Below are 47328 nucleotides of genomic sequence, written 5' to 3' on the forward strand. Positions count from 1 at the left end.
ACATATGTTTTTGTTATCTGATCAATTTTATTGAAAAGTTGCGTGAACACTGTAAAGTTCATGGAATTCCTCTTTAATGAATTTTCAACTTTTTATATGCTTTTTAAGCATTTTTCGTTGAACTTTTTAAGGATAAAATTAAACTTCGTAGACCTTTTTGATCTATGAGAGAGAATCGAGTATTACGCATTAACTTTTTCTTTTTACGAGCATACAGGGAAATAATATACAAAACGTTATTATAAAAGCTTTACCTAATAAATCTTATGGTAGGCATTTTCGTGTTTTTACTATTCAAAATTTTTATGTTATGCTTATCTTTCTGTTGTTTGATAAGTGTATGTTCAGCATTGCGTAAATGTGTAACCATTTGTAGTTTTGCTGTTTCATTTTGTAGCATAGCAAGCATTCCAATTATATGTGCTTGTAACTCGGCAATACTTTTTAGATCTTTTGTTGTCGTGATTTCTTTTAATAGTTCTTCAATTTGCTGAAAACGATTGTTTGCTTCTTGAAAAGTTTTTAAACTTACGGCTTTATCAGTGATGGCTGCATATTGGATGCGCTTGTTGATAAAACTGCTAGATTCATGGATAGTGACAGGAATTTCTTCTTCTTTTAAAATATTTTCAAGTGATGTAGATAGAGCAGAAGTTTTATTTCTATTGTAGAGATTCTCTGGATTTTTGAGAAAAAAGCTACTGTGATCTGTTTGTACATTTTTAAGCTTTTTAGTGTCGAATTTCTGGCTTCCCGTTATAGATTCGTGTATCTTTTTTGTTTCCTCAAGTTGTTTTTTTAGCATATCGAGAAGTTGGGCATCAGGTGGCGCTTTCTTTTGCTGTGGAGTTTTTTTAGGCTTTGATCTATTTGAAGATGACTTTCCAAAAAAATTGGGCCACGTCGTTGGGACTGATGCTCCCAAATCCGCCGCCCCAGCGCCCCAAACCCAAGCCATCGCTGGGTTTGAAATCCCTAAAGTTATTACAACTACTATTGAAATGACCTTTTTTTTCATGTTTCCCTCCTGTCATTTTTTGCGTGCTGTAAGAAAATTGGCAACCATATTGCTGGATCATCACCAACTTCTGCGATAATGCTTTCGGCTAACTCTGCGTTATCAGGCGTTCCTGATAACACCAAGAGCTCGTCACTAAAGTCGTGTTCGATGGTTTTTCCATCGCGTGTCAGATGGAATTTACCAAGATTCAGTTCTGCAAGCGCAGATTGATCACCCTGCTTAATGAGGAATTGGCGACTAAACTCACCAAGTCCTTTAACGAGTTCAAATTCGGCATCTGTTAGTTTAAAGCCTTTTGTATAATCTTCATAATTTGCTTTGGGATTGGCTAGAAAAATGTAAGTTGCACACTGTTGAATGAGTGTTTTGGCAATATTACTTTCCAAGGCATCGCTAGGCTCTTGTGTTGCATAAACAAAAATACCATTTTGTTTACGGATAGTCTTTTGTTTATTTTTCGCTAAATCCTCAAAGTACGGATCTTGCAAAGGCTTCCAAAACTCGTCAAAGATATACATAAATCGCTGTCCGCTAATCATGCCTTCTGTGCGGTAAAGCAAATACATCATCACTGGAGTGCGAGTTTCAAAATTATCTAAGAATTCCGTGATATCAAAACCGTAAATTTGATGTGTTGAGAGATCAAGAGCATCATGGGGATTATCAAACAACCACCCATAATCACCACCTTCACACCATTTTAATAAGCGAGCATGAACAGATGGGTGAGCATTATAATCACTTAAACGTGGATTTGGTAAAAATTGTACTAGAAAGGACAAACGACGGAGTGATCTGTCAATGTTAGCACTCATAACAGACATAACTGCTTTGTTAATTTCTTCTTCGTCGTGATGCGTGACTTCACCGCCAGCTTCTGCCAATTTTTTAACAAATTGTTTCAGAAAAATAAGATTTTCTTGTGTGGGTGGGAGTTGGAAAGGATTGAAACCACTTTTTCTGCCTGGCTTGAATGTTAAATATTTTCCACCCATCGCCCGAATGGCAATTTCCATACCACGATCTTTATCAAAAACAACAGTTGTCGGCTTAAATTTTTGTGCTTGTGCTAACAAAAAGCCGAGTAACACGGTTTTACCCGAACCAGATTGTCCGATAAGCGCGGTATTACCAAGTAAACGTTTATCTGTTGAGTCCTCTTCAAGTTTGGAGGCATGAAAATTGAAATAAAGCGGCGTTTTACTGGTTGTTTTAAGAATTGTGACGGCTGGTCCCCATGGGTTGCCAGTGGGTTTTCCTGACATAAAGTTATGAAAAGATGAAAATGATAAAAAGTTCAATGATGTAATCGGAGCAGGACGCGGTCTCCATTTCCAATTGCCAGGAAGTTGTGCCCAATAGCCAGCCTCTATAGCTAAGTCTACAGGTTTGGGTAGTACCGCAACATCTAGTAATGCTGCACTTGCTTTGGCCATATGGTCGCGAACTTGTTGAATTGTATCACCATAGATCGTCAATGTGCAGTGATGTTCTCCCATGACAAAATGCCCACTGATAAGCTGGTTTAGTGCTTCGTCAATTTGTTCAATTTGGCTCGTTGCTACATCTCGTGCATCAATCAGATTACGCTGATGCCGTTGTAAATAATCTTTAGCAGCATGTCGGGAGAGAACTGAAAAGCTCTGCGTCAATACGAACTCGAAGTCACTTTCCAACAAAACATTCAATTGTCCTGGTTTGGTTGTTGCATCATATTCTTTAATTTCCAGCATTCCAAATCGACGCATTCCACTGGTTGTTCGCAGTTCACCAAGAGCGCCCCATTTTGAGAAAAAAGGTCGATTGACAGACATATAGTCAGCAAAACGATCATGGCAAATTGGCATAGGGCGATATTCACCATTGACAAGCATTCCAAGGAATTCAAGTGCAGAAGAATAAGCATGCCCACTTTTTTCATAAGCACCAAGAAGTTCTGCACCGTAACGGTTTAAAGATTGACCTAAAGTACGATTGATGTCATTGAGTTCTTTGATACATGTGTCTTGTCGCATCTTTTTTTGATCAAGTGTTTCACGTTCATGCTTAGAAAAGAATGACATAATTTTATCCGCTATCGGTTGAAAAATGACAGTCAGATATAAATCATTGACCATCAAATTATAACCAGTAAAGCTTTGTCGATATTTTTCATCAAGCTGATAACAAAACATTTGATCAAATGTTGAATCAGGATATTCATAAACACGGCGACGCACAATATGTGCCCAAAATGATAAATTGGCCGATGCAAGCCCCCGTAGAGTATTGTTAAGCTCTTTTACCCATTGAAAAATATCTTCTTCTGAAGCGCTTTGATGCGAACGCCCGTCAATTTTCCAAATTGACAAATATTCCGCATTTTTAGTAGAAATAATCGTATCTGTAATATGATGTGAATAAGGCAGAAACAGGCTTACAGGTGCCTCTGATGCAAGGCGTTTGCTGCTTTCAACAGCTGTCATGTTTATCTCCTTTTACTATAATCAGAGGGACTATAACTTGATGCTCCCCAAAAACCTTTGTTGCGATTGCGAAATTTAGTATCGATCCATAACCACCAGATACGAAACGCCTTATCATCGTTTTTAGTGATTTGCACCATAATGAACCATAATGGTGGAGCTATAATCCATAAAAAGATACTTACTGTCATGGCAATAACAGCGACCCCCATAACCATAACAATGAATGGCATCATGGGTACACCCCAAATCGTTGGAACACGTGTTGCTCCTTTGAATAGGGGGAATTCTTTTTTTTCTTCTGATTTCATGGGGTGCTCTTATCACTGGAGGTGAAATAATATGTGGCTAATATAGAAGGCTGCACCAGCAATAATGACGCTGAATGCCCATCGTATAAATGTAGCTTTTGCAATGATGCGAAATATATAAATAAGCAAAAGTAATAAAAGAATTATGGCAGCAACGACAGGAATAAGTATACTTAATCCATATTGCATCCCTATGAAAACATCTAAGCTCTTTGTTTCTGTTTGAGCATATGAAGATTGTGTTATTAATAACATCATTGAAGTGATAAAAACAACACTAATCTTGTTGTATGCTTTTACTCGAAGCGTATTTAATTTCTTCATATTTTTTATCCCCTTTTAATTAAAATTGCTATCAATAAAATTCCTTTTTTGCAGTATGAACGACATTATTACTGGTACAAGCCTATAGTCGATGGATATTAAAAACATTACGTATTATACTGACTCATTAATTACCTGTAAATAACAGAGTAGCAAGTTGGGTTGCTGAGCCTGCGATGACAACGCCAATCGCCCATCGTACAAATGTGTCCTTTCCTATGTAGCGGCCTGCGTAACCAATTGCTAAGCACAAAAGTATAACAGCAGCAGCAACAGGAATAATGTGATCAATAAGATCTTTTTTTAGAGCCCCTAAAGCTTTTGCAGCGGGATCTAATTTTGCATTTGCATATACAGGATGCGTTATAAAAAAAGCGCTTATAACTGCAGAAATTACTATGATTCTGTTGTTATTTTGTGATTGGACATTAATTAATTTTTGCATATTTTACTTTCATTAAATTCCTATTTTAAATACATTTTGTATTATACAGATTCATTACTTACCTGTAAATAACAAAGTGGCAAGTTGGGTTGCTGAGCCTGCGATGACAACGCCAATCGCCCATCGTACAAATGTATCCTTTCCTATGTAGCGGCCTGCGTAGCCAATTGCTAAGCACAAAAGTATAACAGCAGCAGCAACAGGAATAATGTGATCAATAAGATCTGTTTTTAGAGCCCCTAAAGCTTTTGCAGCGGGATCTAATTTTGCATTTGCATATACAGGATGCGTTATAAAAAAGGCGCTTATAGCTTTAGAAATTGCGATAACTTTGTTATTATTTTTTAATTTGAGATTAATTAATTTTTTCATATATTACTCTTATAAATACTCTGTATTTCTTAATACAAACGAAATATCACATAATATGTTTAAATTTATCAAACATAAATTCTTATTAGAAACATTATGTGTTTAAAGACTTACACTTGACCCGTGAACAACAGCTTAGCAAGTTGCACTGAAGATCCAGCGACAACGACGCCGATCGCCCATCGTATAAATGTATCCTTTTCAATGTAACGTCCTGCATAGAGAATTGCTAAGCACAAAAGTATAACGGCAGCAGCAACAGGAATAATATTAGCAGTAAGATCTTTCTGGAGTTCTTCTAAAGCTGTTTTTGCGGTTGTTAATTTTTGAGCAAACACAGGATTGCTCATAAAAAACACAGTTATAGCTGCAGAAAATGTGATGATTTTGTTATTGTTCTTTGACTGGAAGGTAATTATTTTTTGCATATTTCTCTCATTAAGGTTATAAATAACATTTCATATTGTATGTTGTTATCTTCAATTTTAATTAACTTGACCCGTGAACAATAGCTTAGCAAGCTGTGTTGCAGATCCAGCAATGACAACGCCGATTGCCCATCGTATAAATGTATCCTTTTCGATGTAACGTCCAGCATAGAGAATGGCTAAGCATAAAAGTATAACAGCCGCAGCAACAGGAATAATATTAGCAGTAAGATCATCCTGCAGAGCCTTTAAAGCTTTGTTAGGATGTTCTAGCACTGCATATGCAGGATGCGTTATAAAAAACGTAGCTACAGCTGCAGAGATTACTGCAACTTTGTTTTTACCTTTTGATTGGAAATTAAGTAATTTTCTCATATTTAGTCTCATTTATTTTACCATAAATAGTTTTTCTACAAAATAATAAATAATTTCATTGATATGCAATGAGAGCATTGAAATGCAAAATCTCTTTCACTAAAAAAATTCATATTTCAAAAGATTTATGCACCTTTAAATAATAAACTGGCAAGTTCAATTGCTGAACCACCGACAACGACACCGATCCCCCACCGTACAAATGTATCTTTTCCGATGTAACGTCCCGCGTAACCAATTGCTAAGCACAAAAGTATAACAGCAGCAGCGATAGGGGTAAGCGTTTTTAAATCATCTCGAAGCGCCTCTAAAGCAGTTTTTGCATTTGTTAATTTCACTTGAGCATATACAGGATTGCTCATAAAAAATACAGTTAAAGCCGCAGAAATCGCGATAATTTTATTATTATTTTTTAATTGGAAATTAAGTAATTTTCTCATATTTAGTCTCATTTATTTTACCATAAATAGCTTTTCTACAAAATAATAAATAATTTCATTAATATGCAATGAGAGCATTGAAATGCAAAATCTCTTTCACTACAAAAATTCATATTTTAAAAGATTTATGCACCTTTAAATAATAAACCGGCAAGTTCACTTGCTGAACCAGCGACAACGACGCCGATCGCCCATCGTACAAATGTATCTTTTCCGATGTAGCGCCCTGCATAAGCAATTGCTAAACACAAAAGTATAACAGCAGCGGCGATGGGGATAAGTAGCTTCAAGTCTGTTTGAAGTGCAGTTAAAGCTTTGTTTGCAGGCTCTAAAGCTACTGCTTGGGCTAACACAGGATTGGCCATAGAAAATACAGTTAAAGCTGCAGAAAACACAGCAATTTTATTACGAGCTGTTGTGTGAAGAATATTTAATTGTTTCATGTTCTTTATCCTGATTAAGATTAAAACTCCCACAAATGACCCCTCGTTCATGAAGAAACTTAAAAAGATATTTTGGATCAGCCCAAGTTCTTAGTTTTCCTCTTTGTGTAAGTAACGTATATTTATTTGGCTTTCCGGTGATTGGATCATCGGAAATAAACGTGAAATACCATTCTCTTTCTGAAAGCATCACGACTGTAATCTCACGTGCTGCTTTTTGACTAAATGCTATATCAACGCTGTTTTGTTCTATCATTTTCATTATCTTTGCCCTCAATTAGAAGAGATTTTGTTCAATCTTACTAATTAGAGCTTTAACATTTTCTTATCTACTTTTCATTATAATATCCTATCAAAATTCTGGGGTTTCGTGAAAATATCAGTCATCACTCAGCGATCTTCTCGATGAAGAAAAATCTTCAGCTGAAAAAGCATCGTGGGCGCTACTTTCTTTATGTGTAAATGCATCTTCCTCTCCTTTTGAAGAGAGAGGAAGAGAATCTACTTTAGTTGTCTGTTCTGGTTCTTCTTTTTTAAGCTTTATAGGCTCCTGCAAGCCTTCATTTCCTCGTACAGCAGCTTTTACTCCAATATATGAAGTAATTTTTTGCATACGGGTATGGTTTGAGTTTTCTGTATTGTAAAAATTCAGCACAGACTGCAAAGTCGCTTTTTCAAAGATGCACTTTGATGTTGTTTGTTCATAGCAGTAAGTTAAAGCGCTTTGTACAGCTGTAATATTTCTGCAAAAATCAAACGCATCAAAAAGAGAAAACAATTTCACATTTCCAACATCAATTTGCCCTAAAATTATGTTAAAATTATGTTCGCTCTGTTTAACTGTTGCGATTGTTTCCTTAAACTGAGATGATTGATAGAACAAGTTATCTTTATCATCTGTTACATAGATATTGTCCCGCGTTTCTTGTTCGGCAACAACTGAAAATGTCATGGGAGGCATATTGGATATGTATGCAGCAGCAAAAAATGTGAAATCTGGAACAATCATTAGCAACACACCTTATTATGAAGAATTTTATTAATACAAATGCTAATTCTGTGTTGTGCTTTTTCTCGTTGTCTTTTGATTTTATAAATTTGCAGAATGAGATTGTTTAGCTCAGAATATTCCTTGTGATTATTGCTTTGTTCTCTTCTAAGAATATTTCTAATATATGCGAATATCCAACTAACAAGATAAAAGTGTGGAATAAAATAGAGCACATTACGCCAACCAATATTATTGGAATCACGAAGAAAGGCGTTGCTTTTAAAAAATAATAATCTTTGATACTGTATTGAAGCTGCTTGTTTTATATAATTCTCTAGTTGCAAAAATCTTTTCAAAAAAAATTTATACGAAGTAAAAAGCCGTTGTGTATGAAGGGAGGTTTTCCTGTCATAATGAACTACACTATCATTATACAGAGAGGGCTTGTTCTTTGTTGCGCATTGCCATAACTTATAGAGTGACGATTTATATTTACTTTTGACTACTGATTCATAAGAGTCAGAGAGGTGCGATGGTGTTTGAGCACTGCATTTAGTAGTTCCAATAACTGAACTGAAAAAAGATGCAGTGGCGGTAATTGATATACCAATAAACAGTTCTTTGTGGCTCAAAGCACATCTCCGTCAAAATGATATATGTATCGTAATTTTAATTTCGATAATAAATGGACAGAAATTGTCTATAATTGTGTTTAAAATATGACAAAAAGAAATTCTTTTTTTGCAAGGGGAGTAATTAAGGTGAATGATCTCAAAAATATGAATTTTGATGAACTACAAGAGATGCGTACACAAATCGATGTGGAATTAAAAAAACGGCAAGCAAAGGAAAAGCAAAATGCGCGACGAAAAATTCTTGAAATTGCTAATGCCCATGGAATTGATATCGCTGATCTTGTGAGCAAAGAGCGCCATTATAGAAATCCCAATAACCAATGGGAATTATGGAATGGGCGTGGACGTAGACCTAAGTGGATTAAAGAGTGGTTGGAGAATGGGTATACACTTGATGAACTCGAAGTAACGTAACACGTATGCGATATTTACAAGATAAGGGAATACCAAGGAATGTAAATGCAAGAAGTATGCTCTTTTGGGTAATTTGATTGTATAAACATACTGAACGAATATATTAAAGTATTGAGTTACCAAATACAATGATAGGGAGCGTGAAAAAGTTTATTTAAATGCAAAAAGTCTTGTTATTATAATCTGGCAAGCATAATGATGATGCCAGATTAGGAATATTGTAATTGCTTTTGGCATTTGAGAGAGCGGGATATTTTACTTCTTTTTATAGTTTTATTGATTCTTTACAAAAATGGTCGAAATGACAATAATTTATTGCATAGGGATTTTAACTCAATATGTAAAATGATAATTTTAGCAATTAATATGTTAATAAATTAGCATACTTATATTTTTGAAATACTGTTTTTTAGAACAAGCCTGATGTTATAGATTTTGTTTGGTCTTTTTCTGTAAGATTATATATGAGGCATTTACTTTATTTATCGTTCGTTTAGTTGAGATGAGTGAGTATGTAGAAAAATGGAAAATTTTTATGGCTGTTATGGGTTTTATAGAATTTATGACATATTTCTGAGCGTTTGTGATTAAAATTCATTTATGAGCGTTTATGAATAATGAATAAAGAGCGTATTTGAAAATAAAAGGATTGGATCATTTCTATTGCGGTTTATCTTCTTTTATGGTGTGAAATAGGGGGTGATATGCAGGTTTACAATTGTGTGTGACGGTATAGTGTACGGAACACTTTTTATATATTGGAATATTTTTTCTAAAGTCGTGTGGCATTCCACAATAAGTTAAAGAGTTTGTCTGAGAAGCAGAATGTCCCAAACCGAATACATTTATGTTTCCAATTTACGTGCTTTTTTAAAAGAAAAATTTTTCAATGAAATTAAGCTTATTTTATGGCGCTTTTCTTGAATAGTATAACGTAAAAGTCCCTATGATCATATAAAATCCATTGTACACCACCATTTTTACTTCGATAAAAAGTGTATGCCGGTGCCATTATACACTTTACTCGCCTCCAATGTTGCTAAAGTCCTTAGTCCTTGAGAGAGGGAGTCTTTGTATTGCTTTGTTTAATTGTTTTTATTTATACGATACTCTCACTTGTGATGTGCAAGCGAATGATTTTGATTGCTTCAACATGAGAGAGATTTGAAACAAGGGTATTTTATGATCTTTAGACTTTTCACTCAATATGAGAACAATGAATTTATTATTATAAATAAAAGTGTTGTGTACTAAAAAGTCTTGTTTATTTTGTTATGCTGTGAAATGGCTTCTTTTAAGTGGTGATATAAGGTAACCTCTTTGAGACATTAAACGTTTTTTTCAGTGCATGGTGAATATTCTTAGAATGTAGCTTGCTTGTCGAGTCTTATGTTGAGTGAAATATGGGGGGAGGAAGTCAAGAAAAAATTACTCGACAGGAATCCGGTTTGTAAACAGATTGGATGAGATAGGAATTTTTTGTTCTTTAAAGGAGGAAGGCAAAGGTTGTAAAAAAAGTGAAATAGTATGAATTTTCGCTTAAAGTGGGAAGCCGTGTAGAAGACGTGGGGCATTTGGAGTGAGTCCGGCAGCTTCTTGAATGAAGTATTTTTTTATTTTTGGCGCTTGATTAATGATTCCAAGGCCGGTATCGCGGAGCATCCGTAAAAGAAGGCTATCATTAGAAAAGAGTTTATTAAGCCAATCATTGCTTAAAGCCATACGGACAATTTCAAAACGTCTCCAGCTTTGATAGCGCTCTAAAGCTGTGAGAGAGCCAATGTCAAGACCTAGTCGTGCTGTTTCAATAATCACTTCAGCCAGCGCAGCGCTATCGCGTAATCCTAAATTGAGTCCTTGTCCTGCAATGGGGTGGATGGTATGGGCGGCATCGCCAACGAGAGCAAAACGTGGTTTAACGCATTGACGTGTTAAAGAAAGGCTCAAAGGAAAAGCTTGACGTTCGCCATTCCAAGAGAGTTTGCCTAATCGATGGCCAATACGTCTTTCGAGTTCTGTTTCAAAAATAAGTGCATCCGCTTTGAGATAATATTGCGCAGTTTTATGATCTTCATTCCACACAATGGCGGATCGGTTGCCTTTAAGAGGGAGAAGAGCAAAAGGACCGGCAGGTAAAAAATGTTGAATTGCTTGACCATTATGGGGTTTTTCATGTTCAACTGTGCAGATGATTGCTGTTTGTTTATAGGGATGAGAAAAGTTTTTAAGACCTGCTTTTTGGCGTAATTTCGAATGGGCTCCGTCAGCTGCAATAAGCAATTTTGTTTGCCAAACCTCTTCATTATTTAAAGTGACGGTTGTATGTTGGTCTTCTTGATGAAAATCAATGACACGTGTGTTTGTAATAACAGGGATATTGAGATCTTTGACACGTTTTTTTAAAGTATTGATGAGTTCTCTATGCTCTACCATGGCAGCAAAGGGCTCACCGGGATTAATGTCGCCTTCAAAGGTTAAAAGAGTGGGTTTGACCGGATCATTTGTGCTTGTATCTGTGATGATCATTGAATGAATGGGTTGCGCATAGGGTTTTACAGATTTCCAACATTGTAATTGTTTTAACATACGAATAGAAGCAGCAGCAAGGGCAATGGTTCGTATGTTAGAAGCAGGGGTATCTCCTTGTGGAGCAGCATCAACGATTTTTATTTTCAGATTAGGGGCTGTTTGCTTGAGTGCTATCGCTAGGGCTAAACCGACAGCCGCCCCTCCTGCAATGAGCAGATCACATTGTTTAGTTTTATGAGATTTAATTTTTTTATTGGGTTGTACATTTTTATTGCGATTAGAACACACAATACTTCTTCCATTGTTTATAGTTTGCTTTCTTTTAAAAAGAATATCTTTTTACATTGCCTAAAATATCTTAACTTTTACTTTTCTCTCTGCTTTACAAAAACGAGATTTCTTTTTAACGCCAATCTGATAACATATTGGTTTTTCAGAGTTTTTCTGCTTAATCATTTATGTGATTCATCTTACAGATTTATCGGATAAGCTTTTTTAAATATCTTCTTCAATTCTTTTTACACTTGGTTGATAAAAAAGAAAACTAAAAATAAACAAAGATGGTCGTGTATTTTTTTAAGTTGTGTGAGTTACTTCAGTATGCTTGTCCTGAAGGGGGACATTTCGTTAGTATGATAGATAAAAATAGATAAAAATTGTGGTCATTCGTGATGGTTAAAACAGTATTCATATTTCGCCATTATCATGATGTAGCGTAAAAAATATTATTTTTTTAAGAAGGTGCCTATAGCACCCATGTAACACTTTACACATAAGGTGTTTTTTGGTTGATCGTGTGATAAATATTCAGGGAGAGCTTTTTGTGCGCCTTATGAAGGATTATCTCTTAGGGTGGTGGTATATGAATGATATGAAGTGGTTAGAAGGTAGAACGCGCTAGATAAGAAGTCGGATTGTTTACAGGCTATTTGTTTACAAATTGGTACAGAGTTTAAGCTTCATCCTTTTTTAAGAGAGAGAGGGAGTTATAACTCTTTAAAATATGAAAGTTTTGTATTTGGAATTGATAGATGCACCGAAGTTCTTCTCCTTATGATTCATTAGAAGTGCGAAATTCTCAAGGTTCGCGTCTTATTGAGATGTTTTTGCGTCAGATAGGAGTATTTATTGGGCTCGGGCTTTTGGGCTTTATTATTTTTTGTGTGTTTGCTTTGGCGACGTGGAATGTTGCGGACCCATCTTTAACTCATGCAAGTACAAATGAGGTTACAAACCTTATGGGGTGGATGGGGGCAATTTTTTCAGATTTTATTATGCAGTTTTTTGGCTTGGCAAGTCTTTCTGTTTTGTTGCCACCGTTATTTTGGTCTTTTCTCTTGTTGGCGCAAAAGAATATCTACAATTTGACTTTGCGCTTTTTTTTATGGGTGCTATCAACGATTTGTTTTTTAATTGCTTTTGCTCTTATGTCACCTATTGCTTCTTTTACTTATTGGCCATTGCCAATGGGATTGGGAGGGGTTTTAGGAGATAAAGTTTTAAGTGTTGCTTCTTCAGTCTTTCCTCTTTTTCTTTCTCCTCCTTACACGGTGTTTTTCAGTGTTGTTTTTATTCTTTTAGGTTTTTTCACCGCTGCTTTTGCTGGTAATGTAATATGGCGGCGTCGAACAAAGAAAAGAAAAGAAAAAAACATTCCAAAAGACGAAATCATTAATCCAGTCTTTGAGTTGGAAGAAGATACGGAATATGCCGCAGAGGAGGATCGTGAAAATCATGGTTTTTTTGCGACAACTTGTGGCGCTCTTTTGCATCTTTTTTATTTTTTACAAGCGCGTTTTTTTCGTTTATTCTGTTTCAAAAGGCGTTTTCAGAGTAAAGGGCAAGGAAAGCCATTTGATCGGATTGAGCCAACTTTTTTAGGTGAAAAAGTAAAGCGTGAGGAAAATCAAAATAAAGCTTATGTTTCTCCTGTTAAAAATCGAAAGTCTTTAACAGCTTCTTCAAATGGTGGCTTTGTTCTTCCACTTGTAGATTATCTTTCGGTTCCACCACCGTCTGTTAGGGATGCAAAACTTTCTCCTGCTGTTTTAAGAGCAAATTCTCAGGAGCTTGAAGGGGTTTTGTTAGATTTTGGGGTAAAAGGAAAAATTATAGATGCTTGTCCTGGACCGGTAGTAACTTTGTATGAATTTGAACCGGCTGCTGGCATTAAGTCTTCCCGTATCATTGGTTTGGCAGATGATATTGCACGCTCGATGCGTGCGATTTCGGCTCGTGTTGCGGTGGTTCCAGGACGTAATGTTATTGGAATAGAACTGCCTAATGCAAAGCGTGAGATGGTTTATTTACGAGAAATGTTGCAGGCGCAAGAATTTATTGACAGCAAAGCAAAGCTAGGACTTGCTTTGGGTAAGACAATCGGGGGAGAAGCTGTTATTGCAGATTTAGCAAAAATGCCTCATCTTTTGGTTGCTGGTACAACAGGATCGGGAAAGTCTGTTGCTATCAATACAATGATTTTATCTCTGCTTTATCGGATGACACCTGAGCAATGTCGTCTCATTATGGTGGATCCAAAAATGCTTGAACTTTCGGTTTATGATGGCATTCCTCATTTATTAACACCGGTGGTGACAGATCCTAAAAAAGCCGTCATTGCTTTAAAGTGGGCTGTTCGTGAAATGGAAGAGCGCTATAGTAAAATGTCAAAACTAGGCGTTCGTAATATTGATGGGTTTAATGCGCGTCTTAGAGAAGCTGCAAGTCAGGGAGAGACAATGGTGCGGACAATTCAAGTTGGATTTGATCGCGAGACCGGTGAGCCTCTTTATGAAACGGAAACACTTGATTTTAGTCCTATGCCCTATATTGTTGTCATTATTGATGAAATGGCTGATTTGATGATGGTTGCTGGGAAAGATATTGAAGGAGCGGTTCAACGTTTAGCACAAATGGCACGTGCTGCCGGTATCCATGTAATTATGGCGACACAGCGTCCTTCCGTCGATGTTATTACTGGTACGATCAAAGCCAATTTTCCTACACGCATTTCTTTTTCTGTGAGTTCCAAAATTGATAGCCGAACAATTTTAGGCGAACAGGGAGCTGAGCAATTATTGGGACAAGGAGATATGCTCTTTATGATGGGAGGAGGACGTATTCAGCGTGTGCATGGGCCTTTTGTTGCGGATAATGAAGTGGAGCAGGTTGTTGCGCATCTCAAAGCGCAAGCACGACCTGATTATTTAGAAACAATTACGCAAGAAGTTGAAGAGGATGGTGCTGATGTTTCTTTGTCTTCTCCTTCAGAAGATGATCCCTATAGTCAAGCTGTTGCTATTGTGCTTCGTGATCGTAAGGCCTCGACCTCTTATATTCAACGCCGTTTAGGCATTGGTTATAACCGTGCTGCGACATTGATTGAGAGGATGGAAGAAGAAGGTATCATTAGTCCAGCAAATCACGCAGGGAAACGAGAAATTTTAGTGCCTGCTGAAGAAGAGCGCTTTTGAAAAATCTTGATAGTTGTTTTTTATAATACCTTGTAAAACAAGTGTTTACCCTATTGTATCGTAGAAAGTCTGCATTTTCATATACCAGCTCTCAATTTGCGATAGCTCTTTGGTACTTGAGACTCCTTATAAGGGGATTCTTTATCTTATATAACTTTTATCCATACACCAACCTTGCTTGTAACGTGCAAGAAAATGATTTGAATTGATTCAATATGAGAGAGTATGTGATGAAAGAATCTTATTGTATTTGGCGTTATGATTTAAGTTAAAAAGATAAATTATTATAAATCAATATCTTGGTATAAAATAATGTTATTGCGAGTATAGGGGTGTAAAAGCATGTAAGACTTGATATTTTAGTGTCTTTTTAAGTGCGCTCTAAATATTTAGGGCAAGGCTGATCTCTCGAGTTTTAATATAAATGAATTATATGGGGTGGGAAGCTAAGTGAAATTTGCTAAACTCCAAACTGTTTACAGAGCGGTTCTGATGAAATTTTTTATTCTTTTGGGCGAGAAGGAAGTCAAAAAAGTATTTTTGATACTTAAAAGAGCTTTCAGGTTTGCGAGTAATATGTTTAGTCCTTAATCCATTATGTCTTGACTATAATTTATGTTGCTTCATAGATTAGGGGTGGAAAAGAATATATTATGCGTTTAGAAAAGCGGGAAAATTGGATGCTTTCGGAAACTTAAACGCAGACTGATTATTTGGAAACGATATCGCAAGAAATAAAAAAGGATGTTTCTTTAGCTTTTTCTTTAGCAGATGATTCCTATTGTCAAGCTGTTGCTATTATGCTTCGTGATCGTAAGGCTTCAACTTCTTATATTCAATGTCGTTTAGGCATTGGTTATAACTGTACCGCCACATTGATCGAAAGGATAGAAGAAGAAGGCATCATTATTAGTCCAGCGAATGATATGGGTAAGCGAAAAGTTTTGGAGATTGTCGAAGAAGAATACTTTTAAAAATCTTTTGATATTTTTTTCAAACAATATCTTTATCTTATAAAGAAGGGTATTTATTCGTCGTTGATTACTTAAGTTATGAATTATAAAGCCAATTAAGTATTGCTTGGGAGCATTTTTTATGAAAACGTCTTTTTTGTCGCAAAGAAGAGTCTTTGGGTTTGTGGGGATTATTGTCTTTTGGTGTTTAACTTTTCCTGCTTTTTCGCAAGCCTCTAATAAAGTGGCAAAGGCGCAGAATGTTGTGAACCATTTTGCGGCAATCAAAACAATGACAGGTGATTTTATTCAATTTAGTCCAAAGGGAAAGATGACTCAAGGAACGTTTTATCTAGAGCGTCCAGGGAAAATTCGTTTTATTTACAAGAAAATGCCTTTACAGATTATTGCAGATGGTCAATTTGTGGGCATTAACAATCGAGCTTTGAATACTTGGAACTTTTCACAACTTTCGCAAACGCCAATGAAATTTCTGTTGGATGATAAAATTGATGTATCTTCTGGGCGTTTGTTGGCCTTTCGCGAAGATCCTGGGGCCGTGACGATTGTTTTGCGTGATCAGACGATTGGGGCAGGGCAAATAAGGATGGTTTTTGATTCTAAAGGCTCTGCTTTGCGACAGTGGACAATTGTTGACCAACAAAATTTGGAAACTACTGTGCAGATTATGAATGTGCGGACAGACGTCCGGTTCGCTAATGGGATGTTCACACTTCCTTCGAAGAAATGAAGAAAGAGTGTTACGTCATTGGGATTAAAACAAATGTTCTTTCGTATTGCGACTTGGAATATTAATTCTATTCGTTTGCGTCTTGCACAGGTTTTTCAGTATTTGGAACTCTTTTCCGCAGATGTATTGTGTCTACAGGAAACAAAATGTCCAGATGCTTTATTTCCAGTGGAGGCTTTTGAAGCAGCGGGTTATAAGCATATCGCATTGAGTGGACAAAAATCTTATAATGGGGTGGCTATTGTTTCTCGTTTGCCTTTTAAAAAGGTAGAAAAACGTTTTTTTTGTCAAAACCAAGATTGCCGTTATATCTCAGTTATTGTGGAAGCCCATGGGAGAAGCTTGCGGATTCATAATTTTTATGTTCCTGCTGGGGGAGATATCCCTAATGCTGATGTGAATGAAAAGTTTCGTCATAAGCTTGATTTTTTAGAAGAAATGTCCTCCATTCGTGCGGACCAAGGCGATGGTCTTTCTTCTCTTTTGGTGGGCGATTTAAATATTGCTCCTTTGGCAGAGGATGTTTGGTCTCATCAACAATTGTTGAAGGTTGTAAGCCATACTCCCATTGAAACCGAGCGTTTGCAGGATTTGTGTTGTCAAGGTGGATGGGTTGATCTGATGCGGTTGCATATTCCTGTTCCTACTAAGCTTTACACATGGTGGAGTTATCGTGCTCGCGATTGGGCATTTACCGATTATGGACGGCGGCTTGACCATGTTTGGTCTTCTCAAGATTTAGCCCCTTTTGTTGTAGATCTTTCGATTTTTCGTGATGCGCGCGGATGGGAACGTCCTTCAGATCATATTCCTGTGCAAACTGTATTTGATTTTTCACGTCAAGTTTGAAATAAGAGGTAAATAAAGTATTAATATTAAATAATGATTCTGAAAGAATGCGGGAGACTGGATGTATATCAGAAATCTCAAATGGGGCGCTTCTCGTGGATTATTTTTTAGTGTCTTGTTGTGTTTGCTTTTGTCAGGATGTATGGTTGGTCCTAATTACCAGAAAACATCTTTTCGTGTTCCAGCAGTTTGGGGAGAAAAATCTGCACAGACTGCAGGGCAGTCCGTTGCGCTTGCCGGATGGTGGCGGCATTTGAATGATCCTGTTCTAGATGCGTTAATGGATTACGCGATTTCTGGAAATAATAATGTTGCTGTTGCTAAAGCTCGGGTACGTGAGGCGCGTGCGGGTTTAGGACAGGTTGTGGGAACTCTTTTGCCAAATGTGTCCAATTCAATTTCAGGAACCCGTAGTCGTTCTGGACAGTCTGATGCATTGTTCAACCAGTATAGTAGTGGTTTTGATGCAAGCTGGGAGCTTGATTTTTTTGGTGGGCATAAACGTGCGGTTGAAGCAGCGCGTTATGGCCTTGATGCGGCTGTGGAAGATATGCGCGCTACCATGGTGACATTACTAGGAGATGTGGCAACAAATTATGTGCAAATGCGTGGTTGGCAACAAAAGTTGTTTATTGTGCGGCAAATTGCTGTATCACAACGTAAAACTTATGAATTGATGCGCGCTAGATTAACAGCTGGTGATGTTTCTGAGCTTGATGTTTCAAATGCGCAAGCACAAATGGCAAATACAGAAGCAGATATATCACAGATGGAAGCGAATTTAGCAATGAGCGTTCATCGCCTTTCTGTCTTAACTGGTCGTGTGCCTACGGCATTGAAGGATCTTTTACAAAAAAATGCTAAGCATGCAAAGATTCCACAACCACGCTGGCCGATACCAGCAGGAATTCCAGCCGATATTTTGTTAACACGTCCAGATTTACGACGGGCAGAGCGTCAATATGCGCAAGCGACAGCACGGATTGGTCAACGTGAAGCAGATCGTTATCCATCACTTACTTTAACAGGTAATATTTCGACAGCAGCAACGGCAATTGATCAGTTATGGAAAAATTCAACGATTGGCTGGTCTTTTGGACCTGGTCTTCGTTTTCCTCTTTTTAATGGAGGTCAGGTCGAGGCTTCTATTGCGGTAGCGCGCGCGCAGCGTGATCAAGCTTTTATTACTTATCGAGCTGCTGTGTTGGAGGCTTTAGAAGATGTAGAAAATGCCCTTGTAAGATTGACGAAGGAACATCAACGCTTAGAAAAGTTAATCGTTGCGAATAAAGCTTCTCTTCATTCCTTAAAACTTTCACGGAGCCTTTTTGAGAATGGAAATACTAGTTTTCTTGAATTGTTAAATGCTGATCGCTCTTATTATTCTGCACAAATGGCGCTTAAAGATAGCCGTGTTTCTTTGGTTACGCAATATATCACGTTGATGAAAGCGTTGGGGGGGGGCTGGGATGGCGTTGTTGATGTATCGCGTCCAGAAGTCGTTGATAATGCACCTCGTTCGCGTGCAAAGGTAGGGAAATGAAAAAAAACTTACTCAAAAATTTCATTACAAAACACAAAAAACTTTCCTTCTTTTTAACTGCTATATTTCTCATTTTCTTGTTGTTATGGTTACGTTCTGTTTTTTTTGGAACATCTACTCCAACTTATATAACCGCGGTGGTGAAACGTGGGGATATTGAGGAAAGTGTTTTAGCTTCTGGTCTTGTACGTCCTTACCGGTTGGTGGCTGTTGGTGCGCGAGCAACAGGGCGTGTGGTGTCAATGCATGTTTCCCCTGGGAGTGTTGTGAAAGAAGGCGATCTCTTGGCAGAAATTGATCCTACAGATCAGGAAAATGATTTAAAAAGAAAAAAAGCAGCATTATCGCATTATTATGCGAGTTTGGTAGAACAAGAAGCCTATCTTTCTCTTGCACAAAAAAATTTAGAGCGTCAGAAAAAAATGATCGAAACACGAGCGATTTCACGGGCGAACCTCGATGAGGCTGCGACACAGGTGAAAATACGCGAGGCGCAAATTGAACAACTTCGTCAACAGATTGTGCAAGCACAAATTGATGTGGAGAGTGCAGAGGTTAATTTAGGTTATACACGCATCACTGCCCCTTCAGCAGGAACGGTTTTGGCAACAGTTGTGGAAGAAGGGCAGAATGTGAATGCGGTTCAGTCGGCGCCAACAATTGTTATTTTGGGTGATTTATCAAAGATGACGATCAAGGCGCAAATCTCAGAAGCAGATATTCTTAAAGTCCGAGCTGGACAACCACTTTATTTTACAGTTTTAGGTAATTCACAGCGTCGTTATGAAGGCGTTTTAGAAAAAGTAGAGCCGGCTCCTGAAGCAATTCGTGCTGATGTGAGTATTAATCCTGGTATGGTGAGTGGTTCTAGTGCTTTAATATCATCGGCGATCTATTACAATGGAATTCTACATGTTGATAATGCGGATAATTTTTTGCGAACCTATATGACTGCTCAAGTTCATATTATCTTAGGGCGCGCGCAGAATGTCTTGTTGGTTCCAAGTGATGCTTTACGCGATGAGACAAGAGAGCGTAAAGCATGGGTTTCTGTTTTAGTGGGGGAAAATAAGGTGGTTACTAAACAGGTGAGCGTTGGGTTGAATAATAAGGTTATGGCAGAGATTGTTTCAGGACTTAACGAGGGTGATGTCGTCGTCACCAGTTCGTCTGATGGAGTGATGCCAGAGTCTTCTAACATGCATAGCGAAGACGAGAGTTAAAGCATGAGCACAAATCAAGCAGATGCCGTCTTCGTCTTGGAAAATATTGTGCGCAAATTTCCTGCCGGCGAAGCGTTTGTTACCGTTTTGAAAAACATCAATCTTACCATTAAACGTGGTGAAATGGTGGCAATTGTAGGTGCTTCCGGTTCAGGTAAATCTACCTTGATGAATATTTTAGGCTGTCTTGACCGTCCAACTTCTGGCCGTTATTGGATCTCTGGTAAAGAAACAGCTTCCCTTTCTGCGGATGAATTGTCGGCTTTGCGACGTAATCATTTTGGTTTTATTTTTCAGCGTTACCATTTGTTGAATGAGTTGACAGCTCTTGGTAATGTTGAAATTCCGGCTATTTATGCAGGATGTGCTGTGGAAGCAAGGAAACAGCGGGCACAGGATCTTTTAACGCGTTTGGGCATGGGTGATCGGATAAATCATCGTCCAAATCAGCTTTCTGGTGGTCAGCAACAACGTGTTTCTATTGCTCGGGCGCTCATGAATAATGCGGAGGTCATTCTTGCAGATGAACCAACTGGTGCATTGGACAAAAAGAGTGGGCAAGAAGTATTGCATATTTTGGATGAACTTCATCAAGAAGGGCGTACTATTATCATTGTAACCCATGATATGCAGGTAGCTGAAAGAGCAGAGCGTATTATCGAAATCAGTGATGGGGAAATTATTGCTGATAAGCGGTCAAGGGTTGGAAAAACAAAAGTTGGTAGAAAATCTCTTCAGGAACAACAAAATCTAAAAGGCCAACAAAAACTGGGCTTTTTTCGTTCTTTTGTTGAGCGATTCCGTGAGGCGTTTGTGATGGCTTTGTTGGCCATGAATGCACATCGCATGCGGACTTTTCTAACAATGCTTGGGGTGATTATCGGTATTGGGGCGATTATTGCTATGGTAGCTTTAGGGAATGGTACACGAGAGAAAATTCTGGAAAATTTTAAAAGTTTAGGTGCTAATACATTAACCATTTTTCCTGGCAAAAGTTTTTCTGATCCACAAGCAGAAAAAATAACCAGTTTGGTTGAAGCTGATGCAGAAGCTTTATCTGGATTACCTTATGTTTCTGGTGTAACACCACAGATTTCAGCAAGCTCGAAAGTACGTTTTGGTGCAGTTGAAGTCAATGCTGTCATTGCGGGGGTGGGAGAACAATTTTTTCAGACACAGGGGCTCAAAGTTTTCAAAGGACAGTTTTTTGATCACAAGAGTGTCCATGATCGGGCGGTTGATCTCGTGATCGAGAAAGAAGCGTTGTCTGTTCTTTTCCCCCATAGCCATGAAAGCCCCCTTGGAAAGGTGGTGCATGTGGGTAATGTTCCAGCGCGTATTATTGGTGTTGTTGATTCGCAAAATAATGCAAGTGGAGATACATCAAATACCTTACAGCTTTATTTACCCTATACAACAGTGCAGACGCGTTTTCTTGGTACAACAGAAGTTCGTGCAATTACCGTTAGGATTGCTGATGATATTGATTCACATTTAGCGGAGACTATGATAAAACGTTTTCTCATTATGCGGCATGGCGGGGAGGATTTTTTCATTAGAAATTCTGAATTTTTCCGTGAACGTATCATGGAGAGTACAAATATTTTAACACTTTTAATTTCTTCAATTGCAGCTATTTCCCTGGTTGTGGGGGGTATAGGGGTGATGAATATTATGTTGGTCACTGTTTCTGAGCGGATCAATGAAATCGGCGTGCGTATGGCAGTTGGTGCACGACAAAGTGATATTTTACAGCAATTTCTCATTGAGGCGATTTTGGTTTGTGTGATTGGTGGTGGTTTGGGAATCTTGCTTGGACTTTCTATCGGTGGCTTGTTTCTTCTGTTTAAGGCACCTATCCATTTGGTTTATACTATTGAATCGATCATTATGTCTCTTACTTTTTCAACCCTCATAGGAATATGTTTTGGCTTTTCTCCAGCGCGGCAAGCTTCACGGCTTGACCCTGTTGTCGCTCTTTCACGCGATTAAGCTTTATTAATTTGGGCATGTTTGTGGAGATGCTTTATACTTAGATGAAGCGTTTATGAAGCAAAAAATGAATGGGAAAAGTTTAGTATTATTTGCTGCTCTATTTTAGAAAACGCTTTGTTCATTAAGTGGAGCGTATCACTAGAGGTAAGCGTTTTATAGCGCACCATATCATGTGAGATATGGTAGGCATATAAGCCTTCTTGAGGCATTAAATGTTTTGAGAATGCATGATGAATATTTTAAATCTTTCTTGTCGAGTCTTATGGAAGTAAATCCTATTAAGGAGAAGTTAAATGGAACCCGTTAAAACGAGATTGCTTGCAGACTGAATTTTGTTAAAAATCCTCCTCTTCTGAAATGTGAAGAGGAGGACAAATGAAATATATGGTGCGACGATTCTTAAGATTTAATTTAAAAAGAGGCGGGGGAAATGAATAGTATATCTGCTAACAAACAAAAGAACAAAAAAGAAGGTTGATGCCAAAAACAGCTTAAACCTCCGTTCTTCCAAAAAAATGAACTGGTATCGAGATAGCTGAGCAGTTTAAGAGGTTTCGTTTAGTATTTTTAAGATTTTCGGAAAAGAGGTTATGAGGATTTCTCACTTCTAGTTTTGCAGAGGGTGGTGCAAATTATAGGTGTTTAGGTTTATGCAAATAAATTATGATCGTGCTTAAGTTTTAAAATGTGATCTAAGATACAGCCATTTTCTGTTCCTTTATACGAGTAGCTTAGCTTCTTTAGAATATTTTGTTTAAGGCATCGCTTTTTTCTGCCATATCTCATGATTTTGGAGCTGAAGGATAAACAAGCCATTTGAGTTTCTAGGGTAAGGATGCCGTCAGATACTCGGTAGGGGGCGTGATCTTAAGAACTAATACCGTGAGATGCGGGTTTGATTTCATGAGTTTGGTGAGGACGACAAAAAGTTTGAGAGGCGGATGGCTTCTTATGTTGAATGATGTATGAATGAAAGGGGCTTTCATTTATTGAAAAAGAATAAGCTCATATTCAGCAGGTGTGAGATGAAGTAAGAGAACATCGTAATACCAAGCTGCAGTTATGTTGCTAAAGAACATAATGGCGCTAGTGATGAGCAATGGTATGTCTAGTTGGTATGGTATTCTTCCTCCTGCTACAAGTCCGATACAGATAAAAAAGAATTCTAAAACCACCCGCTATAAAGTATAAGAAGCGAATAATTAGTCTACGAAAGAACAAAAGACAAAGAAATATTTCAAAAATCAATATTTTGAATATCACGACTAATATTTTGCATATTATAGGGAAATTATATGCATGATCGTTCGTAAAATGCGCTGTTTTGTGTGTGGAGTTTCTTCCTTGGTGTCTTGTGTGTTCGCAGGTGTCGTATCCATTTCCCCCCTCTCATTCTTAAGCTAAATCCTAAAATTATTGTGCACTTTATTTTGTATTCTTACAAAAGGCAAAAAATATTTTCAAAATCATCACGCCTTACCGTTTATTTCCATAGGGATATAGACATCAGTAAATGCATCATATGATTTGGGGGATACTCAAAAGGATCAAAAGATTTTCTCTTGTTGGTTTAATTAAACATAGAAGAAATGTTTTAAAATCAAGCAATTTTAAGCTTTTTTTAAGTTTTTTGGGTAGAACAAGAGGCATTGACGAATTGGTTTAGATTCGATAGTTGAAGGTATTTTTCATTGGGGTGGAAGCATGACGCTGCAATCGCTTTTACAGACCTATCGTGATCAAGCGCGTACCGAACGAGATAAAGGAACGTATTTTGAGCGTTTTGCTCTTGCTTATCTGACACATGATCCTCTTCAGTTTGGGTGTTATGAAAAAGTTCAAACCTTTAAAGATTGGGCGCATGAAAATGGTTGGGATGGTCGGGATACTGGTATTGATCTTGTGGCAAAGATGCGTGATGAAGAGGGGTTTGCAGCAATCCAATGTAAATTTTATGATGCAGCATATCGAATTAGAAAAGCAGATATTGATAGTTTTATTTCGGCATCAGGAAAAGCTCCGTTCAAGCGGCGTGTTATTATAGATAGTACTGAACGTGCTTGGAGTGATAACGCTGAAATAATGATACGGGGGCAGGATATTCCTGTTATACGGATTAATCTTTCCGATATACAACAAAGTCCGATCCGTTGGGAAACTTTTGCAGCCCAGGGCAAAGTTGTTTTGGAGGATAAAAAGAAGCTGCGTCCACATCAGCTGGAGGCATTGCGTGATGTGCGTGCTGGGCTTGCTCAAGCAGATCGGGGTAAGCTCATTATGGCTTGTGGGACTGGTAAGACATTTACCAGTCTTAAAATTGCTGAGGATTTGGCAGGTGAAGGCAAGTTTGTTTTGTTTCTTGTTCCTTCTTTGGCGCTGATGTCACAGACGGTGCGTGAATGGACAACGGATGCAGGAATTGGATTGAGATCCTTTGCTGTCTGTTCTGATACACAAGTGGGAAAGCGTCGTAAAAATAGTGATGATGTTGCTGAAATTGATGTGTTTGATCTTGCTTTTCCGGCGACAACTAATGCGGCTAAACTTGCAGATCAGGTGGGGAAGAGTGTTGCAGATAAGATGACCGTTGTGTTTGCAACCTATCAATCCATTCAGGTGATTGCTGATGCTCAGAAAAACTATGGTTTGCCAACATTTGATCTTATCATTTGTGATGAAGCGCACCGTACAACAGGGGCAACGCTGGTGGGAGAGGATGAATCCAATTTTGTTAAGGTGCATTCCAATGATGTTATTCGCGCCAAGAAGCGCCTTTATATGACAGCGACACCACGTATTTTTGGTGATAACGCAAAAAGTCGCGCGAATGAAGTTAATGCTGTTCTTGCTTCGATGGATGATGAAAAGCTTTTTGGTAAAACACTTTTTTATCGGGGTTTTTCATGGGCAGTACAAAATGATCTTTTAACAGATTATAAGGTTATTGTCTTAGCAATGGACGAAAAATTGGTCAGTTCCGCTGTTCAGAAGCGCCTTAGTGATAGCGATTCTGAGCTTATTCTTGATGATGCAACGAAGATTATTGGCTGTTATAAGGCTTTGACAAAACAAAATATGAAGGCCGATGTTGGTACGGATTCATATCCTATGCATCGTGCTTTAGCGTTTTGTAAAACTATTCAAAGTTCTAAACTCGTTCGTGATGAGTTTTCTGCGGTTGTTAGAGAATATCTTGATTATACGAAAGAGGATACAGAAAATGAACATTTTCTGAAGTGTGAAATTGAGCATGTTGATGGCACTTTCAATGCAAAGGATCGTGGTGCATTACTTGATTGGCTGAAAGCTGATAGTGGGGATGATATTTGTCGTATTTTAACCAATGCAAGGTGTTTGTCTGAGGGGGTGGATGTTCCGGCTCTTGATGCGATCATGTTTTTAAATCCACGCAAGAGCCAGATTGATGTTGTGCAAGCGGTTGGGCGGGTGATGCGTCGCTCTGAGGGTAAAAAGATGGGATATGTCATTTTGCCAATTGGTATTCCTCTTGATACTCCAGCGGAACAGGCTTTGAACAACAATGATAAATATCGGGTTATCTGGCAAATTTTAAATGCTTTGCGTGCACATGATGATCGTTTTGATGCAACGATTAATAAGGCATCCCTCGGGCAAGATATTAGCAATGTGATTGAGATTATTGGTGTCACACAGAGCACTGAATTAAAGGCTATTACGGCTGTTGTAGACAATCTTCCACTACGCGCACAACCAGCACGATTGGGCATTGGTACAGCGGAGCGTGATGTCCTTTTTACAGATGAACAAGGGGAGCTTGCTTTCCCTGTGGATGAGATTTCGCGTGCCATCATGGCAAAGATTGTCAAAAAGTGTGGGACACGAGATTATTGGGAGGATTGGGCGAGCAATATTGCGGAAATTGCTAAGAATCATATTGCACGCTTAACAGGTATTCTGGCAAAGCCAGATACTGAGGCGCGTCAAGCCTTTGACAGGTTTGTGGCAGAACTGCGTGATGATTTAAATAATGCTGTTACAGAAGCTGATGCGATTGAGATGTTGGCACAGCATATTATTACGCGTCCTGTCTTTCAGGTGTTATTTGAGGGGTATCAGTTCACACGTGAGAACCCTGTCTCGTGTGCTATGCAGCGTATGCTTGATGTGCTTGATGAGGCGAATCTTGATAAGGAATCTAAAGATCTTGAGAAATTTTATGCAAGTGTAAAATTACGAGCCAGTGGCATTACGGATCCAAAAGCAAAACAGAGGTTGATTGTAGAGCTTTATGATAAGTTTTTTCGTTACGCTTTTCCACGCACTGTAGAAAAACTAGGCATTGTTTATACCCCCGTCGAGGTTGTGGATTTTATTTTGCACTCTGTCAATGATGTCTTAGAGCAAGAATTTGGGCAAACGCTTGGCTCATCGGGTGTGCACATCATGGATCCTTTTACTGGAACGGGTACTTTTATCACGCGGCTTTTACAATCGGGTTTGATAAAACCAGAAGAGATGAAGCATAAATTTTGTCATGAAATTCATGCCAATGAAATCGTTCTTTTAGCCTATTATATTGCAGCCATTAATATTGAGACAACTTATCATGGTCTGATGGGGGGCGATTATATTCCTTTTGAGGGAATTTGTTTAACCGATACATTCCAGCTTTATGAGCAAGAAAAAGACCTGATCAGTGATTTGCTGGTGGATAACAGTACACGTCGGGCGCACCAGAAGGAACTGGATATTCGTGTTATTGTTGGCAATCCCCCTTATTCTTCGGGGCAAAAAAGTGAAAATGATAATGCGAAAAATATTGGTTATCCTAAATTGGATCGTCGCATTCGTGAAACCTATACCGCTCAATCCAAAGCGAGCAATGTTAATGGGCTTTATGACAGTTATATTCGTGCCATTCGGTGGGCAAGTGATCGCATAAAAGACTGTGGTGTTATTGGCTTTGTAACAAATGCAGGTTTTATCAGTAGTCACTCTACGGATGGTTTACGAAAATGTTTAATCGAGGAATTTAGCAGCCTTTATATTTTCCATTTGCGGGGGAATCAAAGAACTTCTGGAGAACTCTCTCGAAAGGAGGGGGGAAAGATTTTTGGTTCTGGGTCTCGCGCACCTATTGCGATTTCCATTTTGGTTAAAAATCCAGATGCACAACAGCATGGGAAAATATATTTTCGTGATATTGGAGATTATCTCACAGCAAAAGAAAAGCTCCGTGAACTTCAGAGGTTGGGGAGTATTGGTGGTGTCACACGTGAACACAGCTGGCAGATGATTACACCTGATGAGCATGGCGATTGGCTGAATCAGCGCAATAATGATTTTGAAAAATTTCTAGCCTTAGGTGACAAGAAAGGCAGTGATAAAAGGCTCTTTGAAAATTTTTCTGGCGGTATACAAACTAGTCGTGATGCTTGGACATATAACTCAAGTCGTGAAGCTTTAGCAAAGAATATGAGCAATATGATTGCTTTTTATAACAGTGAAGTAGAGCGTTTTAATGCTGCGTATCTACATTCTGATCGCAAAGCACGTGCAAATGCTGTGAACGATTTTGTCAATACAGATTCTAGAAAGATTAGTTGGAGTAGTAGCCTTAAAGAAGAATTAATAAGGGGAAAGGCTTTTAAATTTAAAGATACGTATATTACTCAGAGCCTTTATCGTCCTTTTACACAACAGTGGCTCTATTACAATCGTGTTTTTAACCATAGAGTTTTACAAATGCCACGTATTTTTCCTCTGGAACAAGCGGCTGAAAATAAGGTGATACAAGTTACGGGAATTGGAGCAAGCAGTGGATTTTCTGTTCTAATGACTAAGAATTTATCTAATCTTCATGCAATGGATACTGGTCAATGTTTTCCACGGTATGTTTATGAAGATATTGCATCCTTGAGAAAGGAGGAGAATCAGGTTCATTTGTTTGCAAATTTTGTAGAGGAAAGCAAAAAAGCTGGTCTGCAGCGGCGTGATGCTCTTACGGATGAAGGATTGGCTTATTTTAAGGCAGCTTATCCTGGTGAAATGATAACAAAGGATGATTTGTTTTATTATGTTTATGGGATTTTGCATTCTGAAGATTATCGTGCTCGTTATGCGCATAATTTATCTAAACAATTGCCGCGTATTCCAACAGTTAAAAAGGTAGAGGATTTTTGGGCTTTTGTGACAGCGGGGTGCAAGCTTGGTAATTTGCATATGAATTATGAAGAGGTTGAACCCTATTCCGTTACCTATAAACAGGGTGATCCAAGAACTTGGGTGATTTCTGATGAGAAGAGTTTTTATCGTGTTGAGGCGATGAAATTTGCTGGTAAGCGTGGTGCTATTGATAAAAGCACTGTGGTTTATAATGCGCATATCACGATGCAGAATATTCCTCTTGAAGCTTATGAGTATGTGGTCAATGGCAGGCCTGCTCTTGAATGGGTTATGGAGCGGCAGGTTGTCAAAACGGATAAAGCGAGCGGACTTATTAATGATGCCAATCGCTATGCTGTTGAAACGGTGGGTAATCCAGCTTATCCATTGGAATTGTTTCAGCGGGTTATTACGGTAAGTTTAGAAACTATGAAAATTGTGCGCAGCCTTCCAAAATTGGAAGTGAGAGAAACTGAAAAGGTTAAATTATCCATTGTGCGGTAAAAAAGTGTTGAGTTGTCACAAACTGGCTCTCTTACACGCCTTAGCAGCTCGTGGGTATTGCGACAGCCCTTGGCACTTGAGACAAGTCCATAAGAGGCATGTCTTTCTTTTACAGTTTTACGCTGCGCAGGCTCTCTTCCTTTGTGATGTTCAAGTCCTGTGTGATGTGCAAGAAAATGGTTTTGATTGATTCAATAGAGAGCAGATTTGAAATGAGAGAATCTGATGATATTGAGAGCTCTCATTCAAGTTGTAGCGTAATAAATTTTCATTATAAATCAATATGTTATATGTGATAAAGCACCTTAGGCAGTGAGGTCGCTAAAATTATGACGCATGAGCTTTAGCGGCAGTGATGAATATTCTCAGGCAGGGTTTTCTTGTCGAGCTTTATGTGAGTAAACCATATAAATGGGGACGCTGAGAGGAACTTGTCCAGAGAAAGTGGATTGTTTACAAATCGTTGCTGATAGGAATCATCGTCCTTTGAGATGTTGAGAGGACATGACAATTTTCATGAAATCTGTCCTTTGAGGTGTTCTGATATTGAAGTGAGCAGGGAGAACGCGTTAGACAAGAATCTGGATTGTTATTGTTTACAGATCGATAGAGTTTAAAAATTTTCGTTCTTTTTTGGGGAGGAAACCAGACAAAAAGTGATCTTAGAGAGCGAAATGATTTATGCAAAGTATATTGCTATAAAAAGTGTGGGATGTTCGTGGCAGTGTTCGTTTTGAACTTATTCCTATCTGTGATCTAAAATGCTTTTATGAAGACGCTTTGTAGAATGAAGAGATTGTTTTTAATATATTGATTTATAATGACTGTTTAACGTTCTCTCTCTTGAACAAGAATTCTAAGGATCATAAATTTTCTTACTTTTAGGCTTTTAAAATGACTGCCTTGCATGTCATATGAGGTTGGTATGTTCGTGTTTAAGAAAGGCGTAATGTATGCCTCTTACCAATCATCCCAAGAGGTTTAAGAGCAATCGTAATACTTGAGAGGCGGCAAAATATAGGGTGGGGCGGTTTGCATTTTTTATGAAGGGTAAGACAGTGGTATAAATAGATTTTTATGACAAGTCTGTAGATCCTATGGCTGTCTAGGGGCTCTATTTACAAGAGCTGTCTTCTATATTGGGGATGGCATTAGATAGATCACGTGTTGTGAGATCAAGTTTGGGATGTAAGAGATGTTTTTTGGTGAATGTGCAAGACAGTGACACGTGTATCGGGGCGTTGTGCTTTGTATGGGGAGAAGTTCTGGCGTGCTTTTATGGCGGTAATTCGTGTGGAAAGGTATGGAGAGAAGGGTAAAGCAGTCAGAGGGTGGCAAGGTTTAAAGTCACAAGAATAAAGGTCAGAAGGCGGTTCTGATATAGACTTGCAGTGTTTTAATATATTGGAATATGAGAATGCGGGCTTGCCTGATCTGTTGTATTGTGCTTTCAGCTTTGCTCTTCTTCACAGGATAAGCAATGAAATGGATATCAGGCATGAGATATTTAAGTTCACGCATCGAGCGCCACACATGGTAATCATGGGTGACGATATAAAGGGTTTTATAGTGATGCTTTTTGATCCAAGCGGCGCTTTCTTCGGCGTTTCCTCTGGTGTTAATCGCTTGATGCCCAATGTCAATACAACAGGAGATAAGCCGTGGGGTAATATGCATGTTATGCATGAAACTCTTCAGGTTGGTTGTGGTGTTTACACCACTGATGAGGAGTCGTGAACCAAGCCCCTTTTGTAAGAGATGAAGTCCTGTCTCTATTCGGTTTTCTCCGCCTGTAAGCACGATAATGGCATCCGCTTTGGGGAGAGGCGTTGGGGGGACAAGTCGTTCGGTTTTTTCAGAAAAAATAATAAAACCGCCCCAGAAAATGAAAACAGTGATTGCAAGAGTAAGGGTTGTTGGTGGAAAATAGCGAAATAAAAGCCATGGAGACCAACTATTATAGTGGGGCCGTTTTGGAAGAGGACGTTCTAAATTGTTTTGCGTCAATGAGTTGAAAGTGTTGTGAGTCATAAATTAAAATAAACCGTTTTCACATTGATCGATTTTTTTCAGTTGCGCTAAAATAGTCATGCGATTTGTAAGGGTGGTGAGAAAAGAAACGAAAATAATAAGCAGAGTGATTTTGCCATAAGGAACGGAACTTATGGAAATATGTCCTAATAAAGCCGTTATTTGGCTGGCTTCTGCTCTTCCCAAGTTATAATTTGTCCAGAGACAAAAGGCTGAAAACAGAAAGATGCTTGTGAAACCACCATATAAAGCACCGCGCAGTGCCGTTTTAAAAAAATGCCAATCAAATTGACGCGCAATGAAAAGGGTTTCAGTGCCAAGAAAATATAGCACATTAATAATATGGGTATTTTCTGCCAATGCATTGCGGGTGGCAAAAATGATGGTGAGGATTAGAGAGCCTAGAACCAATGCTAAAATTGAAAAACCGATAAAAACCGTGGTGTATGCCATGGTCGCAAAACGATGGACCCAAACACGGTGATCATCAAATTGACCGCCTGGAATTTGAGTTTTAATGGCATGATTGATGGCAGCAAAATTGATTTTTTCATCTCTTTTCAGAGTCACAATGATGAGGCGGGGAAGGGGAAGTTCATTGATATTGAAGCCTGTTCCAAGCCATGGCTCTAGTAATTTTTCTGTAGCTTTTTGGTCAACAATTTTTGCATCTTGTACACCAGAAAATGTTTTAACCAATTGTACGGCATCACGGAGTGCTTTGTTGATATCAACATTGTCAACGGGGCGTATTTGTATTGTTGCTTCATAGCTAATCTGATTACTCCAATTTTGGGCGGCATGTTGGACTAAATCAACACCGATTAAGGTGAGACTTGAGAGAAATGTCATAATTGCAATCACTGCAACCAGCGCTTTTCCAGAAATATTGCTACTGGGAATAATCGCTGTTGTGTTTTTTTTATTACTTGTAAAAATGGGGAAAGACTTATTCATGAATCGTCATCCGTCCATTATGGAGAAGCATACGCCGTGCTGCAACTTGTTCCATTAAGGCAATATCATGGGTGGCAATGATAACAGCTGTTCCAAAACGATTTAATTCAATAAACAAACGGAGTAGGCGTTTTGCCAAGGGGGGATCGACATTTCCTGTTGGTTCATCCGCAAGGAGGATTTCAGGCTGGTCAATGAGCGCGCGTGCAATGGCTACCCTTTGTTTTTCTCCGCCGGAAAGAACCGGTGGTAAAACATGAATGTGATCTCCCAGACCTACCCAACAGAGAAGATCTTCCACTTCACTGCGATAGGTTGCTTCTTCTTGTCCTTTTATGCGTAAAGGCAAGGAAACATTTTCATAAGTGGTCATGTGATCAAGGAGACGAAAATCTTGAAAAACTACACCGATACGTTGTCGTAGCGCAGGGAGCTCTTGTCGTTTGAGCAATGCTGTGTCTGTTCCAAAGAGATCAATATGACCGCGGGTGGGTTTGAGTGCCAAAAACATAAGACGCATCAGCGACGTTTTCCCTGCTCCAGAGGCACCTGTGAGAAATTGAAATGATCCAGGAGGAATATGAAAGCTAATATCACGAAGGACCTCAGGGCCCATTCCATAGCGTAGGCCGACATTTTCAAAATGAATCACTTTTTATTATTACTCCTGATTTTATATTGCATCATTTATTCTAAGAACTCTTACTTTCATTGCTTTAGATTTTTGTTGTAAGCTTGCTTATTTTAGATTTCATGGTTTTTAATATTTTTTATACACCCTCGTTATAGATAAATATTTTTGCTCAAGAATATTATCACTTATACTTTCTTTTTTTAGCTTTGTTTATGATTTTAGCAGGAATTTCAAAGTGATTCTAGCATAAACATCAGAACTATTTTTCCTTCTTACTCAGAGGTTTTTTTGCACTGAGTGGACATTGGGTGATTTTAAAAAGCTATATTGCTCTTTTTATCTTACTTTCTTATTCTTGTTCGTATCCCAATCCTCAGGTTTTGGCTTAAATTATTTCTTACCTCTCATGAAGAAAAGCGTTTGTTGTTAGAATGATTGAGCTTTTCATGAATTGTTTTGTTTTTTATTATCCTCGGTGGTTTTCGTAATAATGCTGAGATAATTTTAGCAAAAAACAAAAACCACCGTATGTTGTATTTCGTTGTGTTTTTTAGTTTTGTCGGTTGGCAATCAGATCTTCAACAACTTGTGGTTCGGCAAGGGTTGAAATATCTCCGAGAGTATCAAAATCGTTTTCAGCGATTTTTCGTAAAATACGTCTCATAATTTTCCCTGATCGTGTTTTGGGAAGCTGCGGAGCAAACTGAATTTTATCCAATATGGCAATAGAACCTATTTCTTGTCTCACATGCTTGATAAGGTCTTTTTGCAATTCTTCACTTGGCGCTGTTCCTTCCATGAGGGTCACAAAACTATAAATTCCTTGTCCTTTAATGGGATGCGGGTAACCCACAATAGCTGCTTCTGATACAGAGGGATGAGAAACAAGGGCTGATTCAATTTCAGCGGTTCCTAACCTGTGCCCCGAGACATTGAGTATGTCATCAACCCGTCCTGTGATCCAATAATAGCCGTCACTATCGCGCTTACAGCTATCGCCTGAAAAATATTTTCCTTTATAGGAGGAAAAATAAGTTTGAATAAAGCGTTCATGATTCTTATAAAGTGTGCGCATTTGTCCGGGCCATGAATCACTGATACAAAGATTGCCTTCTGCTTCACCTTCTAAAACATTGCCTTGGGCATCAACAATTTGGGGTTGAACACCAAAGAAAGGACGTGTGGCCGATCCTGCTTTGAGGGGGGTTGCACCGGGCAGGGGCGTGATCATATGCCCCCCTGTTTCTGTTTGCCACCATGTATCGAGAATCGGACAACGGTCATTTCCAATTATATGATAAAACCATTCCCATGCTTCTGGGTTAATAGGTTCTCCTACTGTGCCTAAAAGACGCAACGATGTTCTGTCTGAGTGTTCAACAAACGAATTTCCTGCTCCCATTAAGGCGCGGATAGCTGTTGGTGCGGTATAGAGTGTATTGACTTGATGCTTGTCGACAATTTCCCAGAATCTGCCTTTGTCAGGAAAGGTTGGTGTGCCTTCAAACATTAAAGTGGTCGCACCATTGCATAAAGGTCCATAAACCAAGTAAGAATGACCGGTTATCCAACCAATATCAGCTGTGCACCAGTAAACTTCATCGGGGTGGTAATCAAAAACATATTGGTGAGTTATCGAGGCAAAAATAAGATAGCCTGCTGTGGTATGCAAAACACCTTTGGGTTTGCCGGTTGAGCCTGAAGTATAAAGAATAAAAAGTGGATCTTCAGCATTCATGGGTTCTGCTGGACAGTCTCTTTGGGTATGAGCTATCTCTTCGTGGTACCAAAAATCACGCCCCTCTACCCATTGAATGGGGCCACAAGTTCGCCGTATAACCATGACTTGGTCCACATGCACATTTTGGCGCGCGGCTATCTCAATGGCATGGTCAACGTTGTCTTTTAAGTTAATCCGTTTGCCGCCACGCAAGCCGTGATCAGCGGTAATCATAAAGGTTGATTCACAGTCAACAAGGCGTCCTGCTATTGCTTCAGCAGAAAAGCCTGCAAAGATAACCGAATGAATGGCTCCAATGCGGGCGCAGGCAAGCATGGCATAGGCTGCTTCGGGTATCATGGGGAGATAAATGGTTACTTTATCGCCTTTCTTAATGCCACGACTTTTCAAAAGATTAGCAAAACGACAAACGTGTTCATAAAGTTCGTTATAGGTTATTTTTTTATCATGATAAGGATTATCCCCTTCCCAAATGAGCGCGATTTTGTCTCCATGGGTTTTCAGGTGGCGATCAATGCAATTATAAGCTACATTTGTTATCCCATCTTCATACCATTGAATCGATACATCTCCGTTAAAAGAAGTGTTTTTTACTTTTGTAAAAGCTTTAAACCATTCAATGCGTTGACCATGTTTTGCCCAGAAGCTTTCTGGATCATCGATGCTTTCTCGATACCATTGTTGATAAGTTTCCTCATCGAGTAAAGTATTTTTTTTGATCTCTTCTGATATTGGATAAATTTTTTCGGTCATGTTTCCCTCATTTTATTGTTTAGAAAAATCTGCCTCTGTATTTTTGTATGGTTATATTTTGGCAGAGTTTTCCCAAAAGCTTTTCATTATGAGGTTAGACTAAATGACAAAGATTAGAATAGTCAATTTTTAAATCTGATACGTTTGTCTTTAAGAGAGTATTTTATGCTTTTAGGATATTCAAATATGGCAAAGACTATTGCGGTATAGAGCTTTTTATAAAAGCATAAAGATATTAAAAACATACCCCTATAAAGGAGAGGGAATGAGAATGCTTTTTAAAAGAATAAATTTACTAAATATTAATATAAACCAAAATATCTACGCAAAAAATTAGAAATAAAGAACATAATAAATGACGATAATGCCATTATAATAGACAATCTCCAACCTACGCCATTGAATATTTTAAAAGAAATGGCAATTATAGGAGTAATTATAATTAACATGCAAAACATTCTTACAATTTCATAGTGAATATCCATTATAACAAAATCCTAGTTATAGTATGTGATATCAATAGATACCTCTGAAAATTATTTTTTCAGTGTACTTGGAACTCATCCAATAAATATTAATATAAACCAAAATATCTACACAAACTATCAAGAATAAAAAACACAATAACTGACAATGAGGCTATTTTTATAGATAGTTTCCAACTGTAGCCACCAATTTTTTTTAAACCAATAGCATATATAGGGATAACGACAATGAGAATGCAAAACAGTCTTATGATTTCATAAAGAATATTCATTATAACAAAATCCTGATTATAAGAGGTGATCCGCAATAGATATCCCTGAAAAATATTTTATCCATAGATGTAGATATTTAACTTTGGTATATTCTTTCAAGTATACTTACAAAACTATTAATTTCAGAGATATCTTTGTCGCTATTCTCTATAAATTAGAACCAACACTCACGACCTTTTTCTATAAAGCCCCAAGCAGCACCTCCTATGTATCCCAATGACAAAGCTCCCATTCCACCTGTAAATGCACCTACTGGTCCCCCAGTTATACCACCTTGAATTGCACCAACTACTCCTGCCGGAAATCCTACTTCGCTGCCACGTGCATTCATGTGAGACATAAAAGCACCAGGACTACATGCATTTCCATGAGTAGGTCTTGAATTGTGCGAATGACCAAAAGAAGGCTTTGTCGCCATATGACCGAATGTGTTGAATGAACCAAACATATTAATTCTCCTTAATTATCTAGGTCTAAAACAGTATCAAAATGATACATTTCAAATGGCTATCACACACTTTAGATTAGTATCAAATATAAATTTTAAAAATGTAAATAAAAATAATGTATAAATAATATCTATAATATGTATACATGAAATCTTCTTCTTAAGAAGATAATAATATTATTTACAATATTTTAAAATATAAGAAATATTCCCTGTTTTTCCTTAATTAAAGTTTAAAATCAGAAAAATTGCGCATATGAAAAGTTGAAGTTTTTCTATTTGTTTACGAGAAATATAAAGAGATATCGTTATTGAAATCTGCTTTGTTGCTATTGTTTTTCTTGCATGTATTATGCGCACATGCGTGGGATTCGTTCTTTTATTTTTCAGGCGGATATTGACTGTATTTTACGCTTTGTAGAGCATAGAAAGTCTCTATGCTATCGTTGACCTTATAGATTGCTATCATGTTGTTTAGCGCGGTTCTTGGTGCTCTATTGGGTATTTGAGATGTTTATTTTGCTCAAGTGGCTTACATGAAAGAGTTGTGTTACTGTATTATGCAGCCATAAGCTTTTTTTATCTACTTTACACCATTGGCATATGGGGAAATTGTGTGCGCGTGTTGGGGAAGTTAAGAGAATTCGTGGTTTTTAATGGAGATCATTGCGATGATCTTATTAAATATTCTTTTGTAATTATTTATTTCGCGACAGTTTTTTCATTCATGCGCAACGCCCCTCTTATCATTTTGCCTTTATATAAGGATTTATTTTTTACGTTGCTTTTGCTGGAGAGGCGGTCAGAGGGGAGTAAAGTAGAGCTAATGTGCGAGAATATGAGAGCCAAATTGTAACGCTATCTTGAAGCTATTGTATGTGTTGTGGATGTGCCGGTAAGAAATTTGAGAAGACCAGCTTTTTTGCTTATTTTGCTAACAGGATGAAAGAGGGACTGGAATCTTTTTTGCTAAAATTGCTCTTTTATTGATATTGAAGGAAATATTTTTTCTCATTTCTGCTGTTTTGGGCTTGTTCGTAGAATTTTCAATGGGAATTTATATGAAGGGGGAGTGAATTTATATGAGAGGGAATTGCTTTACACAGGGCGTTTTCCAAATAAAGCAGAGCCAATGCGAAGGACGTTAGAGTCAAACTGTAGAGCGGTTTTGAAGTCACTGGACATACCCATGGAAAGCTTTGGAAGACCTGCTTGTTTTGCTAATTTTGCTAAGAGCGCGAAATAGGGGCCGGGGTTTTCATCGACAGGGGGAATGCCCATAAGTCCGATGATATCAAGTCCATAGTTGTTTTTGCATTGGTTGACAAAAGATATAGCTTCTTGTGGTGCGATACCACTTTTTTGCGGTTCTAAGCCAATGTTAACCTGAACATAGCAGGGAAGATGCCTTTTTTGCTTTTGCATTTCCTCCATCAAAACTTTGGCTATTTTTGCACGATCAACCGTTTGAATGACATCAAAAATCTTTACAGCTTCAGCAGCTTTATTGGACTGTAGGGGGCCGATGAGATGAAGTTTAATATTTTCAAATTGTTGACGTAAAGCAGGCCATTTTTGTACTGCTTCTTGTACACGGTTTTCTGCAAACAAAGATTGTCCTGCTTGCAAAAGGGGTCGTATATCAATAGCAGAAACAGTTTTTGAAACAGCGATAAGTTCAATTTCTTCTACAGGGCGTTGTAACTCTTGGCATATTGCTGCAATATCTTTTTGAAGGTTTTGCCATGATTCAATGGAAGGGGCATCAAGGGGAGTTTGTATCTTCATATGTTTGTGCTTTATCGTTGTTGTTCAAGAGTTGGTCGTTTTTTTTAAAGTTTTATAAAATACTTAGGGAAATATTTCACGAAAATGTTGACGATGAGGTTAATCCATGATCAAGCATAATAAAACAAGTTTTTGGTTCTGTTTTATTAAAAGAGTATAATGGGAATGACGATTGAGCATTATAAGATAGGTGAACGCTATAATCCACGTGCGAGAGAAAAAAAATGGCAAGAAATTTGGGATGAAAAGAAAATTTTTCAGACTGTCCAAGAAGATGCTCGTGAAAAATATTATGTTTTAGAGATGTTTCCTTACCCTTCTGGCCGTATTCACATGGGGCATGTGCGCAATTATGCCATGGGAGATGTGGTTGCACGCTATAAACGCGCAAAGGGGTTTAATGTGCTTCATCCCATGGGGTGGGACGCTTTTGGGATGCCGGCTGAAAATGCTGCTATGCAAAATAAAGTGCACCCTAAAACTTGGACTTATCAAAATATTGCGGTCATGCGCGGGCAATTAAAACAATTAGGGCTCTCACTCGATTGGGCGCGTGAATTTGCAACTTGTGATGTGGAATATTACCACCGCCAACAAATGTTGTTCCTTGATTTCTATCAAAAGGGGTTGGTAGCACGTAAAGTGGCTAAGGTGAATTGGGACCCTGTTGATCATACTGTTTTGGCCAATGAACAGGTTGTTGATGGACGGGGATGGCGTTCTGGTGCGTTGGTGGAACAACGTGAGTTGACCCAGTGGTTTTTCAAAATTAGCGACTTTAGTGAAGATCTCTTGGCTGGGCTTGAAGAGCTGAACCAATGGCCTGAAAAAGTTCGCACCATGCAAAAAAATTGGATTGGAAAATCACAAGGTTTGCTGATTCGTTGGGCTTTAAAGTCGACAGGTGATGCTGGTGATGTTTGTGAAAAATTTGATGAGGTTGTTTGTTATTCAACGCGCCCTGATACACTTTTTGGTGCTTCCTTTTTAGCGCTGTCTGTTGATCATCCTATTGCACGAGCTTTGGCAAAAAAAGACAAAGCGTTGAGTGATTTTATTGAAAATTGTCGGTGTGGTGGAACGACAACGGCAGCTCTTGAAACAGCTGAAAAACAAGGGTTTCTCACGCCCCTTTTGGCTGTTCATCCTTTCGATTCAACGGTGCATATTCCCGTTTATATCGCTAATTTTGTGCTTATGGACTATGGAACAGGGGTTGTTTTTGGTTGTCCTGCTCATGATCAGAGAGATTTCGATTTTGCGTGTAAATATGACCTTCCAATAAAACCGGTGGTTTTGCCTTTAGGAGTTGAGAAAGAAGATTTTGTCACACCTGAAGCGCCTTATGTTGGTGATGGGGTGATGATTAATTCTAGATTTTTGGATGGTTTAACACCCCAACAAGCCTTTGAAGAAGCAGCCAAAAGGCTTGAGAAACAAATGTTCAATGGGCAACCGCAAGGGAAGAAAACAGTGCAATTTCGTTTGCGTGATTGGGGGATTTCGCGGCAACGTTATTGGGGGTGCCCCATTCCCATGATCCATTGTACATCTTGTGGGGTTGTCCCTGTTCCGCGTGCTAATTTACCGGTTGTGTTGCCGGATGATGTTACTTTTGATCAACCAGGAAATCCTCTTGCGCGGCATGAAACATGGCAAAATGTTACTTGTCCTTCCTGTGGTCAACCTGCCAAACGTGAAACCGATACCATGGATACATTTGTTGACTCTTCTTGGTATTATGCACGCTTTACGGCTCCTTTTGCATCAGAACCGGTTGACAAACACGCAACCGCTGAATGGTTGCCTGTGCAACAATATATTGGTGGAATTGAGCACGCGATTTTGCATCTTCTTTATGCGCGCTTTTTTATGCGTGCCATGAAATTGTTAGGTTATGTGACGGTTGATGAGCCTTTTAAGGGGCTTTTTACGCAAGGGATGGTGGTGCATGAAACCTATAGGGATGAACAGGGTTGGGTTTCTCCAGCAGAAATTTCGATTGTTGAAAAAGATGGAAAGCGTCAGGCTTATAAATTAACCGATCAAAGTGAAGTGACGATTGGTTTGATTGAGAAGATGTCTAAATCAAAAAAGAATGTTGTTGATCCTGACGATATTATTGCATCTTATGGTGCTGATACTGTGCGCTGGTTTGTGTTGTCAGATTCTCCCCCCGAGCGGGATGTTATCTGGACAGAATCTGGTGTTGAAGGGGCTCATCGCTTTGTCCAGCGTGTTTGGCGCCATGTGGCTTTGAGTGCTTCTGTTTTAAAGGATATATCCCCTTGTGCAGGGCATCAAGGAGCGGCTTTGGAACTCTCAAAAGCAGCCCATCGTACGCTCCACGCTGTAGAAGATGATTTGGAAAAATTCGCTTTTAATCGGGCTATTGCACGCCTTTATGAATTCTTGAATATTATGGCACCGTTGTTAAATAGGATAGAAAGTGTTGACGATGAAATGAAAGCTTCTTTACGTCAAGCTATGGATTTTTTTCTTGCCATGATTGCCCCAATGATGCCTCATTTAGCAGAGGAATGTCATGCAGCTTTAGGGGAAGAGACTTTAATGTCTACGCTTGCTTGGCCTGTTTATGATCCTGCATTAATCGTTGAAGAAAGCTATACTTTGCCGGTGCAAATTAATGGTAAAAAACGTGGTGAGGTGACTGTTGCAGCAACAGCCGATGAGGTGATGATTAAAGAAGCGGTTTTGGCTTTAGATTTCGTACAGGCGCAGCTGATTGAAAAGCCCGTGAAAAAAATCATTGTTGTTCCAAAAAGGATTGTGAATGTCGTTCTTTAAAAGTTTTCTGCTTATCGTTTTAGCTGGTGTATTCACACTGTTGTGTGGATGCAAAGTTGAGCCGCTTTACCGTCAGGAGTCGCAGAGTTCAATGGCGATGAATTCTGCTTCTTATGGAAAATTTGCTTCTGGGCAAGCTTCTTTGGGGCTTGCGCAAAAGCTCGCCTCTATTGTTGTGGAAGAACCTTCAGATCGTTTTGGTCAAATGGTGCGCAATCATTTACTGTTTCTTTTGTATGGGAATGGGGGTAAATCTTCTCTACCGGCTTATCGATTAGCATTGCAGACATCCGTATTTACAAGAGAATCGATGCAGATAGAGGTTGATTATGATAGAAAGAGAGAGGGACGACCTTCTGTTGGAACTGTTATGAGCAGAGCTTCTTATACTTTGCAGGATATGAAAAATATGCCTGTTGCAAAAGGAACAGCAATGATGAATGCATCTTTTGAACGCCTTCGTCAAGAATATGCAACGCTGCAAGCAGAAGAAGATGCAAAAAAACGTGTCGCGGAAGAGTTGGCTGAACAGATCTTTTTGTTACTTTCAAAAGATCTTTCCAATAAAATTTCTAGCCATTAAACAATATTTTGTCCTGTTTTTTTCCAGTCGTCGAGGAATATTTGCAATCCTTTATCGGTGAGAGGATGTTTGACCAGGGCTTTTAAGACTGTTGGTGGAACTGTTGCAACGTCAGCACCGCTTAGTGCTGCTTCTTTGACATGATTAACGGTGCGGATTGAAGCGGCTAAGATTTGTGTTTCAAAGTTATAGTTATCATAAATTGTGCGTATTTCATGAAGCAGTTCACTTCCATTATTTCCGCAATCATCAAGTCTCCCAATAAAAGGTGAAACGAATGTCGCGCCTGCTTTTGCTGCTAATAAGGCTTGATTGGCAGAAAAACAAAGGGTGAGATTTGTTTTTAGTCCTGCTGCTGTGAGGGCTTTACAGGCTTTTAATCCATCAAGTGTTAAAGGAAGCTTGATACAAATATTGTCGGCAATCTTTGCTAAAACAGTCGCTTCTTTCATCATGTCTTCAAATTGAGTTGCTGCAACTTCAGCAGAAACAGGTCCGCTAACGAGAGCACAAATTTCTTTTGTAACATCAAGAATATTGCGTCCTGATTTTAGGATAAGAGAGGGATTGGTGGTAACACCATCAACAAGGCTTAAATTCTGTAACTCTTGAATTTCTTCGATATTGGCGCTATCCACAAAAAACTTCATATCTAACCTCTTCTTTTTAGCTTTTATCCTATTTTTTGTTATGCGCTATTGTTGACGGCAAAAGCAAGAGAAAGAATTAATATCTGTGTAAAGAACAAGAATGCTATGGTGTTAATCATATACTCGTTTTCGGTAAAGAAATACGATTTATCGTTTTCACACCCATTTCATAGTGTTGCTCGTAATAAGGTATAGAATTCATTGTGTACCAACATTTTTGCGTAGCGGTATTTTTATACTTATGAAAATAGGCTAGCATTATCACACACTTTGCTCATTTCTTATTTGCGATTGCTCTTGATATTTGAGTGTGCATCATAAGATACCTTCGGTACGTTTAACCTTATTTTTGATGAAAACGAATGGATTCATTGTGTCGTAATAAAACACCATTGAAGAAGGCATGTAAAATTTTACGCATGAAATATTTTATATGGTCAACATATTGATTTATAATGATAAATAATTGTTTAACTTAAATTATAACGCCAAAGACAGAAAGATTTTCTCATCACGTATTTTGCTTTATATTGAATCAATTAAAATCACTTGTTTGCACGTCATAAGAGGGGCAGGAATGTGGGGAATAAGTATTTCAGAAAGTACTCAAGATGCTTCTTATGAATTGTTTCAAGTGCTAAGGGGGGGCAACATTCATGAGCTGGCAAGGTATGTGATGGGTGCTGGTTTACTCCTTTGTGAAGCGTAAAGATGGTGGTGATCAGTGGATTTATCATTATACCATTCATGGTTTGCGTTGCGAAAAGGGCGTGGATTTGTATGAGAGTTTGATAAATATTTAGAGAAAGGAGCTGTATCTTATAAATTAGCTTACTTTAGGAGGGAGATATGAATCACATAAAGAAGTTGTAAGTCCGTTTAGGAAGCAGGATTATTTACAAAACATTATGTACAGGACATTATTTATAGATCGGCGGGGTTAAGAATCTTCATTTTTGAAATGTGGCGAGGACCCTCAATGATTTATAATCATTGGAAGTTCCATAAGAAGATGAGAAAAATGGGCTAAAATAGCGTTTAATGTCTTAAAAATTTCATTGGAAAGATCTTTTGACAATAAAAATCTGTATAAACAATTTTTTAACCCTATACTTTTGTACTGCATTGCATTGATTCATAAAGATAATTCACTTTTTGTATGTTGAATGAGAACCCCGAAAATCGTAGATTCTCTCGTTCTAAACCTGTTTTATGTTGAATCAATAAAAATCATTTTCTTGCGGGTGATAAACGGGAAAAGCCGTGGAGAGTGAAACTGTCCAAAAAAGAAGAGAAAATACCTTTTATGAATCATTTTAAGTGCCAAGGGGCTTGTTGGCAACATCCACGAGCTGGTAAGGTGTGTGTTGGTACCGGCTTATTGCTTGTATTGTTGTTGCGTAGTTTCAACTAGGTTGAAAAATGTACGCATTGTTTCCACGCTTTGGCATGAAGCAAGACAAATATTGCCAAGACAAATATTGCGATGGTTTTGCGCACTATTATCCCACCGGTACTCAAAAACATGGCGTACTCTCTCTCATTAATAAAGATTTACAAATGTTCCTCGATGGGTTTGAAATGAGAAAAATTTATCGTATTGAGGGGTTCTCATTCAACATACAAAAAGTGAATTATCTTTATGAATCAGTTTATTGAGGATTAAATTGAAACATGAGGCGCAAAAAAAATAAAAGTTTTTGTGTTAAGAATAAGTTGCACTATGGGATAGTGTTGTGGAGGGGTATACTTACGATATCATGTTGAATGTTTATAGTAGATGGGCTTTATTTGCACTGGAGAATGGCGCTGGTTTTTTTGCTATAGAGGATGAGATTGGTTTTTTGTTGGTGCTTTGATGATGGAATGAGTGTTTAAAAGAATTTTTGTGAGAAAAGTGCTGTGATAGGAGGGAAAGATTGAATCCCGCAATGAATTTTAATTAAGAGTATTTAAAGATAACGTATAGACCTGTTGGTGCTTGAGGGGTTGTAGATTGGTTAAAAAGATGAATTCAAACATGATGGAGGAAAAGATTGTATCCGTATTGGTTCCTCTTCCTGTTGCTCACCCTTATAGTTATAAAGTTCCATCTTCTATGGAGGTAAACGTTGGGTCTTTTGTTCGGGTTCCGGTGATGGGGCGTGAACTTTGCGGTTTTGTTGTGGACGTTGAAGAAAAGAGAGCCGATGGGCAAGGGGCTGCACCTGTGGCGCGTGAAAAATTACGCTTTCTTCTTCATGTTTTTGATTGCCCCCCATTAAAGGCAGAAATGATCACATTTTTGCGTTTTGTTAGTCGCTATACAATGGCACCTTTTGGTCTTGTTGCACGATTGGTTTTGTCTGTACCGGCTGCTTTAGAGCCGGAAGCGCAGATGCTGGGTTTGCGATATTGTGGTGGCAATGTAGAACGTCTCACACCAGCGCGATCACGGATTTTGGAATTGGTGCGTGATGAGAAGATATGGACACGTTCTGGTCTGGCACATGCGGCTGGAACTTCGGTTTCTGTTGTTGAAGGTTTAAAAGCTCTAGGAGTTTTCGAAGATGTTATGGTTCCTGCTCCTGACCTTGTGGAAATGCCTGATCCTGATTTTTGTCCTCCTCAGTTGCAGGGAGCGCAAAATGAAGCAGCAACAGTATTGCGGGAAGGTGTTTTATCTTCTCAGTTTCAAGTTTTTTTGCTTGATGGTGTGACTGGATCTGGAAAGACAGAAGTTTATTTTGAAGCGGTTGCTCAAGCCTTCAAAGGCGATAAGCAGGTTTTAATTTTATTGCCGGAAATTGCTTTAACTCAGCAGTTTTTAGATCGTTTTTATGCGCGCTTTGGCGCTGCGGCAGCAGAATGGCATTCTGATTTGACGCCACGTCGTAGAGAACGCGTCTGGCGGCAAGTCGCAGAAGGGCGGGTGCGTGTTGTGGCTGGGGCTCGTTCGGCGCTTTTTCTTCCCTTTCCTAAGCTTGGCTTGATTGTTGTCGATGAAGAACATGATAGCGCTTATAAACAAGAAGAGCGCATTTTTTATCATGCGCGTGATATGGCAGTTGCTCGGGGCTCTTTTGAGCATTTTCCTGTTATTTTATCCTCAGCCACACCGTCGATTGAAAGCCAAGCCAATGTTTTAAAAGGGCGTTATCAAAAGGTGCATTTACCATCCCGTTTTAAAGAAGTCGCACTTCCACAGTTGCGGGTGGTTGATATGCGTCAAGGAGGGGTGCAAAAGGGGCGCTTTATTTCTTTTGCTCTTGAAAGAGCTTTAAAACAAACGCTTGATAAGGGTGAACAAGCTCTTCTTTTTCTTAATCGCCGTGGTTATGCACCTTTAACTTTATGCCGAATTTGCGGACATCGTTTTCATTGTAACGATTGTTCAAGTTGGTTGGTAGAACATCGCGCGCAAGGGCAACTGAAATGTCATCATTGTGGATATCATGAACCACTTCCTGAAGCCTGTCCTGAATGCGGAACCTTAGATCATCTTGTGGCTTGCGGACCGGGTGTGGAAAGAATTGCCGAAGAAACACAGATGCTTTTTCCTCAAGCGCGATCATTGATCCTTTCAACAGATCTTAAAGGGGGAATTGGGCAGTTGCGAAGCGAATTGCAAGCCATTGCCAATGGCGATGTAGACATTATTATTGGAACACAGCTGGTCGCTAAAGGACATCATTTTCCCAAGCTCTCTCTGGTTGGTGTTATTGATGCTGATCTTGGTCTTGCCAATGGCGATTTACGCGCAAGTGAACGTACCTATCAGCTGCTTTCTCAAGTTACCGGAAGAGCAGGGCGTGTGGGATTGAAGAGTTTAGGATTATTGCAAACCTATCAACCAGATCATCCGGTCATCAAAGCCTTACTTGCATGCCAGCCAGAAGATTTTTACACACGTGAGATTGCAGCACGTCAGCATTATCATTTGCCCCCCTATGGGCGGCTTGCCTCTTTGATTGTGTCGGCACAACAGCGCCAAACAGCAGAACATTATGCGCGCGCATTGCGTCAAGCAGCACCACGGGAAAAAAATATCTCTGTTATGGGACCAGCAGAAGCGCCTTTGGCTTTGGTTCGGGGGCGTTATCGTTTTCGGCTTTTGCTGAAAGGACAGCGCTCTTTTGATATACAAGGGTTTATACGTGTAATGCTTAGTAGTATACCCAAAATGCCCAGTTCCGTTCGGGTTCAAATTGATATTGATCCGCAAAGCTTTTTCTAAAACCAGTATCGCATAAAGCGAAGGTCTTTTTGCTTAAGGTGCTTTACTTGAACTCTTCTTATTATTCAGAATAAGCATCCAAGCAGCAAAATATGATATATGTACATTGCATTAAGCAGCGCCACGGGAAAAAATATCTCTGTTATGGGACCAGCAGAAGCGCCTTTGGCTCTGGTTCGGGGGCGTTATCGTTTTCAGTTTTTGCTGCTTTTTTTATTTTAGGGGCAATATTCTTTGGATAAGGGGGCAATGCTTAGCGGTATACTCCAAAATGCTCAGTTCTATTCTGGTTCAAATTGATATCGATCCATAAAGCTTTTTCTAAAGTCTGCGCAATATTAAAATGAAGGGTGTGGATTTAAGAAGATCGTGTTTTTGATGTTGTTTGACAGTCAAATCTCATACAGCAGCATGTAACAGAAAATAAAATGTTTTTGTACTGTACGAGTCGTTTTGATGTTATACCCAATTAGAGTGAAAAATATTATATCTGCTTTATTTATCTTTGATGAGAACACAGATTCATTTTGGAGCGTAAAGGTAAAAATGAGCGTCTATCGTTACCATCTTTTTATTTGATTTTATCGTTTTAAAAGCGTTCATAGCAATATTTTTTTCATGGAGCTGTTCCAGTTCTTCACGCTTTTATTACCCTCATTTTTTAATGGGGTTGCGTTTTTCATGCAAAGCAGAGCAACCAAAACAGAATATTATTGTATTGTTACATTTCTTGTTTAAGTAAGTGTTTCTCAGTACGCTCGAATTCATTTTACGATGTTATCCGTGAATAATATAATGTAAGGGCTTTCATGAATGCAGAAGCTGTTAGGGAGTGCCACCTTTATTTTATAAAGTACCGGTTGGCACCATTATATTATTTTAGCTCTTAGTCTTACAAAAGCTCTTGGTCCTTGAGAGCGTTTATAAGAGATGTTTTTTCTTTAATCATTTTATCCATCTTCCTTACTTGTAATGGAGCAAGAGAATGATTTTGATCAAAGGATTTGAAATGAGAGAATCTTACGATGTTGGGGAGTATTCAGTATGAAGAAAGAAGCATTATCATTATAAATCAATGCATTGTATATTTAAGTTGTATATTTAAAAAGTGTTTTTAAAAGGAAATAATTTGGTGAAATGTTTTCAGAAGCGTGGGTATTTGAAGAAAAAAGATCAAATTTTTCTTAATTTTAAGAGGGATATCCGTTATTTTTTCTTGCTTATGAGTTTGAAATAACACATTTTTTCAGTCGCAGTCGCAGTCGCAGTCGCAGTCGCAGTCGCAGTCGCAGTCGCAGTCGCAGTCGCAGTCGCAGTCGCAGTCGCAGTC

General features: G+C 38.6%; 33 protein-coding genes and 2 pseudogenes. 15 read left to right on the forward strand and 20 right to left on the reverse strand.

Annotation, left to right across the window (positions count from 1 at the left end):
* Window positions 1–250 precede the first annotated feature (250 nt).
* The 12 genes from ACFIML_RS05210 to ACFIML_RS05265 form a co-directional block, all read right to left on the reverse strand.
* A complete protein-coding gene (locus tag ACFIML_RS05210) occupies window positions 251–1018 on the reverse strand; it encodes a type IV secretion system protein (protein WP_375617807.1) in 768 nt (255 codons plus the stop codon).
* Window positions 1015–3486 (reverse strand): VirB4 family type IV secretion/conjugal transfer ATPase, encoded by a 2472-nt coding sequence (locus tag ACFIML_RS05215; RefSeq protein WP_375687552.1) that lies wholly within the window; start codon window positions 3484–3486, stop codon window positions 1015–1017. The genes ACFIML_RS05210 and ACFIML_RS05215 overlap by 4 nt, the downstream gene beginning before the upstream one ends.
* A gap of 2 nt (window positions 3487–3488) precedes the next feature.
* Window positions 3489–3797, reverse strand: a complete 309-nt coding sequence (locus ACFIML_RS05220; protein WP_375655067.1) for a type IV secretion system protein VirB3 — start codon at window positions 3795–3797, stop codon at window positions 3489–3491.
* A gap of 12 nt (window positions 3798–3809) precedes the next feature.
* Window positions 3810–4121: a conjugal transfer protein gene (locus ACFIML_RS05225; RefSeq protein ID WP_375687554.1), complete on the reverse strand. Its 312-nt coding sequence runs from the start codon at window positions 4119–4121 to the stop codon at window positions 3810–3812.
* A gap of 127 nt (window positions 4122–4248) precedes the next feature.
* Window positions 4249–4566: a VirB2 family type IV secretion system major pilin TrwL gene (trwL, locus tag ACFIML_RS05230; protein ID WP_375687556.1), complete on the reverse strand. Its 318-nt coding sequence runs from the start codon at window positions 4564–4566 to the stop codon at window positions 4249–4251.
* A gap of 54 nt (window positions 4567–4620) precedes the next feature.
* Complete coding sequence (gene trwL / locus ACFIML_RS05235; protein WP_375687558.1) at window positions 4621–4938, reverse strand: VirB2 family type IV secretion system major pilin TrwL; 318 nt, start codon at window positions 4936–4938, stop codon at window positions 4621–4623.
* Between the two features lie 110 nt (window positions 4939–5048).
* The gene (gene trwL / locus ACFIML_RS05240) at window positions 5049–5366 is read right to left on the reverse strand and encodes a VirB2 family type IV secretion system major pilin TrwL (protein WP_375687560.1); all 318 of its coding nucleotides are present in this window, start codon (window positions 5364–5366) and stop codon (window positions 5049–5051) included.
* 57 nt (window positions 5367–5423) lie between these two features.
* Window positions 5424–5741, reverse strand: coding sequence for a VirB2 family type IV secretion system major pilin TrwL (gene trwL / locus ACFIML_RS05245; protein ID WP_375687562.1), 318 nt, complete (start codon window positions 5739–5741; stop codon window positions 5424–5426).
* 125 nt (window positions 5742–5866) lie between these two features.
* On the reverse strand, window positions 5867–6181 hold the full coding sequence (gene trwL / locus ACFIML_RS05250; protein ID WP_375687564.1) for a VirB2 family type IV secretion system major pilin TrwL: 315 nt from the start codon (window positions 6179–6181) through the stop codon (window positions 5867–5869).
* Between the two features lie 125 nt (window positions 6182–6306).
* The gene (trwL, locus tag ACFIML_RS05255) at window positions 6307–6624 is read right to left on the reverse strand and encodes a VirB2 family type IV secretion system major pilin TrwL (RefSeq protein ID WP_375687566.1); all 318 of its coding nucleotides are present in this window, start codon (window positions 6622–6624) and stop codon (window positions 6307–6309) included.
* Window positions 6587–6886: a KorA family transcriptional regulator gene (korA, locus tag ACFIML_RS05260; RefSeq protein WP_015857010.1), complete on the reverse strand. Its 300-nt coding sequence runs from the start codon at window positions 6884–6886 to the stop codon at window positions 6587–6589. The genes trwL (ACFIML_RS05255) and korA overlap by 38 nt, the downstream gene beginning before the upstream one ends.
* A 117-nt stretch (window positions 6887–7003) precedes the next feature.
* Complete coding sequence (locus ACFIML_RS05265) at window positions 7004–7633, reverse strand: TrwN protein (protein WP_375606604.1); 630 nt, start codon at window positions 7631–7633, stop codon at window positions 7004–7006.
* Window positions 7634–8376: 743 nt separating this feature from the next.
* Between ACFIML_RS05265 and ACFIML_RS05270 the strand changes: the two genes are divergently transcribed.
* Window positions 8377–8664: an H-NS family nucleoid-associated regulatory protein gene (locus tag ACFIML_RS05270; protein ID WP_015857007.1), complete on the forward strand. Its 288-nt coding sequence runs from the start codon at window positions 8377–8379 to the stop codon at window positions 8662–8664.
* A gap of 1539 nt (window positions 8665–10203) precedes the next feature.
* Here the strand turns inward: ACFIML_RS05270 and ACFIML_RS05275 are convergent.
* Window positions 10204–11481, reverse strand: coding sequence for a ubiquinone biosynthesis hydroxylase (locus ACFIML_RS05275; protein WP_375614525.1), 1278 nt, complete (start codon window positions 11479–11481; stop codon window positions 10204–10206).
* Window positions 11482–12224: 743 nt separating this feature from the next.
* On the opposite strand from ACFIML_RS05275, the gene ACFIML_RS05280 reads away from it, so the two are divergent.
* From ACFIML_RS05280 to ACFIML_RS05320, 9 genes and pseudogenes are all read left to right on the forward strand, one after another.
* The gene (locus ACFIML_RS05280; RefSeq protein ID WP_375606602.1) at window positions 12225–14666 is read left to right on the forward strand and encodes a DNA translocase FtsK 4TM domain-containing protein; all 2442 of its coding nucleotides are present in this window, start codon (window positions 12225–12227) and stop codon (window positions 14664–14666) included.
* A 707-nt stretch (window positions 14667–15373) separates the two neighbouring features.
* Window positions 15374–15640, forward strand: a pseudogene (locus tag ACFIML_RS05285) (DNA translocase FtsK); the annotation flags it as partial.
* Between the two features lie 121 nt (window positions 15641–15761).
* Window positions 15762–16370, forward strand: coding sequence for an outer membrane lipoprotein carrier protein LolA (locus ACFIML_RS05290; RefSeq protein ID WP_375606601.1), 609 nt, complete (start codon window positions 15762–15764; stop codon window positions 16368–16370).
* Between the two features lie 33 nt (window positions 16371–16403).
* Window positions 16404–17219 carry an exodeoxyribonuclease III gene (locus tag ACFIML_RS05295; protein ID WP_375606600.1) on the forward strand — a complete coding sequence of 272 codons (816 nt, stop codon included), beginning with the start codon at window positions 16404–16406 and terminating at the stop codon, window positions 17217–17219.
* Window positions 17220–17280: 61 nt separating this feature from the next.
* Entirely contained in the window at window positions 17281–18762 is a 1482-nt protein-coding gene (locus ACFIML_RS05300) for an efflux transporter outer membrane subunit (RefSeq protein WP_375615012.1), read from the forward strand.
* Entirely contained in the window at window positions 18759–19985 is a 1227-nt protein-coding gene (locus ACFIML_RS05305) for an efflux RND transporter periplasmic adaptor subunit (protein WP_375606598.1), read from the forward strand. The genes ACFIML_RS05300 and ACFIML_RS05305 overlap by 4 nt, the downstream gene beginning before the upstream one ends.
* Before the next feature lie 3 nt (window positions 19986–19988).
* Window positions 19989–21977, forward strand: coding sequence for a MacB family efflux pump subunit (locus ACFIML_RS05310; RefSeq protein ID WP_375606597.1), 1989 nt, complete (start codon window positions 19989–19991; stop codon window positions 21975–21977).
* A 1707-nt stretch (window positions 21978–23684) separates the two neighbouring features.
* Entirely contained in the window at window positions 23685–28631 is a 4947-nt protein-coding gene (locus ACFIML_RS05315; RefSeq protein WP_375687569.1) for a DEAD/DEAH box helicase, read from the forward strand.
* A 1221-nt stretch (window positions 28632–29852) separates the two neighbouring features.
* A complete protein-coding gene (locus ACFIML_RS05320; RefSeq protein WP_375614523.1) occupies window positions 29853–29990 on the forward strand; it encodes a hypothetical protein in 138 nt (45 codons plus the stop codon).
* 3 nt (window positions 29991–29993) lie between these two features.
* On the opposite strand, the gene ACFIML_RS05325 is transcribed toward ACFIML_RS05320, so the two are convergent.
* The 6 genes from ACFIML_RS05325 to ACFIML_RS05350 form a co-directional block, all read right to left on the reverse strand.
* Window positions 29994–30662 (reverse strand): YdcF family protein, encoded by a 669-nt coding sequence (locus ACFIML_RS05325; RefSeq protein WP_375606594.1) that lies wholly within the window; start codon window positions 30660–30662, stop codon window positions 29994–29996.
* A gap of 3 nt (window positions 30663–30665) precedes the next feature.
* On the reverse strand, window positions 30666–31619 hold the full coding sequence (locus ACFIML_RS05330; protein WP_375606593.1) for a cell division protein FtsX: 954 nt from the start codon (window positions 31617–31619) through the stop codon (window positions 30666–30668).
* Window positions 31612–32271: a cell division ATP-binding protein FtsE gene (ftsE, locus tag ACFIML_RS05335; protein WP_273723097.1), complete on the reverse strand. Its 660-nt coding sequence runs from the start codon at window positions 32269–32271 to the stop codon at window positions 31612–31614. The genes ACFIML_RS05330 and ftsE overlap by 8 nt, the downstream gene beginning before the upstream one ends.
* 532 nt (window positions 32272–32803) lie before the next feature.
* The gene (acs, locus tag ACFIML_RS05340) at window positions 32804–34747 is read right to left on the reverse strand and encodes an acetate--CoA ligase (RefSeq protein WP_375606592.1); all 1944 of its coding nucleotides are present in this window, start codon (window positions 34745–34747) and stop codon (window positions 32804–32806) included.
* A 912-nt stretch (window positions 34748–35659) separates the two neighbouring features.
* The gene (locus tag ACFIML_RS05345; RefSeq protein WP_375606591.1) at window positions 35660–35953 is read right to left on the reverse strand and encodes a hypothetical protein; all 294 of its coding nucleotides are present in this window, start codon (window positions 35951–35953) and stop codon (window positions 35660–35662) included.
* Between the two features lie 1098 nt (window positions 35954–37051).
* The gene (locus ACFIML_RS05350; RefSeq protein WP_375615016.1) at window positions 37052–37741 is read right to left on the reverse strand and encodes a YggS family pyridoxal phosphate-dependent enzyme; all 690 of its coding nucleotides are present in this window, start codon (window positions 37739–37741) and stop codon (window positions 37052–37054) included.
* Between the two features lie 165 nt (window positions 37742–37906).
* Here ACFIML_RS05350 and leuS point away from each other — a divergent pair, with 165 nt between their 5' ends.
* On the forward strand, window positions 37907–40549 hold the full coding sequence (gene leuS / locus ACFIML_RS05355; RefSeq protein ID WP_375687591.1) for a leucine--tRNA ligase: 2643 nt from the start codon (window positions 37907–37909) through the stop codon (window positions 40547–40549).
* Window positions 40536–41132, forward strand: coding sequence for a hypothetical protein (locus ACFIML_RS05360; RefSeq protein ID WP_375687572.1), 597 nt, complete (start codon window positions 40536–40538; stop codon window positions 41130–41132). Before leuS ends, ACFIML_RS05360 begins: the two co-directional genes overlap by 14 nt.
* Here ACFIML_RS05360 and fsa read toward each other — a convergent pair.
* Window positions 41129–41782, reverse strand: coding sequence for a fructose-6-phosphate aldolase (fsa, locus tag ACFIML_RS05365; RefSeq protein WP_375687574.1), 654 nt, complete (start codon window positions 41780–41782; stop codon window positions 41129–41131). The genes ACFIML_RS05360 and fsa overlap by 4 nt on opposite strands.
* A 1736-nt stretch (window positions 41783–43518) precedes the next feature.
* Between fsa and ACFIML_RS05370 the strand changes: the two genes are divergently transcribed.
* The 3 genes and pseudogenes from ACFIML_RS05370 to ACFIML_RS05380 all read left to right on the forward strand — a co-directional run.
* On the forward strand, window positions 43519–43641 hold the full coding sequence (locus ACFIML_RS05370; protein ID WP_375608608.1) for a hypothetical protein: 123 nt from the start codon (window positions 43519–43521) through the stop codon (window positions 43639–43641).
* Between the two features lie 149 nt (window positions 43642–43790).
* Window positions 43791–45998 (forward strand): primosomal protein N', encoded by a 2208-nt coding sequence (locus ACFIML_RS05375; RefSeq protein WP_375687593.1) that lies wholly within the window; start codon window positions 43791–43793, stop codon window positions 45996–45998.
* Window positions 45999–46127: 129 nt separating this feature from the next.
* Window positions 46128–46311 (forward strand): annotated as a pseudogene (locus tag ACFIML_RS05380) (hypothetical protein); the annotation flags it as partial.
* Window positions 46312–47328 lie beyond the last annotated feature (1017 nt).

Origin of the sequence: Bartonella sp. AC62GZZY (assembly GCF_042196525.1) — a bacterium.
Taxonomy (GTDB): domain Bacteria; phylum Pseudomonadota; class Alphaproteobacteria; order Rhizobiales; family Rhizobiaceae; genus Bartonella.

Bases quoted from the DNA above. Each gene is read 5' to 3' on its own strand.
- ACFIML_RS05210 (WP_375617807.1), bottom strand. From the start codon at position 1,018: ATGAAAAAAAAGGTCATTTCAATAGTAGTTGTAATAACTTTAGGGATT.
- ACFIML_RS05215 (WP_375687552.1), bottom strand. From the start codon at position 3,486: ATGACAGCTGTTGAAAGCAGCAAACGCCTTGCATCAGAGGCACCTGTA.
- ACFIML_RS05220 (WP_375655067.1), bottom strand. From the start codon at position 3,797: ATGAAATCAGAAGAAAAAAAAGAATTCCCCCTATTCAAAGGAGCAACA.
- ACFIML_RS05225 (WP_375687554.1), bottom strand. From the start codon at position 4,121: ATGAAGAAATTAAATACGCTTCGAGTAAAAGCATACAACAAGATTAGT.
- trwL (WP_375687556.1), bottom strand. From the start codon at position 4,566: ATGCAAAAATTAATTAATGTCCAATCACAAAATAACAACAGAATCATA.
- trwL (WP_375687558.1), bottom strand. From the start codon at position 4,938: ATGAAAAAATTAATTAATCTCAAATTAAAAAATAATAACAAAGTTATC.
- trwL (WP_375687560.1), bottom strand. From the start codon at position 5,366: ATGCAAAAAATAATTACCTTCCAGTCAAAGAACAATAACAAAATCATC.
- trwL (WP_375687562.1), bottom strand. From the start codon at position 5,741: ATGAGAAAATTACTTAATTTCCAATCAAAAGGTAAAAACAAAGTTGCA.
- trwL (WP_375687564.1), bottom strand. From the start codon at position 6,181: ATGAGAAAATTACTTAATTTCCAATTAAAAAATAATAATAAAATTATC.
- trwL (WP_375687566.1), bottom strand. From the start codon at position 6,624: ATGAAACAATTAAATATTCTTCACACAACAGCTCGTAATAAAATTGCT.
- korA (WP_015857010.1), bottom strand. From the start codon at position 6,886: ATGAAAATGATAGAACAAAACAGCGTTGATATAGCATTTAGTCAAAAA.
- ACFIML_RS05265 (WP_375606604.1), bottom strand. From the start codon at position 7,633: ATGATTGTTCCAGATTTCACATTTTTTGCTGCTGCATACATATCCAAT.
- ACFIML_RS05280 (WP_375606602.1), top strand. From the start codon at position 12,225: ATGCACCGAAGTTCTTCTCCTTATGATTCATTAGAAGTGCGAAATTCT.
- ACFIML_RS05290 (WP_375606601.1), top strand. From the start codon at position 15,762: ATGAAAACGTCTTTTTTGTCGCAAAGAAGAGTCTTTGGGTTTGTGGGG.
- ACFIML_RS05295 (WP_375606600.1), top strand. From the start codon at position 16,404: ATGTTCTTTCGTATTGCGACTTGGAATATTAATTCTATTCGTTTGCGT.
- ACFIML_RS05300 (WP_375615012.1), top strand. From the start codon at position 17,281: ATGTATATCAGAAATCTCAAATGGGGCGCTTCTCGTGGATTATTTTTT.
- ACFIML_RS05305 (WP_375606598.1), top strand. From the start codon at position 18,759: ATGAAAAAAAACTTACTCAAAAATTTCATTACAAAACACAAAAAACTT.
- ACFIML_RS05310 (WP_375606597.1), top strand. From the start codon at position 19,989: ATGAGCACAAATCAAGCAGATGCCGTCTTCGTCTTGGAAAATATTGTG.
- ACFIML_RS05315 (WP_375687569.1), top strand. From the start codon at position 23,685: ATGACGCTGCAATCGCTTTTACAGACCTATCGTGATCAAGCGCGTACC.
- ACFIML_RS05325 (WP_375606594.1), bottom strand. From the start codon at position 30,662: ATGACTCACAACACTTTCAACTCATTGACGCAAAACAATTTAGAACGT.
- ACFIML_RS05330 (WP_375606593.1), bottom strand. From the start codon at position 31,619: ATGAATAAGTCTTTCCCCATTTTTACAAGTAATAAAAAAAACACAACA.
- acs (WP_375606592.1), bottom strand. From the start codon at position 34,747: ATGACCGAAAAAATTTATCCAATATCAGAAGAGATCAAAAAAAATACT.
- ACFIML_RS05345 (WP_375606591.1), bottom strand. From the start codon at position 35,953: ATGTTTGGTTCATTCAACACATTCGGTCATATGGCGACAAAGCCTTCT.
- ACFIML_RS05350 (WP_375615016.1), bottom strand. From the start codon at position 37,741: ATGAAGATACAAACTCCCCTTGATGCCCCTTCCATTGAATCATGGCAA.
- leuS (WP_375687591.1), top strand. From the start codon at position 37,907: ATGACGATTGAGCATTATAAGATAGGTGAACGCTATAATCCACGTGCG.
- ACFIML_RS05360 (WP_375687572.1), top strand. From the start codon at position 40,536: ATGTCGTTCTTTAAAAGTTTTCTGCTTATCGTTTTAGCTGGTGTATTC.
- fsa (WP_375687574.1), bottom strand. From the start codon at position 41,782: ATGAAGTTTTTTGTGGATAGCGCCAATATCGAAGAAATTCAAGAGTTA.
- ACFIML_RS05375 (WP_375687593.1), top strand. From the start codon at position 43,791: ATGAATTCAAACATGATGGAGGAAAAGATTGTATCCGTATTGGTTCCT.